The sequence below is a fragment of the Pseudomonas sp. LBUM1644 genome (assembly GCF_059716195.1).
The window spans coordinates 3,570,536-3,627,471 of record NZ_CP166812.1 but is presented as its reverse complement, the minus strand read 5'-3'; the positions used below and the strand labels follow the sequence as shown (position 1 = coordinate 3,627,471).

General features: G+C 51.4%; 51 protein-coding genes and 4 pseudogenes (1 of these 55 cut by a window edge). 24 read left to right on the top strand and 31 right to left on the bottom strand.

What is annotated here, in order from left to right; genetic code table 11:
- Positions 1-317: 317 nt before the first annotated feature.
- A complete protein-coding gene (locus ACA052_RS16365) occupies positions 318-1,046 on the bottom strand; it encodes a hypothetical protein (protein WP_497645802.1) in 729 nt (242 codons plus the stop codon).
- Positions 1,047-2,105: 1,059 nt separating this feature from the next.
- Here ACA052_RS16365 and ACA052_RS16360 point away from each other — a divergent pair.
- Positions 2,106-2,414: a hypothetical protein gene (locus tag ACA052_RS16360; RefSeq protein WP_497645801.1), complete on the top strand. Its 309-nt coding sequence runs from the start codon at positions 2,106-2,108 to the stop codon at positions 2,412-2,414.
- A gap of 503 nt (positions 2,415-2,917) precedes the next feature.
- Entirely contained in the window at positions 2,918-4,246 is a 1,329-nt protein-coding gene (mauJ, locus tag ACA052_RS16355) for a methylamine utilization protein MauJ (protein WP_497645800.1), read from the top strand.
- Positions 4,247-4,458: 212 nt separating this feature from the next.
- Here mauJ and ACA052_RS16350 read toward each other — a convergent pair whose 3' ends face one another.
- Positions 4,459-5,385, bottom strand: coding sequence for an FRG domain-containing protein (locus tag ACA052_RS16350; RefSeq protein ID WP_497645799.1), 927 nt, complete (start codon positions 5,383-5,385; stop codon positions 4,459-4,461).
- Between the two features lie 827 nt (positions 5,386-6,212).
- Here ACA052_RS16350 and ACA052_RS16345 point away from each other — a divergent pair.
- From ACA052_RS16345 to ACA052_RS16335, 3 genes are all read left to right on the top strand, one after another.
- On the top strand, positions 6,213-6,917 hold the full coding sequence (locus ACA052_RS16345; protein WP_497645798.1) for a glycoside hydrolase family 19 protein: 705 nt from the start codon (positions 6,213-6,215) through the stop codon (positions 6,915-6,917).
- Positions 6,918-6,999: 82 nt separating this feature from the next.
- The gene (locus tag ACA052_RS16340) at positions 7,000-7,482 is read left to right on the top strand and encodes a L,D-transpeptidase family protein (protein WP_497645797.1); all 483 of its coding nucleotides are present in this window, start codon (positions 7,000-7,002) and stop codon (positions 7,480-7,482) included.
- A 78-nt stretch (positions 7,483-7,560) separates the two neighbouring features.
- On the top strand, positions 7,561-8,280 hold the full coding sequence (locus tag ACA052_RS16335) for a glycoside hydrolase family 25 protein (protein ID WP_497645796.1): 720 nt from the start codon (positions 7,561-7,563) through the stop codon (positions 8,278-8,280).
- Positions 8,281-8,449: 169 nt separating this feature from the next.
- Here ACA052_RS16335 and ACA052_RS16330 read toward each other — a convergent pair.
- Positions 8,450-8,554 (bottom strand): annotated as a pseudogene (locus ACA052_RS16330) (tyrosine-type recombinase/integrase); the annotation flags it as partial.
- A gap of 279 nt (positions 8,555-8,833) precedes the next feature.
- Between ACA052_RS16330 and ACA052_RS16325 the strand changes: the two are divergent.
- Together ACA052_RS16325 and ACA052_RS16320 are read left to right on the top strand one after the other, a co-directional pair.
- Positions 8,834-9,424 carry a DUF1353 domain-containing protein gene (locus ACA052_RS16325; protein WP_497645795.1) on the top strand — a complete coding sequence of 197 codons (591 nt, stop codon included), beginning with the start codon at positions 8,834-8,836 and terminating at the stop codon, positions 9,422-9,424.
- Between the two features lie 131 nt (positions 9,425-9,555).
- Entirely contained in the window at positions 9,556-9,804 is a 249-nt protein-coding gene (locus ACA052_RS16320) for a hypothetical protein (protein ID WP_497645794.1), read from the top strand.
- Between the two features lie 534 nt (positions 9,805-10,338).
- Here the strand turns inward: ACA052_RS16320 and ACA052_RS16315 are convergent.
- Together ACA052_RS16315 and ACA052_RS16310 are read right to left on the bottom strand one after the other, a co-directional pair.
- A complete protein-coding gene (locus tag ACA052_RS16315) occupies positions 10,339-10,698 on the bottom strand; it encodes a histone-like nucleoid-structuring protein, MvaT/MvaU family (protein ID WP_497645793.1) in 360 nt (119 codons plus the stop codon).
- Between the two features lie 48 nt (positions 10,699-10,746).
- The gene (locus tag ACA052_RS16310) at positions 10,747-11,658 is read right to left on the bottom strand and encodes a hypothetical protein (RefSeq protein WP_497645792.1); all 912 of its coding nucleotides are present in this window, start codon (positions 11,656-11,658) and stop codon (positions 10,747-10,749) included.
- A 564-nt stretch (positions 11,659-12,222) separates the two neighbouring features.
- Between ACA052_RS16310 and ACA052_RS16305 the strand changes: the two genes are divergently transcribed.
- From ACA052_RS16305 to ACA052_RS16295, 3 genes are all read left to right on the top strand, one after another.
- Positions 12,223-12,582 carry a hypothetical protein gene (locus tag ACA052_RS16305; protein ID WP_497645791.1) on the top strand — a complete coding sequence of 120 codons (360 nt, stop codon included), beginning with the start codon at positions 12,223-12,225 and terminating at the stop codon, positions 12,580-12,582.
- 19 nt (positions 12,583-12,601) lie between these two features.
- Positions 12,602-14,023 carry a relaxase/mobilization nuclease domain-containing protein gene (locus ACA052_RS16300; RefSeq protein WP_497645790.1) on the top strand — a complete coding sequence of 474 codons (1,422 nt, stop codon included), beginning with the start codon at positions 12,602-12,604 and terminating at the stop codon, positions 14,021-14,023.
- 172 nt (positions 14,024-14,195) lie between these two features.
- On the top strand, positions 14,196-14,903 hold the full coding sequence (locus tag ACA052_RS16295) for a hypothetical protein (protein WP_497645789.1): 708 nt from the start codon (positions 14,196-14,198) through the stop codon (positions 14,901-14,903).
- Positions 14,904-15,329: 426 nt separating this feature from the next.
- Here the strand turns inward: ACA052_RS16295 and ACA052_RS16290 are convergent, their stop codons facing one another.
- On the bottom strand, positions 15,330-15,683 hold the full coding sequence (locus ACA052_RS16290; protein WP_497645788.1) for a hypothetical protein: 354 nt from the start codon (positions 15,681-15,683) through the stop codon (positions 15,330-15,332).
- 64 nt (positions 15,684-15,747) lie between these two features.
- A complete protein-coding gene (locus ACA052_RS16285) occupies positions 15,748-16,329 on the bottom strand; it encodes a hypothetical protein (RefSeq protein WP_497645787.1) in 582 nt (193 codons plus the stop codon).
- Positions 16,330-17,053: 724 nt separating this feature from the next.
- Here ACA052_RS16285 and ACA052_RS16280 point away from each other — a divergent pair.
- Together ACA052_RS16280 and ACA052_RS16275 are read left to right on the top strand one after the other, a co-directional pair.
- Positions 17,054-17,335 carry a helix-turn-helix transcriptional regulator gene (locus ACA052_RS16280; RefSeq protein WP_497645786.1) on the top strand — a complete coding sequence of 94 codons (282 nt, stop codon included), beginning with the start codon at positions 17,054-17,056 and terminating at the stop codon, positions 17,333-17,335.
- A gap of 117 nt (positions 17,336-17,452) precedes the next feature.
- Positions 17,453-17,591 (top strand): annotated as a pseudogene (locus ACA052_RS16275) (metal-sensitive transcriptional regulator); the annotation flags it as partial.
- A gap of 559 nt (positions 17,592-18,150) precedes the next feature.
- Here the strand turns inward: ACA052_RS16275 and ACA052_RS16270 are convergent.
- Entirely contained in the window at positions 18,151-18,363 is a 213-nt protein-coding gene (locus tag ACA052_RS16270; protein ID WP_497645785.1) for a hypothetical protein, read from the bottom strand.
- Positions 18,364-18,913: 550 nt separating this feature from the next.
- Here ACA052_RS16270 and ACA052_RS16265 point away from each other — a divergent pair.
- From ACA052_RS16265 to ACA052_RS16255, 3 genes are all read left to right on the top strand, one after another.
- On the top strand, positions 18,914-19,456 hold the full coding sequence (locus ACA052_RS16265) for a hypothetical protein (protein WP_497645784.1): 543 nt from the start codon (positions 18,914-18,916) through the stop codon (positions 19,454-19,456).
- A 155-nt stretch (positions 19,457-19,611) separates the two neighbouring features.
- Complete coding sequence (locus tag ACA052_RS16260) at positions 19,612-19,992, top strand: bifunctional diaminohydroxyphosphoribosylaminopyrimidine deaminase/5-amino-6-(5-phosphoribosylamino)uracil reductase RibD (RefSeq protein WP_497650339.1); 381 nt, start codon at positions 19,612-19,614, stop codon at positions 19,990-19,992.
- A gap of 367 nt (positions 19,993-20,359) precedes the next feature.
- A complete protein-coding gene (locus ACA052_RS16255) occupies positions 20,360-20,998 on the top strand; it encodes a hypothetical protein (RefSeq protein WP_497645783.1) in 639 nt (212 codons plus the stop codon).
- An 817-nt stretch (positions 20,999-21,815) separates the two neighbouring features.
- On the opposite strand, the gene ACA052_RS16250 is transcribed toward ACA052_RS16255, so the two are convergent.
- Positions 21,816-23,117 (bottom strand): hypothetical protein, encoded by a 1,302-nt coding sequence (locus tag ACA052_RS16250; RefSeq protein ID WP_497645782.1) that lies wholly within the window; start codon positions 23,115-23,117, stop codon positions 21,816-21,818.
- A 604-nt stretch (positions 23,118-23,721) separates the two neighbouring features.
- Here ACA052_RS16250 and ACA052_RS16245 point away from each other — a divergent pair.
- On the top strand, positions 23,722-24,297 hold the full coding sequence (locus tag ACA052_RS16245; protein ID WP_497645781.1) for a hypothetical protein: 576 nt from the start codon (positions 23,722-23,724) through the stop codon (positions 24,295-24,297).
- A 538-nt stretch (positions 24,298-24,835) separates the two neighbouring features.
- Here ACA052_RS16245 and ACA052_RS16240 read toward each other — a convergent pair.
- From ACA052_RS16240 to ACA052_RS16215, 6 genes are all read right to left on the bottom strand, one after another.
- The gene (locus tag ACA052_RS16240; RefSeq protein WP_497645780.1) at positions 24,836-25,174 is read right to left on the bottom strand and encodes a DUF6966 domain-containing protein; all 339 of its coding nucleotides are present in this window, start codon (positions 25,172-25,174) and stop codon (positions 24,836-24,838) included.
- 88 nt (positions 25,175-25,262) lie between these two features.
- Entirely contained in the window at positions 25,263-25,793 is a 531-nt protein-coding gene (gene ppa, locus ACA052_RS16235) for an inorganic diphosphatase (RefSeq protein WP_497645779.1), read from the bottom strand.
- A 26-nt stretch (positions 25,794-25,819) separates the two neighbouring features.
- On the bottom strand, positions 25,820-26,116 hold the full coding sequence (locus ACA052_RS16230) for a DUF6388 family protein (protein WP_497345921.1): 297 nt from the start codon (positions 26,114-26,116) through the stop codon (positions 25,820-25,822).
- A gap of 66 nt (positions 26,117-26,182) precedes the next feature.
- Positions 26,183-27,343: a D-alanyl-D-alanine carboxypeptidase family protein gene (locus ACA052_RS16225; protein WP_497650338.1), complete on the bottom strand. Its 1,161-nt coding sequence runs from the start codon at positions 27,341-27,343 to the stop codon at positions 26,183-26,185.
- A gap of 165 nt (positions 27,344-27,508) precedes the next feature.
- The gene (locus ACA052_RS16220) at positions 27,509-28,894 is read right to left on the bottom strand and encodes a sensor histidine kinase (RefSeq protein ID WP_497645778.1); all 1,386 of its coding nucleotides are present in this window, start codon (positions 28,892-28,894) and stop codon (positions 27,509-27,511) included.
- Positions 28,872-29,552: a response regulator transcription factor gene (locus ACA052_RS16215; protein ID WP_214380597.1), complete on the bottom strand. Its 681-nt coding sequence runs from the start codon at positions 29,550-29,552 to the stop codon at positions 28,872-28,874. Before ACA052_RS16215 ends, ACA052_RS16220 begins: the two co-directional genes overlap by 23 nt.
- Before the next feature lie 382 nt (positions 29,553-29,934).
- On the opposite strand from ACA052_RS16215, the gene ACA052_RS16210 reads away from it, so the two are divergent.
- The gene (locus ACA052_RS16210; protein ID WP_214380598.1) at positions 29,935-30,138 is read left to right on the top strand and encodes a hypothetical protein; all 204 of its coding nucleotides are present in this window, start codon (positions 29,935-29,937) and stop codon (positions 30,136-30,138) included.
- Between the two features lie 589 nt (positions 30,139-30,727).
- Here the strand turns inward: ACA052_RS16210 and ACA052_RS16205 are convergent.
- From ACA052_RS16205 to ACA052_RS16195, 3 genes are all read right to left on the bottom strand, one after another.
- Positions 30,728-31,114, bottom strand: coding sequence for a DUF1850 domain-containing protein (locus ACA052_RS16205; RefSeq protein WP_214380599.1), 387 nt, complete (start codon positions 31,112-31,114; stop codon positions 30,728-30,730).
- Positions 31,111-33,138: a TRAP transporter permease gene (locus tag ACA052_RS16200; protein WP_497641129.1), complete on the bottom strand. Its 2,028-nt coding sequence runs from the start codon at positions 33,136-33,138 to the stop codon at positions 31,111-31,113. Before ACA052_RS16200 ends, ACA052_RS16205 begins: the two co-directional genes overlap by 4 nt.
- A 74-nt stretch (positions 33,139-33,212) precedes the next feature.
- A complete protein-coding gene (locus tag ACA052_RS16195; protein WP_497345930.1) occupies positions 33,213-34,163 on the bottom strand; it encodes a TAXI family TRAP transporter solute-binding subunit in 951 nt (316 codons plus the stop codon).
- 225 nt (positions 34,164-34,388) lie between these two features.
- Between ACA052_RS16195 and ACA052_RS16190 the strand changes: the two genes are divergently transcribed.
- Entirely contained in the window at positions 34,389-35,711 is a 1,323-nt protein-coding gene (locus ACA052_RS16190; RefSeq protein WP_497641127.1) for a chloride channel protein, read from the top strand.
- A gap of 6 nt (positions 35,712-35,717) precedes the next feature.
- On the opposite strand, the gene ACA052_RS16185 is transcribed toward ACA052_RS16190, so the two are convergent.
- Positions 35,718-36,995: a DUF2254 domain-containing protein gene (locus tag ACA052_RS16185; RefSeq protein ID WP_497641126.1), complete on the bottom strand. Its 1,278-nt coding sequence runs from the start codon at positions 36,993-36,995 to the stop codon at positions 35,718-35,720.
- Positions 36,996-37,223: 228 nt separating this feature from the next.
- Here ACA052_RS16185 and nhaA point away from each other — a divergent pair, with 228 nt between their 5' ends.
- On the top strand, positions 37,224-38,561 hold the full coding sequence (gene nhaA / locus ACA052_RS16180) for a Na+/H+ antiporter NhaA (RefSeq protein ID WP_497641125.1): 1,338 nt from the start codon (positions 37,224-37,226) through the stop codon (positions 38,559-38,561).
- Between the two features lie 130 nt (positions 38,562-38,691).
- On the opposite strand, the gene ACA052_RS16175 is transcribed toward nhaA, so the two are convergent.
- Positions 38,692-42,042: an Ig-like domain-containing protein gene (locus ACA052_RS16175; protein ID WP_497641123.1), complete on the bottom strand. Its 3,351-nt coding sequence runs from the start codon at positions 42,040-42,042 to the stop codon at positions 38,692-38,694.
- 743 nt (positions 42,043-42,785) lie between these two features.
- On the opposite strand from ACA052_RS16175, the gene ACA052_RS16170 reads away from it, so the two are divergent.
- From ACA052_RS16170 to ACA052_RS16160, 3 genes and pseudogenes are all read left to right on the top strand, one after another.
- Positions 42,786-44,240 carry a TrkH family potassium uptake protein gene (locus ACA052_RS16170; protein ID WP_497641122.1) on the top strand — a complete coding sequence of 485 codons (1,455 nt, stop codon included), beginning with the start codon at positions 42,786-42,788 and terminating at the stop codon, positions 44,238-44,240.
- 430 nt (positions 44,241-44,670) lie between these two features.
- Positions 44,671-45,341, top strand: a pseudogene (locus tag ACA052_RS16165) (transposase); the annotation flags it as partial.
- Between the two features lie 234 nt (positions 45,342-45,575).
- Positions 45,576-45,821 carry a hypothetical protein gene (locus ACA052_RS16160; protein WP_497645777.1) on the top strand — a complete coding sequence of 82 codons (246 nt, stop codon included), beginning with the start codon at positions 45,576-45,578 and terminating at the stop codon, positions 45,819-45,821.
- 709 nt (positions 45,822-46,530) lie between these two features.
- On the opposite strand, the pseudogene ACA052_RS16155 reads toward ACA052_RS16160, so the two are convergent.
- From ACA052_RS16155 to ACA052_RS16125, 7 genes and pseudogenes are all read right to left on the bottom strand, one after another.
- Positions 46,531-46,732, bottom strand: a pseudogene (locus ACA052_RS16155) (hypothetical protein).
- A 362-nt stretch (positions 46,733-47,094) separates the two neighbouring features.
- Positions 47,095-47,841, bottom strand: coding sequence for a YkgJ family cysteine cluster protein (locus tag ACA052_RS16150; RefSeq protein ID WP_497345948.1), 747 nt, complete (start codon positions 47,839-47,841; stop codon positions 47,095-47,097).
- Between the two features lie 232 nt (positions 47,842-48,073).
- The gene (locus tag ACA052_RS16145; RefSeq protein WP_347802133.1) at positions 48,074-48,547 is read right to left on the bottom strand and encodes a DoxX family protein; all 474 of its coding nucleotides are present in this window, start codon (positions 48,545-48,547) and stop codon (positions 48,074-48,076) included.
- Between the two features lie 20 nt (positions 48,548-48,567).
- Positions 48,568-49,335 carry an HvfC/BufC family peptide modification chaperone gene (locus ACA052_RS16140; RefSeq protein WP_497345951.1) on the bottom strand — a complete coding sequence of 256 codons (768 nt, stop codon included), beginning with the start codon at positions 49,333-49,335 and terminating at the stop codon, positions 48,568-48,570.
- Positions 49,332-50,186, bottom strand: a complete 855-nt coding sequence (bufB, locus tag ACA052_RS16135) for an MNIO family bufferin maturase (RefSeq protein WP_497641121.1) — start codon at positions 50,184-50,186, stop codon at positions 49,332-49,334. Before bufB ends, ACA052_RS16140 begins: the two co-directional genes overlap by 4 nt.
- 28 nt (positions 50,187-50,214) lie before the next feature.
- Positions 50,215-50,487, bottom strand: a complete 273-nt coding sequence (locus tag ACA052_RS16130; RefSeq protein WP_010461569.1) for a BufA1 family periplasmic bufferin-type metallophore — start codon at positions 50,485-50,487, stop codon at positions 50,215-50,217.
- 36 nt (positions 50,488-50,523) lie between these two features.
- Complete coding sequence (locus ACA052_RS16125; RefSeq protein ID WP_161599957.1) at positions 50,524-50,661, bottom strand: hypothetical protein; 138 nt, start codon at positions 50,659-50,661, stop codon at positions 50,524-50,526.
- A gap of 75 nt (positions 50,662-50,736) precedes the next feature.
- Between ACA052_RS16125 and ACA052_RS16120 the strand changes: the two genes are divergently transcribed.
- A complete protein-coding gene (locus ACA052_RS16120; protein ID WP_497641119.1) occupies positions 50,737-51,309 on the top strand; it encodes a sigma-70 family RNA polymerase sigma factor in 573 nt (190 codons plus the stop codon).
- Positions 51,306-51,947 carry a DUF1109 domain-containing protein gene (locus ACA052_RS16115; protein WP_497645776.1) on the top strand — a complete coding sequence of 214 codons (642 nt, stop codon included), beginning with the start codon at positions 51,306-51,308 and terminating at the stop codon, positions 51,945-51,947. Before ACA052_RS16120 ends, ACA052_RS16115 begins: the two co-directional genes overlap by 4 nt.
- A 779-nt stretch (positions 51,948-52,726) precedes the next feature.
- Here the strand turns inward: ACA052_RS16115 and ACA052_RS16110 are convergent.
- The 4 genes from ACA052_RS16110 to ACA052_RS16095 form a co-directional block, all read right to left on the bottom strand.
- Positions 52,727-53,638 carry a YeeE/YedE thiosulfate transporter family protein gene (locus ACA052_RS16110; RefSeq protein ID WP_497645775.1) on the bottom strand — a complete coding sequence of 304 codons (912 nt, stop codon included), beginning with the start codon at positions 53,636-53,638 and terminating at the stop codon, positions 52,727-52,729.
- Positions 53,639-54,149: 511 nt separating this feature from the next.
- Entirely contained in the window at positions 54,150-54,422 is a 273-nt protein-coding gene (locus ACA052_RS16105) for a DUF3892 domain-containing protein (protein WP_497645774.1), read from the bottom strand.
- A 434-nt stretch (positions 54,423-54,856) separates the two neighbouring features.
- Positions 54,857-56,041 carry a hypothetical protein gene (locus tag ACA052_RS16100; RefSeq protein WP_497645773.1) on the bottom strand — a complete coding sequence of 395 codons (1,185 nt, stop codon included), beginning with the start codon at positions 56,039-56,041 and terminating at the stop codon, positions 54,857-54,859.
- Between the two features lie 228 nt (positions 56,042-56,269).
- Positions 56,270-56,936, bottom strand: partial view of a DEAD/DEAH box helicase gene (locus ACA052_RS16095; RefSeq protein ID WP_497645772.1) — the 3' end only. 2,345 nt of this gene lie beyond the right edge of the window; the window shows 667 of its 3,012 coding nt (coding positions 2,346-3,012); its start codon lies off the right edge, out of view; the stop codon is at positions 56,270-56,272.

Here is a 56,936-nt window from a genome sequence, read left to right as displayed (position 1 = left end):
GTGAGTTGCCCGTAACGAATGGCAGCTCCTTGCCAAGTCCTGCCCTCCACGACCGGCTGAAACCGACCCATAGCAGACACCGACAAAGGAATGCATCTGCCAAAAGCGGGCCGTCATTCGCTCGCGAATATGCAAACGCAGCCCACCACATTTGACGCGATTCATCCTTCCGGCAAACCAAATCCAGCAACTCGCCGATCAAGAAATTAGCTCCGGCATTTCAGCCATTTTGGACGCATTCAGCAAAAATGATAGAAACTGGCCCTGACATGCATGCAACTAAATTTTTGGATGCTTCAAGGGGCCTATAAATTTCTCTAATTTTTCTTTTTTTCATTAACCCTTTTTAGCACCGCATCCATCCCTGGCCATGGGATATCGTCTCTTTTGTTTCCAGGCTTTTTATACCAATCATCAAAACCTTTTTGCTCTTTCTGTGTCATGAGCTGATAAATTTCTTTCATTTCGGGAGTTAGCGAAGCTACTTCAATGGTCATTTTGGTTCTGGTCATGACAATGAGGTCACGGAACATTTCTGCTGTAATCGCGAGGGTGCCAGGCTCCAACTTCCAATCAAGCATCTCGAACTGATAACCCTCTGCGGGTATTGTGGACTTATTGTGCAGGATGCAGTGCCGAATTTTCCGCAAGTCCCCCATCAGTGGTACAATCAGTGCGCTAGCATCAACTCCAGCTGCTTTGGCTATTCTCTGTCGATAAGTTTCATCCCATAGCGAATAAATACTACACAATAAAGATTTACAAATTTCATTTATAAAAAATCCATTTTTCTTAGATTTTTCGACAAACGTCGAAATATCCATTCGAGCATGATACTTCGGGTCGGTTTCAGTATCAGATGCTATCCAAATTTTCTGACCGGGCTTCGCCTTTTCCTTGGCAATCAGGTCTCCGTTTGTTTCTATTCCCCTAGCGGCAAACATCAAGCAGAATAAATATTCTTCGCAAGTTTCCTGAAATTCTTCCACTGCATATTTAGCTGCGTTTTTTTCGGATTGCTTTCCATCTCTTTTCTCGACTATCAATAATCATTTACTTTTATCTAACGAGCTTGATGCTCTTGCGCCATTTTTACGTAAGTTCACGAAGCGTATGCAGATGCGCATCGCAGGATGCTACGTATCGCCTTTATACAATATTGAGAGCAAAGGATGAACTTGTAAGGCAACGTACGAAGATCCTGGCGATGACCCGCTAAGGTCGAATAGCAACCACGGCGCACTGTGACTGAGCCACGCTTTTCCTCCCCTCCATGGAGGACACCACATAAACACTTTTGCCAAATACAGCCATAGTCTCGGAACAGAAAAAATTAGTAGGCTAGAAAGCCCCGCCTCGAACCAGAGATATCTGTGCCGCCTGACTCAGACTCCAGCTCGTGGAGAAGACACGCGATCTGACTCTTTCCAACTTGGCTTTCGACCGCAAGCTGCGTTCCTGTGACTTAACCGAGCTTGCTTCATCAGGCTAAGCGCACTTAGTGGTCGTCGGTAGACGCTTTTGCGAACGACAGCTAATGGCCGTTCTCTACCGGTCGTCATTCCCACGTGCGCTGGTGAAGTCTGCTGCAAATGACTGGTCAGTTATGATGCAGATGGGGGGCAAGTCCGTGCAACTCCAAAAGTCCAGCCGCTCGCTGGGCTTTTTACTGCCCGCTCATCTGCTCAGTCGCACACTTTTCACCTGCCAAATTCAAACTATTACGGCCCAGAAAAGCTGGACCTCATTGGTGAGATGGGTAAGTCTACCGATTCGAGTTTTCAAAACCAAACACAAGGTTCTGTTCCATCCAAGCCTGAGCCAGGTTCAGATGAACCTACGCTAGATCCAGACGATCCGAACAAATACGATCCGTTGAAAAATCCAAGCGATGATCGTCCAGAAGACTGGAAGGATCCTGGTGAGAGGACTACCCCAGAGGCGGATGAACAGATACCGCTTTCAGACGATAGGAGATAGGAGAGAAGCCCGGCCAGTGAGCCAGGTTTTTCTTCTCCGTTCGTCCACTGCGCTGCACTATGTAACGCTTTGCCGTTTCTCATGTTCAAGCACGGACATCCCGCGCATCAGTACGGAGGCTCAGCATGGACATTGACGAGAACGCACCTGGCAACAAATCACAGCAGCCTGAAACGCGCACGACGGACAACGAAACCGGCCATGACCGCAAGAGGGACGAGCCGGAAGTTCCGCTGCCTCCAGACGACGAGGCTCCTATCGACGAAGACATGACTGACTTGGATGCAAATAACTCGGTGTCGAGTGAGCATCCAGAAGCTGGGCAGAGCGGTCTAGCCGATAACCCTTACGCCGACCAACAGATGGACGATCAGGACGAAAACGATAAGGAAGCTCGCGATATGCCTGCGAGTGACCCTGAATCAGGTGCCTGAATTAGTTCGGATGATTCCCGATGCCCGCTCAACGCGGGCTTTTTTACGCCTCAAGTTTACCTGTAGCCAGGGCAGCCCTTGGGAAGGCCTGGACGTCGATAGCCGGATAGTGCGACGTACGGAATCAACACCGGCGGCCCCCGCACCCTTACCTCACATGGTTTCGGGGTGGTGCGAGACGGGATCAGCGAGACCGATGCAATAGGGCATCGGCGCCGTGAATGTCTTCGGCAGACAGCGGGATTTAGAGCAGTGAATAACCGCTGGGTTCGTAGACCCGTCTAATACCTGCTTTTGGCCGAGTGCGGCCTATCGCGAAGGGCAGTTACCGAACCATAGCTGCCCTTTGCGAAAGGCAGCAATCAACCAAATGCAGTCATTCAGCGTCTACCAAGGAGGAGGGATTCAGGTCGGCCTGGAGATATAAACCCCGATGCCCGCACCCTAATGACATGAGTCTATCCTCTAGAGTGTTTTCGAATATTTGATTGAGGGGGAAGTGCATGCAAACGCCATACGTTTTACATACTTTCGGTGACGAGGTGATGCGGAAGCTTGCTAGCCGAATGGGATGGTTGACGGCGGGTGTGGCTTCCTCCATTGCATGGCCTCCATTAGACGTCTGCGTGCAATACGCCGGTGACGAGTACTTTCTTCGCGGAACCTCACAGGGTGAAAGACCCTCCCCGCCAGGGATCACGGTTGCATGCGATGAGAACAACCCTGATGAAGCGATAACGAAAGTCTATCGTTTTACATCAATCCTGAGTTGGTTCCTAGGAGGGTATGTTGAAGTATCTGGATACATTTGGGGTAGTCATGCAAATTTGTATGGCAATCCAAGAACAGTTTTCTCTTCGTTAGGTATAGCGGGAACGAGATCGTTCAATTGCAATCACATGCCGATCATCGATCAGGAAAATATACGCAAGGCGCTAGCATTTTGGCGTGAAGGTAAGAGACTCGACGAAGTACATGACAGTTATGCTTTCCTCAGCTTCTACAAGGTAATTGAGTCCCAGTTTTCGGAGGGAAAGAAGAAAGTCGCTTGGCTCAAAGAGAATATAGAAAAACTTACAGATCGAGCGGCGAAACGAGTAGCAGAATTGCGCAGTGAGGGAGTCGATGTCAGCCGCCATCTCTACGATAGCGGACGATGTGCAGTTGCTCACGCGTCCCTGGAAGGTGAAATTGTTGATCCCGATATTCCCTCAGATAGACGGCGTCTTTCGTCAGATCTAGTGATTATGGAGGAACTAGCTCGTATATATATTCGTGATGAACTGAAGGTGCCCGACTCGCGCTCATTGTACAGATCTAGGAATCGTATTGCGCCGTGGAATCCTATGCTGTCCGAGACCACGCTAGAGACCTTGAGGAGCGGCCTGACGCCAGATAGTGTAGATGGATTTCAAGGTCAGCTTGTCTCCGTGGGGTTGTGGCCGGATGGACCTATTCCTGGACTTGAAGACATGACGATGCACGTCGATGCTGTGCAAGACGGCGTGGTCAAAATAGTTCTTATAAATGAACGAAAAACGGTCCTGCTAATTTTCTTTCTAGACTATGGAAGTGGTCGTGTACATACGAATCTTGAGGATGGAGGGCTACTGTATGCTGAGTATTCACCGAATGAAGAGGACGTTAGAGCTTATGCGACATTCTTCTACAAGGTTCTAGGCAATGGGGTGGCAGAACTGACATGTGGAAATATCGAGCCGATTGACTGCGAAGTCGTTATCCCAGTGAACATTATTCCTCCTGATCCTGACAAAGCAATTGACGAAGTGATTGAAAAATTCCGGCGAGAAAACGGCGGGGAAAATGTGTGAATTTAGTGGCGCAGCGATAGTCGGTCACTACTTGGCTGCCGAAAGTCTAACAGCACTCCGCATCGGGTCGATTGCGGTACTCGCGACTGACTGCAATGGGTCTATTACTGGCGTTCATGAACGACGATTTTCAGCCAAAAGGAGCCAGTCGAAGGCGTCCAGGAAGTCAGAGGCGATGCAGTTTGTTGCTTTGCCCCGCAGGCGACTGTTATTTAATGGAAGTCTGGATCGTAGCCGTCTTCATTGTATTCCTGAATGAGTAACTGAGACGGCCTCACACCAACCTCAACGTTAGCCCAGTCTCTTACGCTTTTTGCCACACCATGGAAGCCGGGAAAGAGCGTTGAGCCATCAACGCCAAGTCGCGAACAAAGGTCTAGTAAAGCGGGGGCCTCCTCAATCGGCAAGGTCATTTTGACAAGTGGTGCATGGCTCCCTGTCATGCTGTAAATCTCTTCAACATCCTCTAGCGCTTCTACCTGATACACGTCGTCTGGGTTATATCCTTTAACCTCATGCGTGGTGAATAAACCAGACTGAGCCGCCTGATTTTTGCTCGTTCCCCCTGGAGTCCTAATCACCTTCACTGTTTTCCAGTGCATCGCATAAGTGGTGTCCAGAGCCCAGATAGCCAGCCTCGGCATCTCCCTGCTATCAATCTCAAGGTTTGCCGATGAGGCAGCGAAGTAGCAGGCGACAAAGCTTCTCTCAGTCCAGTCTAGGAGGCGAGTGGGCACATCGTAGTGTTGAGCTACGGCCATGATTTCGTATAGTTGAGAAGACGGCCAAGGGATATGCGGACTTTGGAACGAACCCCAACCATCGGCAAGTGTTCCGCTCAACTGTTCGGTGTAACCCGGAACATTTAGCCCTGAGCGATCACAGCCAATCAGAAATTTCCTCAATATCTCCAGCTCAAAGGCCACTTGCCCAGCCGTTGAGGCATCAAACATCCTCCTTGGCGAGCCATAGGCGAATGAGCCTGTTCCACGCCTGCACACTGATGGTGTCAGCTTGTACTCATCACTTGGCTGACCTCTAAAGATGAATCTTCCAGCATCCCAAATAGGGTTTAGAGGGGACAAGTGGTCCAGCAACTGGCGTGCAGTGTGGAAAGGTATATCTGTTGGATTTGCCATCGTTCCTTGACTCCGCTCCGTTTGGCGATTTCCAGTTTAATGGCCTTTTGATAGGCAGGCTATTGCAGTTCACTCAGGTCTATGGCCGCCCTTGAACGGCCGTTAAGAGCGGTACAGCACGTATGCCTATCTGTTCAGAGTCGATTGCGGGCCTTTGAAGCGCTACGGATTTCGAAGAAACCTCCAAGCCTCAACGTAGACCTGTTGTTAGGCCATTGTTGAACTGTCTTCTTTTGGGCCGATTTCTGCCTTTCACGAAGGGCTGAAACCGGCCAGAAGCGGACGATTACGGACGGGGCGACCATCCCAAAGCCGACCAAAGATACACTGCCAACTAGTTTGTAATCTCCGTGCAGGTTTTGCCGATTTTTCTCCTTTGCCCATGTTGCATTTCATACGCTGGACTCAATTGGCTTAAGGGATCACGCATGGACAAGGAACGTTATGCGTGGAAAACATTGCCCCATCTGTTTCGTCTACTATAGTTGGGCGCAAGGGCAATATTAGTTTTCAGCATCGAGCCAGGAAGCACAATTATCGCATCGTCACGGTGCTCCTGAAGCAAATGACCACCTGACAGTCCAGGCTGTGATTTGTGCTCAGCAAAGGAGGTGCTTTCACACAATGCGCACATCACAAATAACCTTCCGGACCAGAACCGACGCGCCATCCGCGCCGCTGGCCGAACGCAACGCTGGCGTCACTTGTCGCTTACAGCTGTGTAGCCTAAGACTTGGCTCAAGTCGTTCGCTTCGGTCACTCGGGACGTCTGTAAACTGTACTGCTAGCCATCCCTTAGCCAAACGTTAGGCCAAAAAGGAAAATTTATGCGTATCTTGAAATTATCATTACTAATTTCATCATTTGCAGTCTGGCCAGTTACAGCTCAGGAAAATGCCCAGCAGATAGACAGAGAGACATTCTATTCGGCATGTGAAAGGAAATTCTTGCCGTATGCTTTTAAAGGCGAGTCCAGAAAAACCTTTGAAGGTATCTTTGATTACTGGGAGTCAAAACAATACAAAGACAAACGCTGGCTCGCTTACATTCTGGCAACTGCATATCGAGAGAGTGGCGGCACAATGCAACCTGTTCGTGAGGGTTTGTGTTCTACTGACCAGTGCTCAATTGACGCGGTAACGACATTACTAAAGAAGCGCAACCGACCAGAATCAGAGAACTATGCAATCCCTCTGGATGGTAGGTCTTATTATGGTCGTGGTCTTGTTCAAATTACGCACAAGCGCAACTACGCTCGTGTCGGGCAGGCTCTTGGTTGGAGCAATGACTTGGTTTCAAATCCAGACCTTGCTTTAAATAGAGATAAAGCAATCGTCATTCTCGTTGAGGGGGCGGTTCAAGGCATGTTTTCAAAAGATCCAAAAACGGGGCAGTGGCGCAAGCTATCTACCTACTTCAATGGCCAAACCACAGACTGGGTCGGTGCTCGCAGCATTATTAATCCAGGCTCAAAGCGCGCCCATATTCCCGCCGAGCATGCGAAGAGCGTCTATCCATGTCTCATGAATTAGTTTGGCATAAAGAATTATTAAAGCGAACTTGCTGGCGCGGGCCGCACAACTCAAGCGTTGTATGTGAAAATATAGGAAAATCATGAATCTAGGATATGTTTTGTTTTTGATCATGTTATCTAATTGTGCACTTGCAATCGAAAAAGCTGACTGGGTTTTGGTGGACAAAAGTGATCGCAAGCTTATCTTGCTAAAAAATCACGAGGAAATCGGTTCCTTCGCTGTTTCCTTTGGTGCAAATCCTGAAGATCACAAGCAGCAGGAGGGCGATGAGAGAACTCCAGAAGGTCGATATATTCTCGATTACAAAAAGGCAGATAGTGCCTTTTACAAAGCTATCCACATTTCCTATCCAAACAAAGTGGATATGGAAAAGGCAAACAAATTAGGAGTATCGCCCGGCGGAGCAGTAATGATTCACGGTCAAAAAAATGGTTTTGGGTGGGCAGCACCAGTACTTCAGTTTTTTAATTGGACTGACGGCTGTATTGCCTTGAAGAACTCGGATATGGATTTAGTGTGGCTGTCTGTCGATTCAGGCACGCCCATTGAAATAAGGCCATAGCACATAACAAGTCATTCAGGCGGAGCTGCTGATGCGGGCCGGTTAACTACAGCGTTAGGTACGATAGGAGGATTTCATATGCGCATCGCCACACTACTTTTTGCTGCATGCTGGGCCACATGGACTTCGGCGGCTGAATTCAACGTACCATGGAAGGATCAATCCGTCGCACTCATTATCGACCCGTATTACGCGAATAGCATAGGCTGGGACAAGCTTGCGACTGAACGGCGCGTAGTTGCGATCATCCACAAAGCCACGATTGGAACCTCTAAACTTGATCCAAGCTACACCAAACGCAAAGAGGAGGCGTTGAAGCGTGGCTACCTGTGGGGGTCCTACCATTGGGGGGTTTCCGGAAATCCTGAAAAGCAGGCCGACTTCTACATCGATACGGTAAAACCCGATTCCGACGAACTCATCGCGCTCGATCTTGAGGACGCGCTGTCGGATAAGCTCATGAATGTTGACGAAGCAATACTGTTCATTAAACGTGTCAAAGCAAGGACTGGTCGGTATCCGGTGCTCTATACAAACCATTCGAGCGCGAAGCTAATCTCCACAAAGTACAAAAACAATATCTTCATCAAGACGCCTCTGTGGTACGCAAGGTTCAAACCCAACGTCACGGATTTTCCTGCCGGAGTTTGGCCAAGCTACACACTGTGGCAGTTCTCCAGTGAGTTGCTTGTACAGCATTCCGTGCCAGGCACAAAGCCGGACATGGACATCAACGTCTTCAATGGCACCACAGAGCAATTAAAAGCAGCTTGGCCGTTCACGAGAGTTGAACCTTAGCCTCATAATATCTTGACGGCATTCGGCATTCGGCATTCGGCATTCGGCATTCGGCTGTGGCTGAATTCGAACGTTAGTTGTCTATATGCAAGGGAACATGGTTCATGAAGTTTCGAATTGTATCATAGCTTAAGCTATTTGGATGTGCGTGGGTTAAGTTTGCGGACGAGACTATTCTAGCGTACTGCCTGGTGGAGAGATCTGAACCATGCAACCGGGGCGGAAACAAGAAGTCCTCATTGCGGAGGTGGGCCTGATGCATCCAAGCCTCCAGAACTTTTAGGTTACCACCGATACTGGCGAAATAAACATTTAATAAAGGATGTTAATTCTTCAAAAACATAGGCGCCGCACTCTGGAGTTATTACAAAAAAACCGAAGCGGCAGAGTTTGAGTTAATGATGATTTTCTCTGTCGTGAGATTCGACCCAAAAAAATGCCTTTTTATCTTGAAATATTCTATCCAATTGCATTTAAAAAATGAACACATGATCTAGATTAAATACCAGCATCTGGCCTTGAATTTAACCAGTAAGACTTTGAGGGTATAGCTATGGGCAATATGTTTTCGGGCGAACCAACGCTGGTATGGGTCACTGATTCACAACTTCCAGATCGTCATATGATGCTAATTTCTGATTTTTGGTATGAAGACCCTCAAGAAAAACGCTGGGTTGCGCCTGCAAATATGAAGACCAATGGCGCCTCAATACCTCGTGCACTCTGGACACTGATAGGATCTCCATTTACCGGAGATTATCGAAGAGCCGCACTTGTTCATGATCAGGCGTGCGTTGACGCTAGAAGCGGTAAAGGTAGCCGCCGTGCAGCTGATCGAATGTTTTATCACGCGTGTAGAGATGGAGGTTGCCCTGTTCGGGACGCTATAATTTTATATGTTGGTGTACGTATTGGGTCTATTAAAAATTTAGTTTCCGCATGGGACTCAGCCAGCATCGATTTCCGCCCGAGGTTAGCAAGTAGTGCAGGTGATGAAAACATGGCAAGAGACTTATGCGTTTGCGCTGATCAAGTTTTGCATGATGGTGAAACTGATGACATTGACGAGATAGAGCGACGCACCGATATGGCGTTTTCTTTGAAAATTGGAATTGCGCCGGATACACTCGCTTTACAGAAGTGATTGCTTTTACTGATTTTGTACAACTTGAAGTTTGATGTTTGATGTCGTTTGTTTTTTGTCGTATGCAATAGTGGTTTGTGCCGAGCCGCATTGCAAGCTGATTTCTATCGGCCACAATTGGAGACTGAAAAATGAGCGTCCCAGCAGCAGAGATTGAAAGCACAAATAAAGAAATAGAAGAGTACCTTTCTTCACATGCAGAGGTTGATGCTGCATCTTTAGCAGGTATAACTTTTTGTGATTTTAAAAAGCCGATTATGGAAATATTAAAGGCTGTAATACATGTGGGTCTTAGTAAAATCCCATTGATTCCCACGCAGAAAATAGAAGATAAATTGGTAGCTGTCGCGCAAGGATACCTTGATAAAAAATGCCCCTAAGAATGTTGTGGTTTGCCATTGGGCGCAATGTTTCACCAGTTTAGTTTTAATGCAGATGTGCTCTTAATTTCAATGCTATCTCTGCCGTGACTTACAATAAGTTCACGGCAGATTACTTCTTCGTGTTTAAAATAGGCAGGTGTATACGCATATACTCGACTGTCCGCTTTTGGCCGACTGCCGCCCGACCCAAAGCAGTTGTATACCATAGACAGTTATCTCCCTCGACGCAGCTCGATCACATCCAGCGCTTCTAAGGTCTGACCGACCTCTTCAACCTTTTCGGCGTCGGGTTTCCTTCAGGAATCCCCAGAATCTTGCCATAAGCGGCGATCAAAGGCGCTTTGCTAGGGTTATTAAAAGTGGCAGCGTCTCTTGGTTTTTTGTGGATCGCTTCGCAGACGTTTCTCAGTCCGGGCTCCTTTTCGCCGGATGCAAAATTCAGATGCACGATGTTGTCTTCGAATAGGTCTTGAGCACAAAAAAAGCGCCGATCCGCAAGGGGAGGGCGCTTCGGTCTGACTGGCGTATTGATCACTGAAGCCAGGATTCTACCTCTTGAGCGCCATGCTCGGTTTTCCACTGTTTGAGCAGTTTGTGATTGCCACCCTTGGTCTCAATCACCTCCCCTGTGTTCGGATTCTTGTATCTCTTCACTGCGCGAGCTTTGCGTCCCACCTTGGTCTCTACCGGTTTGGCGCTCTGGCGAGCGTGTGGGTCAAGCAGGACGATGATCGCAGGCAGAGTGACGTTGTATTCACCCATGAGCTTCCGAAGCTTGCCCTCAAATTCGATTTCTCGTTTGAGCCCGTCATCGTTTTTCATAGCATCTAGCTGTTTCAATTGCTCTGCCAGTTGCGCCTCTAATGCTTTGAATTCGGCAATCTTCGACATTTTCGTGTCTCATAGGTTGAGGATCAGGCGCCGTCCACAGATGTACTGTTATACGGCTTTAAGCGACTCGATTTGCTCAATTATAGCCGCATTGAATTCCCTGGCCAGAGCAACTTCTTCCTTAAATTTCTCAAGGCTGGTTTTATTCCTTTCAATAGGAACGGTGGGAACGATCAGCTGCGCCTCTAATTCTTGAACGATCTCAGTAATGCGTGGACTCAACTCACGTTGTGTTCGTTCATATCGAGTTCTCACTGGCGCTTGGACGACAGGTTTCGAAGCGCGATCTTCTTCCGTAAGCTGTTGTTCGAGAGCTTCGATTTCGACATCAAATCTATCTAGGAGCGACTTGATCGTCTCTGCGTTTTCCGGCTCTTTCTTCAAGCGCATGTTCGCATCACGTCGATCAATGCGTGCGTTGTCGAGTAAGATTTTCGTACGTTCAACAGAAGACATTTTTGACAACTCGGCTTCGATTTCTTTTTTTACTGATTCAATATCTCGCCGGTAGTACGTAACGCGCTCGCGAGATGACATCGCAGGACGACCTAGGCCGTCGTAGGCAGACGATGCGGTGTCATCGACAGCGGCCATCGCGTCTTCGAGATGTTTCAGTTTTCTACGCAAATGCCGGAATTTTCTTCCGATTTCACTAATTGCTGGTCGCCCTGGACCTTTCTCACGTAGCTGCTCGCCTTTTTCAATAATCTCAGCTTCAGGCGTTTCTTCTCGCGCGAATTCTTTTTCTATCGCGCGAAGCTCAACCAACTTTGCCTCGTAAGCTTCCTGCGCCCGTTGACGAAGGACTTTGAGTGGCACGGGAGGGCGTCCCATTCTCTTGTTCCCTTGACGCTCGGACTCAACATCATCTTCATTTTTTTCGAGCAGCTCCTGCCACTTCCAGTACAGGACTCCGGCCTTGTCGAGCACTTTTTTTACTTCGTCTTTTCTGGGCCGCATGGGGGTTCCTCTTTCTCATGCCTCGAATCAATTGGCTGATGACCGAACGCTCTACGCAATATACTGAAAAGCAGAAGCTACTTCGGCTGCTCAGTACGCAAATATTTTACCTGGAGTGCATGCCTGTCCATTTCAATACCTCACTTGTTTCTAAGGCAGTCCATAAGTTTTAAGCCTGCACGTCACTTTTATTTTTCGTCACTGATGAGTCTGTGGCAGGCAGAGCACCCATCCGCTGGGCCATTTCAGCCCCAGCTGGTCAGAACACATACATCACACGACAGATTTCACGTTCTGAAACGTCACATACCCGTAGCATAGCCAAAATTCAATAGTTTGCAAGAAAATAACGAATCAAATCGAATATGGCGTTATTAAAGTTAATATTAAGATGATATAATAAGTTGGAGGATTTGATTTGCAAGCTATGTTTCTCCCCCGTACCTAACCTCGTTCCTCGGTCTGGCACGGTATCGAAACGGCTTGTGCTCAAACCCGTTGGGTTCTGCGCGAATAAATAAAAAAGACAAAACACCAATTAAAATAATAATAAAGGTGACAAGAATGGAAAAAGTTAAGAATAAGGGTGGTCGCCCAAAAAAGCTAAATCCACGTACGATTGTTAGTGAAGTGTATCTAAGTCAGCAAGAAGCCGAAGAGTTGAAGTTGATCAGTAAAAAATTCGGCTTCGCATATCTTTCTCAATTTTTACGGGCTGCCGCATTTGTATTGGCTGAACAAAAAAACATTGGACTGGATGCTAAGTCAGCTTCTGTCTCTGCCTACCTAGGCTCTATCGCTAGTGATATCAACGCTGTTTACTATTTGTGCAGTTTTCCAGGCATGCCGGACGCCGCTTACACACTGTCTTATTCCGCGAAAATTAAAATGACGCAATTGAATACGCTAATTAACGAGCAATAATAAAAATCGGAGTGCTGTAATGATTAGTAAAAGTAAAGCGTTTTCTGCGACGTTTCGGAATAGATTGGTATATGAGTTCGCAGCAAGACCCCAAGATTGTGAGAAAAGAAAGCTAGTGGAGTTTGTTGGTGGAAATTTAATTTCTGAAAATCCATTTTATGAAGTTTTAGATGGCGGTGAAAAGAAGGTTTTTGTTGATGTTGAGCCAATCATTAAAGAGTTTGAAAATTATGCATTACTCTACAAAGGGGGAAGTAACAGGCTTTGCGGGCATTACATTCTATCGCTAGCTAAAGGTGAGTCGCTTACAAGAAATGATTGGGTAGATGTGGTAAGAAATTACATGCGTGATTTAGGTTACGATGACACGACAAAATATGTCGCGGTCATACACCGAGATACTGAGCTGGAGCATGTGCACATTGTCTCATCAAGAGTGAAACTTGTGCAGTCAAATTCTTCAAGTAAGCGCGCCACACTAGGAGCCCATTTCGAACTTGTGAGTGATAGCAACGATAGGCTAAAGGGAATGGATGCTGCCAGATCGATAGAGCGGCAATATAATTTGAAGTCTCCAGTCAGCGATGGCTGGACAAAGGAGATACCGAGTAAAGAAAATCCTGAAAAAGACCAAGCACATATCATTCGCGGTATTTCTAAAGAAATCTTCAAAGCAAGCAATCGTCCATTGAACATGTCTCAATTGGTTGATAGATTCGCGGAGCGAGGAGTCCAGATAAGAGTTCGCGATAAATTTGGTGTTGTAGAAGGCATCAGCTATAGGCTTGATCGACAGGACGGGCGTTGGATTACCGGTAGTACAGTGATGTCTACAAAGCTCACTTGGCAGAGTCTTCAAAAAAATTGCGGCGTTAGTTACCTTCCGTCTAGAGACAACGTAAAGCTTGGTATAGGCAGCGCAACGGCTAACCCTGATGTTTGCTCATTACAAAATGATGGTGCATTATTTCGTGCATATGTAAAGATTAATCCTCCTAGTCAAAACTTAAAATCATACGTTCGAAAAAACTCAAGGCGCGTTGGTATGCATCATTCGTACGACCGAACCGAGTTTTTCATTGGCTTCAATTTCGGTATGACCTACAGCATGCGCAAAAAATCACGAGCCGAAGTTGAGATTGAACTGGAAAAGGAGAAAATTGCAAAACTTGTAGCTTCTATTATGAAGTTATTGCAGCTTTTTATGGAAAGTCTATTTGGAGGATTGGCGGTCAATTTTGACTATGAGGCCAACATAAGTGAATACTCTCAAGCAGCACTGAGGCTTAATGTTCCAGTCGATTTAGACGAGGCAGGGAAATTTGTTCTAGATCATAACTGGGAGGAGGCTATTGCTGGACAGTTGAAAAAACAATTGTCGAGTTTATGGAGTATGTGCCGAGAAAGCGAAAAAGAAGCTGCGTTAACAAACAGTCTTTAAACATCGATTGAGCTAAATTGGAAGTTGCTAAATCGCGAGTATAAAGTATCAGTTTCCTAATATTTAAAAAATCCGGCACTCAAAAAAACGTGTGCGTTTCTCATGGTGGCGTACTGGGGGTATAACTTTTTGTGTTAGAATAATAGTATAAGAATAAAAAAGGATAGGATTCATGTATATTCGTATGAGTCATAACTGCGACAAAATTGTAGTACTCAAATCTGTATCTAGTCCTGTTGTTGCTTTTGATAGTAACGGTGGTGAGCTTAAAGGGCTGCGGAAAAATACTACAATTCAGGTTGCTTCATTTGATTTAATTGAGCCAATTAGTCATCCGGAAATTCCGGATGACAAGGCATCGGAATTTGAAGAGTGGAGAGCACTCCAGATACTTCGTATCAACAAAGCATTTATCGAGAACGCGGCCGCCGGTAAATTTGGCGGAACACCTTTGCTTAAGACGAGTTCAAAGCATGGCGATCCGATGGCAAAAGTCGGCGAGTTCAGCGGCGTAATTGTACCGTTAGTGGAAATACCGCTGGATTTAATCCAGAGCGTAGTAAGTGAGCAGGTTGCTGGTGAGCATTCTAACGGTAGCGCGGCCCGGACTATTGATGATGTTTCGTCAGAATCAGTTTGCTCTGACATGCTCGATATTATCAAAAGGGTCATGCGTTTCATTAATCTAAATGGTCGTAGAGGAATTGATATCTATTCGCGTGAGCAGACCCTTGATATGCGTGCTACTTGGGCGGCCCTTGGTTGCGTCTTGGATGGCAGGGGTATCGGCTACAAAGTGCAGGGGACGATAGGTGGTCGGAACGCAGCTGATGAAGGGCTAGAACTTTTTAACGAGATAAAAAAGCGTGGCTTTGAATGACATCAGAATTTATCAGTGATGAGGTGGACAGTCAGCTCGACTAGTCACTCCCCTGAGTGCTCTCCGCACCTTGTCTATCGCCGACCGGTTAAACTTCCTACAGGTGCTACAGATCGACCGCATTTCACGCAAATCTGTTCTGATTGAAGTACCCACTCCACATCCACGAACACGGCATCAATTCCGTGGGTTGGAACAGCCGCCAGTGCCCGCGTCATGATCGATCATCATGACCTAACGTCGCCCATTTGCACTTGCGCAGCGAAAGCTTACCCGGCCTGCGCCGTACTTAAAACGTCAGCTAAAACGCAATGCGTACGCACACGGGGAGGAGGGGGTAACCATTATTTACGTCAGCATGTGAAGTTTACAGCGCTTCATAAACCTCTAATTGAGTGTATTTCAGGCATCACTGGTCTGAAAAGATCAATGCTTTTCACACCGGGCCCTTTGCCATCCATCTGTGGCCAACAACCGACCTTTTCCGCCACAGATTTCACATGTGTGAGCGGAATGCTGTTCCGCGAACCTGATCCAGGCGTGAGATTCGGGTACGCGGCCCGATACCAAAATTCGAATGGTACCGAGCTTTTCCTTCACGCTATGAATGTAGGATGGTTGCTGCCCCTCGCGTTGATTAAGCTCTGCCATCAAAGAGCAGAGTGTGTCGATGATCGGGTACCAGCCTTCACCGCAATCGAATTTGATAGGTGCTTCGCCAGCCTTCGGAAAAGCATTTGGGTAGCGTTTTTGAAGCTCTAATGCGAGATCAGCATGCATCGGACTAACCTGTCAGAAGCGTTACGGGAGGCGTCGGTTGACGTTGCAGGTGACTAGGTGGGGCTTATTCATCATGCTTGGTTATGTTCACGCCGTTGCGTTGCAACATCGCTATCGATTCCCGTGCATGCTCTTTCATCTGCTTTAAGTAATCCGGATTTGGATCAGGACGGAGGGGGTTAGAGCTTCTTATGCTGCTTTCAGACTTCGTCCGCTCGCGTCTCAAGCGCCTTTCGATTATTTTCGCCAAACCACCGTGTTCGGCTGGTCGACGGCCATGGCGTAACGAATGCAAATCGAAGATCGGCGCGCCAGCTGGCACAGGATCCAGCTGATCAAAAGCGCGATGTAAATTGCTAAAATATATCCAGCCCAATGGCGCAAACGAGAGGATGCCATATCGGCTCCCGTTCTCAGTATCTACCCACAGGCTCTCACCGTGGGCATTGATATCAACTATCCGAGAGGTCTGTATCCTGTGGCCGTCAGCAAATCTGCCGCAAGACTCGGCGCGAACGTGGTGCCAGATCTCACCCTCTAATATCGACGGGCATGTCACATGCGCATTCGTGATGAAGCCCGTGAATTCCAATTCGTTTGCGTCAGCCTTCAGCTTCGCTATAACTTCGCAAATTCTGTCGTTCATTATTTATTCCTGTTTGCATTTTCTGACGCGGGGCTGCCCTAAGGCCTTTGGGTATCTCAGAGACAACGTGGTGAATCTCACTCGTCGTCAGAGGGATTGATCTCGCGTCTGGCTCGCCTGTCCACGGAGGTCAGCAATTCGCCCGAGTACAGTCGCCTGAACCCAATCCGGTCCCCTTCCCGCCAGTTCAGGGATTCGCAAACTTCATTTTGAAACTCCAGCACCAAATGCCCTTCGAAAGTCTGGGCGACGTGTCCGACCCACGTTGGTGACGTGCGGTCATCAAGAGACCTACGCATGATGGCGACGTCTTCGGGACTAGCAGTCGGGCGGCTTCTGGCATGAATCAGGAAGTAAGCAGCGCGCGCTGCCTGTTTGGATGATGCGGACGAGGTAACGTCTTCTGGATCGACGTTAAGCGAGCCCTCGCCTGTCACTCGTACGAGACCAGGTCGAAGTGCCTTGGTGCGAAAGTACGCGTCCAGGCGATTCCGGATTCTCATCCATGTCCCGATTGAAATCACTGCCAAATCCTCCAAATTCCTCACGAGTTAGTTCTCGTTATTGATGAGGCGAATCGGTGCTGGCCGTGAGCGTAATGCTGCTCGGTCAGCATCCAAAGCTATTACTATAAGTACGATATATCTTAGTATCAACTATCGTTGATTCCAATCTACCTGCATGATTCGTCTAATGCCAACTGTTTTCTTCAGTGGGCAGTGGCATGAGCTTCGAGAAAGCACTGGGAGCAGTGCTCAGAGATTTGCGGATCCGTGGAGGATGGACGCAAGCGCAATTTGACGGTGTGGTGTCTTCTCAATATCTCAGCGATCTCGAATTCGGCAAGCGGGCTCCATCGCTGGTGATTCTGCGCGGGATCTGCGCTCACATGGGCGTTGAGCTGGCTACGGTTCTCATCCTGGCGGCGGCTATTAATGACAGCACGGTAGAGCCTAGCGATGTTCTGAGGCGGGTAGAGCAAGAGCTAGCGGCATTTAAATATTGAATAACGAAGTCGCCATACCACGCTGATTAAGCTTTGATAGGCTTTGCAGCCGCTATGGCATCTACTCCTTCTGAGGAGAACATCCCGACGTATTTCATTGAGTGTGAGTAGCAGGGTATGAGTGGACATGAACACAACCATCCCCGCACTCATCGGATCCATCAGCCGATTATCGAGCGCCCCTAAGCAGCTGCGTAGCATCATCACGTTGATTGAAGATGATCGTGAGTGCGTCGATGGTGCTCAGCAACTTAACGACGGGTAGGTTGGTTGGCCGTGGGGTCGGAGCCCATCTCTGAACAGCGCAACAGAATGACGAAGTGTATGGGCAATATAGTTAGAGCGCGACCAACTCAGCGATTTTTGCCGCTACCACTGCCATTGAGTCTTCTACAGTGCTTAGGCCACTTCGGGAGGCGAGTAAGGGGCTGACATTGCGGAGAGCTTCGTATGTCGTGTTATGCACGATGGGAACGAGCTGGTTACCCGCCAAGAGTGCCGGAAGCTCTTTGTCGGCTACGCTCTCTTGGGGGAGGCGAGCCAGCAGCGCAGGGGTTACCAATAGCCCACCGTCCGCTCTTGACGAATGCTCCCTGTCAGAGGAGTTGGTTTGCCCATCATTAGGATTACCTGGCGGGGCCGTGAACCAGGGAGGAGGGGCTAGCGAAGGTGGGGCAAACCGTACGCCAATCCATGCCATTCAATGCCAATCATGCGTTTGTGCATGCAGTAGTGATATGCGCTGAGCCTCAATAAACACCTTGGGTTTGGTCTTAACGACCAAAATACTCCAGCATAATTGGCGTGTTTTTTGATTAATGGTCTTTGGTTCTGAGCTTTGCCAGGCCTTGTTTGATGTGGCCGGCGTTTTCACCAATTGTGTCAAGCGCCCCGCGGACGTTGTCCCCAACCTCGGCTAGACCCTGTTTCTCGACTTGGAGCGTTAACTCCATGACGGCTGCCTCCAGAGCCAGCTGATTGTGGTAGATCCTTTCCAGCACATCCAACAGCGAATACTCACTAGGCATGGCGTCGACTCCTTTCGAGAAAATCACAAGCATAGTACCGGTAGTGCCCCTGATAGGCAGTTATTAGCAGGTTGCTTAGAAATTGCTACAAAGCGAGGAACCTACGGTGTGTGATCCAGGCTGGCTAGTGCTTTGGGGGAGTGCTACAGCCAATCCATCATGGGCGCGACGGAAAACGGCGGGAGAGCGGGGCGGGTGAGGCGGTGGTTACGGACATGGGGGTTCTGGAATCCGTGAGGCTGGGAGGTGGGGGAGTTTATCAGGATTGGGCTTGCGGGGCTGAGGTCTTGCTTTGTGGGGCCAGGCGGGTGGGTGAGGTAGTGCGAATAGTTGGCGGAGGGTGGGAGAAGACAAATCTGTCTGCATTAACCGCGGACTCTGCGATGCACGAGCAGCATTCCGCAGTTGCCGCTACTCTGAAATATAACTCTGATGGGTGGCTGGACTCTAGGTTCTCTTGAGTGTGATTGAAATAATAGAAATTTACAGTCCGGTTGCCGGAGCGTGCAGTAACTTTGTGTGTCAGGTTCTTAAAGTGGAGGGCATCGCGATGAATAACAACTGGTGGAGCAATATGGGTTTTGATACACCACTGTTTTTTGGTTTAGTGGTGGTCTCCGGATTTGGCGGTGCTTTAGTAACAATGATTTTTTACTCGGTTTTTTGGAAGCTGATGAAGATAGTGCATCACCACAAAAAAATAAAAACTGAACAGAGTAAGGCTGAAGATGAAAGCGAAGACAAAGGCAAGGCCGTGACCGAACTTGGAGATGAGTCTTTACCAGAATTTCTTTTTACAGGTGTGTTGGTTGGAATAGTGGAAAGGGTTTTTTTTACATTCGCTATCTTGGCGCTTGGTAATAATGGGATTCTGCAATCTGCTATTGGGTGGGTTGCAATTAAAGGGCAGGTTCATTTCAAAATGTTTACCGATAAAGGAAGCAACGATGTACCTCGTGCATATTTAGGAATGCTTGGGTCGTTAGTCTCTCTGGCTTTTGCTATTTTGGGGGCGTATCTGTGGAGGCGCGGTTATTTTCTTACTATCTCACCGAGTAATGTTCTAGGGTGTTTTCCTCGAATAAACAAGTAGAGTCGCAAAGATTGTATTCTTGTAGTCCCTCGTCGATGTATTCCATCGCCTTCCATATGGAAAAACAGGGAAAATAGGACGAAAAATAGGGGCCGATTTTTTTGTGGTGTGTAAGAAAAGTAGTGAAAAAAAACTCGTCCCCTTTTCGTAATTCAATGTGCCAAGATTCGGCAACTAAGGATGAGCACCAATCGAATATGTCTAGCCCCCTATCCAATACCGATTTCATGCGGCTTGCTCTTGCCCAGGGGCGCTTAGCCTTACCTGTGTGCTTTCCAAGCCCGCCAGTAGGTTGCGTGCTGGTAAAGGACAACATGGTAAGCAGCCAAGGCTATACACAGGCGTCCGGGCTCTATCACGCGGAAGCGATGGCGTTAAGCCGATTAACGAATGACTGCTCCGGGATTACTGCTTTTGTCACGCTTGAGCCATGCTCCTTTCATGGTCGACCTCCGTCATGTGCTCTGGCACTGATAAACAGCGGAATCGAGAAAGTTTTTGTTGGGTTGCTTGATCCCGATCCGAGAATTCGGTAGCGGGCATAAAAATGCTGCGAGATGCAGGAATTGCAGTGGTTGTCGGCTTATTGGCGGAGGAGGCGGCTGAGGACTTAGCTGATTTTTTGGTAAGCAAGCCGGGTGGATCGTCGGATCGCAACGATCAGTAAATCGTTTGGCCACTCGGCGCAAGGTGGGATGCCCGGACGCTTATGCTCAATCCGCGAATGGTAATTCGATACTTAGTCTTATCGCTCCGATGGTAACGGTTTTCATGTGATTCTAGATACGCCAAATTATCTACAGCTACTAACCAATAACGATCTGACTAGCGGCTGGGTCAGCGCTAGTCTTATTAGATTTGTATTGTTGTAGAAAGAACGTACCAAAAAACTGAGGAAGACTCATGGACAAGAAAGATTCACCGCGTGGTTCAGAACTCGCGAAAGTAATACGGTCCGGTTCAATGGGAGAAGCAGCAAAGGAATATGTCGAGCTGGGGATAGATGCCTTGCTCGCTTCTGATGCTGCGAAATCAATCCCGGTCGTTAGCACCATAGCCGGTATCTTCAGCGCGACATTATCTATCAGGGATCATGTTTTTGGCGGCAAGCTTCTTCGTTTTCTCAGCCAGCTTTCCGAGATTTCAGAAGACAAGCGAAATGAGATGCTGCGCAAGCTTGGAGAAAACGACAAATTCGCTGGAAGAGTAGGTGAGACGATAATCGAAATTCTGGAAAGGATGGAGAGCGCGAAAAAGCCTGAGCTTGCAGCAAAATGTTTTGCGGCTTATGCCAGAGAAGACATTTCGTTTGAAGAGCTTAGCCGCATCTTATTCGCTCTTGAGCGAATTCCGTCCTTTGACATCGACAAAATAGGCCAATTTTCCAGGGCAAAAATCGAAGACGCAGTCGAAATGGATGAGTCTCTTCTGCTTGCATTTGTGAACGCCGGTCTAGGAATGAACAATGGCGGCCTTGATGGTGGTGCCATTCTCCCGACCAAACTCTGCCAGCTGTTTGTGAAGGCAGGCCTGGTGGGATAGTCACGTGGTGGCCGATAGTTGCCGTCCACGAACGTCCGCTTCTGGCTGCGGATTCAACCGGTGGACGCAACAGATTGGCTAAATCGTTCAGCGGGCGTTTCGTAGTTTAGTGTTTTTCGAGGGCGGATATCTGCTTCACATCGATAGCGGCTTGCCAACAAGTGCTGCCGACATCGCTATGAAATGAATATGCCCTCCGAGATGAGTGCGACGCATGATGTCGCACTGATCTGGAGAGTGTAGGGTGTGGATCTGGTGAATTGCTCACTGGTGAACACAAGATCAAAGCATCTGCTTTGCGAAAAATCTTCGGAAAGGATCGCATGGTCATCGGGAATTTCGATGGACAAAGCATCATACGTTCCGCTCAAGGCCCAAAATCCGAAGCCTTCCACTTCTCAGCTCGGATGTGCTCACCGTGCAATGGGGTGAGAACCCAGGCAGCCGATAGAGAGTTCGACAGGTTTCATGCGCAGGTATCTGCACGAGTGTCGGCAGGCGAGGATCCCTTGTCAGTCTTTGACTTGCCTCATTATGCGGCTGGTGTGGAGGCTTATCTCGATGTGCTCCGCTATTTTTCAAAGCTTTTGTGCTGTCATGTTGCCGAGTCCAGCGGTCCTCGATTGCCGAACGTTTGCAGGTTTGCAATGGGCTCAGTCGACCGAAATATCATTTGGCTGAGCGTTGACCTAGATCCTACCTATCAGGAGCTTCTCCCATGGGGAGTGTGCTGTCCCCACAGAGACCCCATCCATTAAAATGCCCAGAACCATTACGCAGTCCGCACGGACTGGCCCGACTAAGTCACTGACATCTGCTAATTGAAAGGGCGCTGCCACAGGCTAAAGCCGTAGCCTACGCGGCAGTAAATGGGCCCGTGTGCCCGCAACGCGAACTCAACTGCTGGGTGGGGATGCGGATGTCGCCCAAAAGGAAAAGCGGAGAAGACGCTGTACTCAGGGTTGATAACGCGTGCGACGTCATCGTGCCAGCTGGTGATTGCCCCATGATGCATCACTTGAAGGACTTTAACGTTTTCGATGCGCTGCTCTCCGAGGTAAGCAACCAGTTCATTGAGCCTCTTTTTGGTCTTTAGTGAACCGTCACCTGTGAGTAGGAGCGATTTAGGCGTGGCTATATCCATCGCATAGGGATAAGGCCAGAAGTAGTATGGCGCATGCAAACGGTATTGCCAGAAATTAAGCTTTTCAAAGTCTGTGGCAGTCAGGTGATTCGAAGTAAAGATTGCGTAGTCTTTATCCGAGGAGCAGTCTATCGCGCCGGTATAGACGAATAGAGAGATAAGGTTTCTTGCTCGGTCTGACGCGCCGAAGGTCTTGTTGTAAATACGCTCCATTGAGCGTTTAACAGCTTCAAGGCTACCAGGGTAGCTTGGATCCAGAATGGTATTCGAAAGCTTTCGAATAAGCTTCTGAAAGGGCTTTGACGACTTTTTCTCGAAGGATGAATCATTGTATGGAATAAATTCCCATACACCTTTAACTGAAAATTTAGCGGAGGGGCTTAGCCACTCGATGGGATAGCTGCCAGGTAGGTAATTCTCGTCGAAGGTAACAGGCGGACGCAAAGGTGGGGGCTCAATAATCAAATCGTCGTCTAGCAGTGGAAGTTCGATTACCGGGCGGTCCTCTTGCTCCGTAGAGTTGGATGGCGGGACTATGGATATCCGCTCGACGTTGATGCCAGGCGTCGAAGAAATATACCTGATGGGATCAAGCGCAAAGAGCTGCCAATGTTTGAGTGAGCTAGATTGCCCCTCTAGCATGATGCTCAGTCGTTTGCGTAACGACATGTATGGAAGCACTAGGCGACGAACGTTAAATGTCTGTAGAAGCTCGATCAGCCCACAGATATGATCTCTGTCGAAATGCGAGATAAATACAAGATCCAGCTTCGGATCGCAGTCACTTCTAGACTCAGTCACTAAATCTGACAGGCTCGCTATTTCATTACTCAGATCCTTGAAATGAGCGCTCAGATAGGTTCCACAGTCAAATACCCACCAGAATGGTTCGGACCCTCCAACGAGAACTGCCCCACTAGTGAAAAGGCCTTGGCCAACAGGGTGAAAATTGTAACTCGCTTGCCACGGTGTCATCTATTGCGCCTACTAGCCGTCCTTGAATGATGGCATTTTGGCACAATCCTTGACGTTCTACAGCCATTTCCAATCTCCCCCGATTGGCCTGTGCTCACAGCAGCAAGGGGCTGTCAATCGGACTCATGTAATCATCCACCGTTCGACTACGAGGGCTCGACTTGCCCTCGGGAGCCGCTCCGCGGAAGCTACCATGGTGCCTTCCTGCCGAATGTAGTGTCAGGTGCGCGGTTCTGATTGTACCAAGCATCGAGTTCATCAAGCGGATGATGAAATTCACTTCTTTATCGATCCTAACGTCATGTCCTGGCTTCTTGATGACGTAAAACAAGTAGTTACCCTTGATTCTGGTCGGGGGCATTCCGGCGAATGCCGACGGATCCACAGCTGCGCTTGAATATTCGCAAGACGGTTGGGGCAGGCTGTCAGCCGCTCCTGGCCGATAGGAGACGCTAGGCGTCTAGCTATGGTGAAATCCGATATGGATGCCAGCCCGCACGGCTGTATCTTCGCAACGCCATCAGAGTGGATAGCAGCGCATCCGAGCTTTCCAAGCTCTTTCGGCGAACCGTGGAGACGCAAAACAATTTTCTAAGGAGTTTTTATGCCCATCCCTTCCGCAGTTTGGAACACCATCGAATCCGACATGCGTGCCGTAACAGTCCTGACTCAGACCGGCTGTGACACGCACGCGCTGGCCCTGGTGTTCAGTTCAATTGATAAAATGGCTTGGCTTACCAGCGCAAATATCGACCACACCCGTAGTGACTACATACGTTGGGTCGACGACTACCTGCTACCAGCAGGCTCAATCGCTCTTGACGCCATTGACCTTTACGCAGCGAGATGCGGATTTCTCCATACTGGTTCCTCAGAGTCAAAACTGTTTCGCGACGGAAAAGCGAAGCAAATCTTTTATTCCGTCGGGCCTCGTAGGCCACAGGGAGAGATACTGACCGAGGTCCACGCGAAGCTACCAAAATTAGGTCTCACACCAGACGACGTGGTCATAGTTCAGTGCATCGAGCTGTTGGAGCAGTGGGTGGCAGCTATGGAGCGATTCACCGACGCCATAAAGGCAGACGCCTCCCTTGAGGCCCACACAAAAGGGCGGGCTGAACTTCAATTGGCCGTTTTCCCAGCAGCTTTAGGCCAACTACGGCCTGTCCGCAGCCTCTAGGATCCCTCACAACCGAACCGCCTCAGCGCAAGCCCGCATCGGGTCGAAAGCAGCTGTTCGTAAATGGCGGCTAACCCAAACCGGTCAGTCGAAACAGGCAGAAATCGACCCATTGCAGACGTTCCCGAACGCCCAGGCACGCATTCCCAGTAAGCGGAGCGAATGACTTGAGTCGCCTGTCAGGAGCTGAGCTGGTCGAATAGCTTTTGCAGAAAAACATCGCCCGCCACTGAGTCTGATAGCAAATAATGCCCAGACCAATTGTCCCAGCCGGCTGCGAGGCTGAACTCAGCACATTGGAAATTCTGGTGAATTTTTTCATCAACGCCTATGACAGGTGAACCCAATCGTTTGAACCCTCGAAGTTTGATCAGGTTTTCAGCTAGCGATAGCCAACAAGCGTCTGACAACTCGTTGGAACTGAGTGTCAGATGTCTATTAGCTGCCGTGTCGAGAGTTGGGTTCATCTATTGCCGTCTAAGGTTTGACGCGAAGGAATGCACAAACGTGGCTGCGGGGGCGTTGTTTAGGTGCCTGATCAAGTTTGAGACCGTTTTATTGCGTTGGCGAGCTGTTCGGCGTTGTTGCGCAATTCAATGAATTTTTCGTTTAGCTCGACATGACCTGGATTCCAAGAAAGGACGCCATCGACATAGCTTTGACCAAGAATGAGATCATTTAATGAGCCCATTCCGCCATAGGCTGACAGTAGATACTCAATCCCAGAGTAATCAGAATCCAGCAATAGTGCCCTTGCCTTACGCATCCAAAAGCTCCAGTGGGTGTCTCCATCGCTTTCAAGCACGATTGCAAGCTGATCAAGAATGCAGATCAGCTCTCCAGTTTTCGGTCCCAAAAGCAGACGCTTGCGGCGCATAAGCCTTAGATAAAATGAACTACGTAAGCCCGCTTATGTTCCACGTCATAAGTATGGGTATGTCACTTTGACTCAGGAGTTCCAAAATCTAGCTTTTGACATAGGTGGCTACCGACTTGCGAATCTCCTCCCTCGCCTCATCTGCGCTCCCCCAGCGGCCCATCTTCACCCACTTGCCCGGCTCCAACACTCTGGAGTTTTCGAAATAATGCTGGATCTGGGCGAGCAGTAGTACGGGAAGGTCTTCCCATTCCTTCACGTTGCTGTACAACGCGCTAAGCTTCTCGTGCGGTACCGCTATTATATTGGCTCCCGGGCCGGTTTCGTCCGTTGTGTACATAACACCAACTGGTCGACTGCGAACAACAACGCCAAGCGATACTGGGTAAGGGCAAATCACCAGTACGTCCAGAGGATCGCCATCATCACATAGCGTATTTGGAATAAATCCGTAGTACGCCGGATAGAGCGTTGCTGTACTGAGGAAGCGTTCGACGAAAATCTGCCCACTTAGTTTATCCAACTCGTAATTAACTGGAGAATGGTTTGCAGGGATATCAATGACCGTAAAAAAATCATCGGGAATTTCGTTACCTGCTGAAAAATCTTCATAACTCATATTCGTACTCCAATGACTTAAGAAGACTACCCATTAATCCCATTCAGTTTGCAATACTCCTCCCACTCCATTTCTACCATTTCTGCCACCTCTCGATGAAACTCCAGGGTCAAATTTTTCAGTTCTTCGGGCGACTCTGAAATCAATGTAAGCGTTAGCTCCCATACCTCGATCCCCAGCCGCATGGCCTCTTGTTCAAAGGCCGACTCGATGCAGAATTTTTTATCGTCCGGACTCAGTCCTTGGACGGCGTCGTTGAGTGATGAGTCGCCATTGAAGAACTTCGACAGCGCTAATTCTCTTCGCAAGTCATCCGAGTTCATCAGCTACTCCGGCCCTGTGAGTTGTCCGGGCATTTTCTTTCCAGTGTGAGGTCGCCTTTGCCACGGTCATGCAATCTGCGGCTCATCGAACCAACCGCGGATCGTTTGGTAAAAAAACAGATGCATTGTGTCCCACCAACGTTTCCACCAAACACCCGGTTCACCGTCTTCAAGTGCTACCAGTGGTAGGCTGCCCAGTTTTTGCTCAGCATCGTACAGATCCAGTCTTCCAACGACGGTGCCAGCAGAGATAGGCGCTTCAAGTGGTCCGTCAATCTCCAGACGTGTCTCTACTTCACGATTTTCATTCTTGGGTAATGTGAGGGTCATATCGTCCAACAATCCCAAGGCGATCAATCGTTCTTTACCCTTCCAGAGTGCAGACCACGTGAGTATTTCCCCTGCTTTTTTGTAGGTTTGGGTGTCGTAGAAGCGAAAACCATAGCCCATGAGCTTTTCCGTCTCTGCCGTGCGTTTAAGCGCGCTGCTGGCGCCAAATATCACACTGATCAAGCGTCGCCCAGCTCGGTGCGACGAAGCCGCCATGCAATAACCAGCGGCCTCAGTATGGCCAGTCTTCAATCCGTCAAAGCTTGAGTCGCGCCATAAAAGTAGATTGCGGTTGGCTTGCCGAATGCCGTTCCAAGAAAAGTGTTTTTTGGAGTAAAGCGCGTAAGAGTTAGCCCCTTGGCTGATGATTGCCCGCGCCAACAAAGCCATATCGCGGGCAGATGAATAATGCTCTGGGTCAGGCAGCCCGGTGGAATTCACAAAGTGCGTGTTACTCATGCCTAATACAGATGCAGTCGAATTCATCATCCCGACGAAGGCGCCCTCACTTCCAGCCACATGTTCGGCGAGTGCAACGCTTGCGTCATTACCAGAGTCAATGATCACACCGCTCAGCAAGTTGCGAACAGAAACCGAACTGCCTGGGTCGAGAAACATACGTGAGCCACCCGTGCGCCAGGCATTTTCGCTAATTGAGACGCTGTCATCATCTTTCATGTGCCCGGCCTTGATCTCACGTGTGGCGACAAACGCCGTCATCATTTTTGTCAGGCTTGCAGGGGGAAGTCGCTTATCGCTGTTGTGACTGGTAATGACGCTTCCCGTAGCCGAGTCGATCAGAATCCAGGCTCTAGCCCCGAGCTTTGGCGCGGCTGGGATCATCGCTCTTGGCGCGTTATTTTCAGCAAGGGCATGGTTAGCGAAGACTACAGGCATCGTTAGACAGAACAGGGTTAACACAAGCGGGGACAACAGGTATCTCACAAGGAAGAGGCCCTAGATCAACATAAAGTGGTGTAAAGCTAGCCCTCAGGGTGGCGAGCCTCAAAATTAAGCTGGATTAATTTAAATTTAATGTGCCGGTATCGATAAATCCGCAAATCAACCGGAAACCGTCGGGCAGATAATCAAGACACGGGTGCCGCTATGCATAGCGGCAGGCTGAATATCCAACGTGTAGCCGTGCAATTTCACGATGGCCGCGACCAGGGATAATCCGAGGCCATGGCCGGGTTGCATTCTGCTAGCGTCCCCTCGATAGAGCCTGCGGATGACGTGTGTACGGTCTGTCTCGGGTATGCCAGTGCCATCGTCAGCAACTTCAATGATGACCGTTGAATCCTTGATACTTCCCCGCAGTTTGATGTGCCCTCCCTCTGGGGTGAATTTGATGGCGTTATCGAGCAGGTTGACCAAGGCTTCAAACATCAACGAAGAGTCGCCATACAGTTGAGGCAGGTTATTGGCAATTTCCAGAGAGAGCGTCTGAGAGCGGTCGAGTGCCAAAGGCTCATAAAATTCATGCGCTTGCTTTAACAGCGCCATAATTTTGAAAGGTGCAAATGCCGAGCGGCGACGAATGTCGTCGAGTTCAGCAACCCGAAGCAATCCTTGAAAACGCACCATGATCGATTCGCTTTCCTCAAGGGCTTGGTTCAAAGTTTGCTCGTGATCGTTGTCCATAGGCAGTTGCTGGAGCTGATAAAGCCTTGCACGCAGCCGAGTTAGTGGCGTACGCAAATCGTGAGCGACACCATCACAAACACTTTTGACCTCATGCATCAGTTGCTCGATATGATCGAGCATCGTATTCACGGCATTTGCCAGCATATCCAATTCATCGCGACGGGCGGATAAGGGTAAACGCTCCGACAAGTTGCCTGAAACGATGCTCTCGGTACAAAGCTGTAGGCGTTTGACACGGCGTAAGGGCAGACGCCGCAACAAGTGCCAACCAATCAATCCGGGGATGAGTGTTAACGAAAGTCCCCACATCAATGCCTGCTCGATAATCCCGCCAACGGCTAAAATCGAGCCGCCGTCACGCGCGAGAATAAGAATATGCCCGTCGGGGCGACGTGCTAGCAGGGCATAACTGCTTCTGGTTTCTTTGTCAGGTAACGCAATGCTCAGTCCGCGCTCAAGATAATGAACCTTGCCATCATCAGGCAAACTGGAGCGCAGTTTGAGCAGGTCTCCTGCAACGTGTTGTCCGTCGGAAGTGAACAATCCGTAAGCATCGATCCCGGGCGTTGAGTAGGCTTCACTGGCAGCCAGTTCTTTCACCAGTTTTTTGTCATCGATTTTTTGATAGTAGTGGGCACGCTGCAATAATGTCCGCTCTGCAACGGTGCCCAGGTAGTGGGAGATTTCCCAGTACAACACCCCGGTGAAGAGTGCCCCCCAAACCACAAAAAATATGGCGTAGAACCCGATCAATCGACTACCGGATGAGCGCCACTCCTCAGTTTTTGGTAGCAAGGACATAGCCGGCACCGCGTATTGTATGAATGACGGGTGTGCCTTCGTCGCCTTCAAGCTTTTTGCGAAGCCGACCAATGTGAACATCAATGATGTTCGTCCCAGGATCGAAGTGATAACCCCAGACCTCTTCAAACAGCATGGTCCGAGTGACCAACTGGCCGGCACTGCGCATCAGGTAATTGAGCAGCTTGAACTCGGTCGGTAGCAGCAGAATGTGTTCATCATTTCGAGTCAGTTTGTGTTCGACCAGATCCAGTCGCAGGTTTCCGCAACAAAGTTGCGGATGGCCTGCGTCTACACTGGTGCGCCTAAGCAATGCGTCAAGACGCGCAACCATCTCGATAGCAGAAAAGGGTTTGGTCAGATAATCATCGCCGCCCGCACGCAGACCCTGAACGCGCTCATCGACGTCTGAAAGTGCACTGATCATCAGGACAGGTGTTTGAATCCCAAGACTACGCAACGTACTGACAATGGTTAGGCCATCAAAATCGGGAAGCATTCGATCCAGGGTAATGGCGTCATAACCTCCCGCAATCGCCAGTGCTAATCCGTCGCGTCCAGTTGCGGCCCATTTCGCACTGAAACCATGGCGTTGGAGTTCAGTGATGATGACTTCCGCCGTCACCTTGTCGTCCTCTATGACCAATGCGCAATTCATACCTTCCTCCGCTTCAGCCTGCTCTTAACGCTTGCGACTCAATGCCGCCTTGGCAGGTCCACCTTAGTGACCAGCGCAGCGGCCGAAGATTAAATTTTCTTAACCCACCTTAACCTTGATGCATGCCAAAGCACCGATATATTCGAAAACTGATGCGCTCCGCACCGAGAGGAGGGAAAACATGACCCCTTATTTGGCGTTCTTTTTGTTAGCCTTTGGTTTGATGTGTACCTACGCAAGTTGGGTCACTGCATGAAGCATTCAGGTGTACCTGATGTAGATCTGGGGCTATCAACCAGCCTCTTGCAACCAACGAATTCATGCTGATGTCAATTGTATAAGGATGCAGATCAATGCTCGGTTTCAGCCTTTGGAGCCCCCTATGACTCGGCAAAAAGAGTTTTTAGCAAAAGCGTTGGAAATACATCATGAGTACCAACAGGCGACAGCTGTCATCCACGCCATGATGAGTAAAAACATGGCCGTAGGTTCCGAGTGGGATGCTGCTGTCGCCAGGCAGCTCGCAGCTCTTGACACTTGGATGGAGCTTCCTAGAGGTTACGGAGACTTCCAGGCTGTCGACTGACCTTCATTTCAATAGATTTCCAGATCATGGCGTCTACCACAGGTGTGCAGTTCCAGGGGTGAGTGGGCGCGCTGAGTCTGCGCTTCGTGCGATATACGTCCCATTCACCTGATTCACTAAAGGAGTCGCAACGGGGCCCCGCACCTAGTCGACCTATTTCTCCCGCTTGAGGTATCTTGCTACGCCACAGACGCTCGAATCGTTTGCGCGAATTGGAGAGGGTGGCTTTGTCTATCGGTGAGCAAAAACTGGGGAGGGGAATGGACGAAATATTTGTCGTGCAAAAACGTCCATTGCCTACGGACGATGGGCCTGTTTATCGAGACGCGGTGAACAATTCCAACACGTATTTTTATTACCGGATCGTCAACACGGTTACGGGTATCTTCTTCAGTGAAAAGTACCTAGTGTGCGAAGAAGCAGAGACCGTATGCCAAAGTTTAAATCTGATGGGGCGCGATGACCTTTCTCGTTATCCATCCTAACCTTTGGTCGCTGGCAAAATGCGCTCATAAATGTCGATAGGCGTTTTTTCAGTCTGCCAAGTCGTTTACCTGTCTTTCCAAATTCGAATTCGGATATCCAGGCATTAGCCCGTCTCGCAACTCCACATCTGTATGAAAGGCTGGCTGTTGGTCGGTATTCCAACCCACCGGCTCATGAAGTTGCACGCCCCATTAATGCACAATTGGTAGTCTCCAGCCTCCGGAGTACGCCCCAAGCGCAGAGGTTGCAGCGGTGGCAGCTGACGTTGGTAGTGCCAACTGCCATTTTCCAGTCGGGCGTCCTCAGGAACTTCCATTCCCGCACCATTGCCCCGGATTCTGGCTTCCTTCAACACAAGGCCTTGCTTGGTGACGCGGTAGTCCTCCTCCCAACGGATCTTCTCGATAGTGTGGTCCCACGCCAGCGTGAACTGCGAAATGGGCAACTGCGCCCAGACGACGCCAGCGAGACCCAGACACAATCCAATCATGCGTTAGCCGTCCCGACCTGCTTCGACCGCCACACGTGTTGAAGGATCACCAGCAGCCCAAGTGCAAAGCCAATTTCATCGGTCAGCGGCAACGCCACGATTAACAATGCTCCCGCGCCAACACTCAACAAGCGTTCCCATAGCGCCATTTTTTGTTGCAGGTATCCCGTTGATGCCATTCCCCAGAGACCGACCGCCAACGTTGTCTTGATCAACATGTAGGCAGTCATCCATAAATTGCCACCTTGCAACATTAGCGCCGGGTTGTAGACGGCCATGAACGGAATGATGAACCCAGCGAGCGCAATACGGACCGCCCATAAACTGATCTTGAATCCGGTCTCCTTCGCAATCGGTGCTGCGGCAAAACAGGCGAGGGCCACCGGTGGCGTTAGGTCGGCTAGGATGCCGAAATAGAACACGAACATGTGTGACACGATCAGGGGCACACCCAGTTCCAACAGTGCAGGTGCTGCGATTGAACTGGTGATGATGTAGTTGGGAATGGTCGGAATACCCATGCCCAATACCAGGCAGGTGATCATCGTCAGCACCAGTGAAAGCAGCAGGTTGTCCCGGCCAATGGCCAAAATGTAACCCGCAAAGGTTGAGGCGACGCCTGTCAGTGACACTACGCCGATGATGATGCCAACCAGCGCACAAGCAATCCCCACCGGTACCGCATGTCGCGCACCTTCGACCAGCGCATGCAAGCAAATCGTCAGCGTTTCCCGGCCACCTTTTATGAATCCGCACACCAATACCAGCACCGCGATGACTAAAAAAATCACTCCGATTCCCAGCTGGAAGAATCCTGTGCACAGAACTCCGAGGGCGATCCAGAACGCACAGCGCAGGCCAAAATTACGTACTCTGAGAATGATCGCCGAGCCGAGAATGACGATGGCCGTCAGTGCCAGCCCCACCATGCCGGAGAACAGGGGCGTGCGACCGGAAAACAGCAGATAAACCAGAACCAAGAGAGGAGTCAGCAGGTACCAGCTCTTCTTTACCGCGCCCAGTGCACTGGGGCATTGGTCCTTGGGCAGGCCTTTGAGGTTCGAGCGCTTGGCTTCCAGATGTACCATCCAGAACACGGAGCCGAAGTAAAGAATCGCGGGAATCAACGCTGCCTTGGCAATCTCCACGAACGGCACGTTGATAGTTTCAGCCATGATAAAGGCGACGGCCCCCATCACGGGCGGCATCAACTGGCTGCCCATGCTGGAGGTCGCTTCGACCCCGCCGGCAAACGCCGCCCGGTACCCAAAACGCTTCATCAACGGGATAGTGAATTGCCCTGTCGTCACGACGTTGGCAATCCCGGAACCGGTTATGGTCCCCATCAGTGCCGACGAGGCGACTGCGACTTTGGCCGGACCGCCCAGCTTGTGACCGAACAACCCCATGGCGAAATCTGTGAACAACTTGATCATGCCAGCCTGTTCCAGAAAGGCACCGAACAGGATGAACAGGAAAATGTAGGTGGCCGACACGTAGGTTGGTGTTCCGTACAACCCTTCTGTACCAAATGAGAGTTGGTTGATGATCTGGTCAAATCCATATCCCCGGTGTGCCAAGTCGCCGGGCAGATATTCGCCTAACAAGCCATAAGCCAAGAACAGGCCGCAGATGATTGGAAGCGCAATTCCCATTACCCGTCGGGCGGCTTCGAACACCAGTGCGATCAGCACAAGACCAATCACGGTGTCTGCTGTCGTCAGATCGCCGGAGCGCTGAATCAGGTCAGCCTCGAACACCCACTGATACAAAGCCGTGGCAATCCCAGCCAGACTGAGTACCCAAGCCAGCGGTTGCCAGGGACGATCCTTGCCGTAAGCGGGGTAGCTCAGAAAAACTACCCAAAGCAAAAAACCGACGTGTACGGCGCGTAAAACCTGACTTGAGATGGGTGCAAACGCTGCGGTGACAATCTGAAAGATCGAGAACAGCAACGCCACGTAAAACAGGGTTTTTGGCCAGTCTCGCGGATTTGCAGAGATGCCCTGATGATCTTCACTCATTAGCTGCCTGCCTCATGACCACATTGAAAAGAGCGAAAGAAGGCGTAGCGGTCCTGCCGCCACGCCTTGTGTCATTACAACGCGCCCTTTTCCTTGTAGTAGCGTTCCGCGCCCGAGTGCAGTGCTATCGGCAGGTTTTTAGCTGCATTTTCCAGCTTGATGTCCTTGGCCGCTGAATGAGAGTTGCCCAAGCGAGTCAGGTTTTCGAACAACAGCTTAGTCATTTCATAAGCCACTTCATCGGATACATCGGCACGCGTTACCAGAATATTGGTAATCGCAACCGTAGGTACCGCTTCAGGTTGCCCATCATAAGTATTGGCCGGAATCATCGCGCCCTGATAGGCGGGGTTGCCGATTTTTGCGACCACCTCAGTCGGGATTGCAACGTAGTTCAACGGCATGACAGAGGACAAATCGCGAATAGCCGCCATGCCCAACCCGGAAGATTGCAGGGTGGCATCCAACTGCCGGTTCTTGATCAATTCGACCGATTCGGCAAAGGGTAGGTATTGCACTTTACCCATGTCTTCATAGGTCAGGCCTGCGGCTTTGAAGATCGCTCGCGCGTTCAGTTCAGTGCCTGACTTTGGCGCTCCTACGGAGATGGTCTTGCCTTTAAGGTCCGCCAGAGTTTTGATTCCTGACTCTTTGCTGGCCACTATTTGAATGTAGTTAGGGTAAGCACCCGCGATGGCGCGCAATTTGGTTAACGGCGCACTGAAACCGGCGTCTTCCACGCCGTTCTTCGCATCGGCTACGGAGTCCCCCAGTGCGAGTGCCAACTCTCCACGACCGGCTTGCAACAGGTTCAAATTTTCCACCGAAGCTTTTGTGGCCTGAACCGAAGTCTTCACGCCTGGGATGCCGTCGTTATAGATCTGCGACAGGCCAACACCAATTGGGTAGTAAACCCCACTGGTTCCCCCCGTTAGAATGTTGATGAATACTGGAGCAGCCTGAACTGCGGTGGTGACAGCCAACGTAGCGGCGGCTAACAGGGCAAAGCGGCTTATTACTCGCATGGGAAATCTCCGTCTTGTTTTTGTCTGTATGCAGAGTGATTCCACTGTAGTTGATTCAGGCGCGGACAGTGGTGGATTGAGCCAATCTCGGCGGTGGAAGTGCTGGTAAAGGCTTGCAGTGACGGGATGGTTGTCCGCATTGGAGCTAGAGCCGTTGGACGACAGCGCATATCCGGTTAGTCTTGCCAGCACCACAGTCCTGAAACTCAATGGGAATTTGCTCGGGTGATCAAACCGATAGTGCTACTACGCCGCCGCTTCGCCTCCATACGCTGGCGCACACGCGTGACGCTCTGGGCGGCTGCGACCCTGGCGGGCCTACTTGTCGTGATGTTTGCTCGGTTGGCTGATCTGGCACTGACGCAATTTGCGCAACAGACTGCCGAACGGCCCTGGTTGCCGTTTATTTACACACCCTTGGTCGGCATGTTGGTAGTGTGGTTGACCACCCGTTTTTTTGTCGGCTCCCAAGGCAGCGGCATTCCCCAGGTGATTGCCGCCACGCGCCTGGCGCATCAGGGCAAACCCGTCGACAAACTGGTGTCGCTGCGCATTGCCTTTGCCAAGATAGGACTTGGCACACTGGCGCTGACCGGTGGTTTTTCCGCAGGACGCGAGGGGCCGTCGGTGCAAGTCGCTGCTTCGATCATGCATTTCTTTCACCGCTATCTGCCCAATGCGCGAATCATCCGCAGCGAGGACCTTATTCTGGCCGGAGGGGCGGCAGGCATCGCGGCAGCCTTCAATACACCACTGGCCGGTGTGGCCTTTGCCGTCGAAGAGCTGGGGCGCAAGCTTGAGACCCGCACCAGCGGAGTCTTGCTCAGCACGATCATCCTGTCGGGGATGGTCGCCATCGCCTTGCAGGGCAACTACAACTATTTCGGTCACTTCGACATACACGAAATCGGCCTGGATATCATTGCCCCGGTGCTGGTGATCGGAGTTGGCTGCGGGCTGCTGGGCGGCCTGTTTAGTCGGATGTTGCTGTGGCCCCAGCGCCATCATCGATTCGTCCTCTGGGAATGGCGGCGCACGCATCCTGTATGGTTCGCCGGCGCGTGTGGAATGATCGTGGCAATACTGGGCTGGTTGAGTGGCGGTATGTCATTTGGCAGCGGCTACGGGATCACGTCGCAGATCATCGTGTCCGATGTCGGCCTGCCATGGCACGCACCGATCACGCGTTTTCTTGCGACGGTAGTGACTTACTTCTCCGGTATCCCGGGCGGCATTTTTGCCCCGTCCCTGGCAGTCGGCGCCGCTGTAGGAGCCAACGTCGCGGACTTCTTTGGTTTGGCGACGCAGCCTATCATTGCGCTGTGCATGGTCGGTTTTCTGGCCGCAGTAACACAGTCCCCGATCACTTCCGCAATTATCGTGATGGAGATGATCGACAGCCATGGGATGGTGATCAGCCTCATGGCAGTCGCATTGATTGCTAAAGCGGTCAGCGCACGGATGGGGCCCGAGTTGTATCAGCAGCTGGCTCGTGGCTTTCTGCAATCGCCGGATAATGACGTCACAACCCGAAAGACAAATCCTTAGGGTGTTCTAGTGGACCAGTGTTCGGGCCAGTGCACTGAGCTTCGCCTGGTCTTCCGACAATGTGAGCGCATGTTCCGCTCGTTGGAGCAGTAGACTCATATGTCTGGTACAGGCACTTTTGAAAATATCCGGATTTATCTGCGCCAGACTGATCAGGGCCTTCATCAATCGGACGTCCACTTCAATCAAGCTCGCACCATCTCTGGCGATGGGAGCGAAAAAATCGTCGAACAGGTCACCGACATCCAGTCCGTGCAGGAAGACTCGCTCGCACCCTGAACCTATTTCCGCCATCTGTTCTGTTGGTTTACCCCAGCAGGTAAGGCTCCTGACCCCGCGTCCCAGTACGTCAATTGCAGTTCCAGGATCATTGACCGCAGGCGACAAGGCTCGTGAGGCGATCTCCGACAGCACCGAAAGCCCGAACCGTGGATCGTGTTCAAAGGTTCGGCGTACGCCAATGGTCAAGGCACCCAGGATTTTTTCAGCGCAGGCCCCCGGATCTCCGATGTGTTCATTGCTTAAAATCACGACCTGGGCCAGACGCATGCCTTCATGCACAAAGCTGCCGGGAAGAATATCGAGATAAATCTGCGTCTCATGCTCTTCAGCAATCGCACCCAACGCATGCACATCGACGTGTTGGACATACCCGGTCTGAAGACTCGTAACGGCTTTCGCTGAGCACGGAACACTCCCATCGGCAGGGTAGGCGACGCCCCCCAGATAAGGCCATTCGACCCGATTTTGTATCGCATGGATGGTGGCCGCTTCGACGCGATCAATGGTTTCACCCACCCGCCCCAATCTCGATAGGTGATCGATCCAACGCAGAAGTGTGTACACGATCAGAATCACCACGCCGATGGTCACTGCAAAAAGCAGAACCCTTCCTTGCGCGCCATAGGCTCCAGTACTTAATGCAATGATTCCCACCAAGCTAAACAGAAATGAACCGATAAAGGTGGCGAGGGCATTTTGGGTAGTGCGGTCTTCCATCACCAGTGTGGTGGCGCGGGGTGTTACGCCACTGCTAGCGGCGCCGTAGGCCGTCACCATTGTGCTGAGCGAAAAGGTGGTCACGGCGAGCATGCTGGAGGCGATGATGCCCAAAATCTTGTCAACAGCGTCAGCGCCGATACGCGCTGGCAGTGAGGCGGGAATGTAGTCATTGAAGACAACGGCGAGCAATGCGGTCGCCACACCCAGTACAGAAAATAAACTGGCTCTGAACCAGAGCCGTTTCGTCATCTGATGTAGCAGCCAGCGCCAACGAGCGATCATCTTCAATACCTTTTATAGCGACGTCACTGGTCCACGATTCAAGTTCGGTCTGCCAATGCAACAACTCGATCACCTTTGATGGAGTGACATTGCCGGCGGAAGGTTCATTGGCGGAGTCATTTGCTTCCCGCTGTTAAGCTACCTATCATCGAGCCGGGTGCGTTGCTGCATACGGCACATCGCAGGTTAATGCTCAAACGTTGGTCGGGCCGCCAGCGGAGAGTTAATGTGCCTGATAAAAACTTGGCGTCCCCCTCTATTCCACTTCCCCAAGAGTTGACCGCACGCGCGCTGACAGCGATTGAGCGGTTTACCCATATCGAAGCCGTCAGCGGTGTCGTTCTATTACTCGCGGCATTGGTAGCGCTGATCTGGGCGAACAGCCCGATTGCCGACTCCTACGAGCATTTCTGGAACACCCAACTCACTTTAGGGCTAGGTGACTTCAAAGTCGCTTGCTCACTACACTTTTTAGTCAATGACGGCTTGATGGCAGTTTTCTTCCTTGTTGTTGGGGCGGAGATACGCCAGGAGATTCATGACGGTGCGCTTGCGAACTTCAAGTTGGCGACCCTGCCTCTAGGAGCCGCATTGGGCGGCGTCTTGGTGCCGGCGATCATTTACACGCTGTTCAATCATGGAACCGAGGGCAGTGCTGGGTGGGCCGTGCCGACGGCCACCGATATTGCATTCGCAGTAGGTGTTCTCGCGCTTTTGGGGAAGTCGATTCCAGGCGGTATTCGTGTTCTGTTATTGGCACTGGCCATCATCGACGACATTGTCGCCATCCTCATCATCGCCGTGTTCTATACCTCAACCTTGGACTATTTCGGCTTGGTGGTGGCGTTGAGCGGACTGGCTCTGGTGCTGGCTTTTCAGCGAATGGGCATTAGCAAGGCCTACGCGTACGTATTGCCTGGCGCCATTGTGTGGTTTGGTCTCCTGAAAACCGGTGTGCACCCAACGCTCGCTGGGGTCGTTCTCGGACTGATGACACCGACCAAATCTAAACCCACAACGGAACGCCCGCTAGATACCATCGGTCGTACGTTCCATGAACTAATGGATCGACTTGCCCAGTCCGGGAGTAGTCCGCAGGCAGTGGCGAAACCGCTGGAACAACTCCGGCACGCCCAGCGGGAAATACTGCCCCCAGTGCAGCGAGTCCAGGCAGGACTGCATTCATGGGTAGCTTTTGGGGTTATGCCTCTTTTCGCACTGGCAAACGCTGGGGTGAGTCTAGAGGGCAACAGCCTGGAAGATGCTGTCTCACTGAATGTATTCATTGGGGTTGTATTGGCACTGGTACTGGGCAAGCCTCTCGGAATCGTTTTGGCCAGCGTAACCCTCGTTAAACTCAAAATTTGTGAGCTACCTGAGGGCGTGACCTGGGCGGGTGTCGGCCTGGTGGGACTGCTGGCGGGTATCGGATTCACCATGTCCATTTTCATAGCGTCGTTAGCGTTCCCTGATCCGGCGTTACTCTCAACGGCGAAACTTAGCGTGCTCGCGGCGTCTGGCTTAGCCGCACTCATCGGATTGATTTGGGGGAAGCTGAAGTACTAAGCACATTTACTATGTGCCAGTTTGCAACGATGCAATCGCCACCCGGCAACGGCTGACTTGCCATTGCTCGGTGGCGATTACAAGCATGCCCAAATTCATACAAGTGGCGCAAAGCCCTCCTAAATACGGTTCAACGACTGCTGATGGGGGCAGTGGTGCTTTTTCCAAACGCCGAGCTAATGGTGACTGTTGGGCTCGGCGACGGACCGCTACCGGTGGTCGTCACCGACACCCGCCAGCGCGCACCCGTGCCGGTCGGGGTTAGAGTGGCCGTGCCGAGGCTCAGCGGCCCGGCGGTGGTCGAGGCCGTCGCCGTGATGCTGTTGCCCGTGCCTCGCGACGTCGTGCCTGCCAGGTCCCAGGTGTAGCGGCTGTTGCTGCGGGCGGTGACGGTGGCGCTGGTGACAACCAAGTCTTCGTTGACTGCTGCCGGTGCCGAGACCACCACGGACACCATTGCCGGTTCCGAGACGGCGTCCTTGGCGTCGCTGGCCTGATAGGCGAAGGTCGCGGTGAATGGCGCAGTGATGCTAGGCGGTGGCGTGTAGATTACATGCGCACCGTCTGTGATGACCGTGCCCATGCCCGAATCCGGCTGATTCAGGCCTACCACTTTGAGCGGTAGGTTGCCGTCCGGATCGGTGTCGTTGGCCAGCACATTGATGGTCACCGCTTGGCCGTTGGCGCTGGCGGCGCTGTCCGGGTTGGCGACGGGTTTTTTGTTCGAACCCTGATCGTCATCATCGTCATTGTTCTTCGCGTCCCCAGTGCGGAAGGTCGGCAGCGCGGCGGAGTTGACGTAGGTGACACCGTCCCATCCAGGCAGAGGCGTCGGCATCAACTGGAACTGCCCGGGATGCTCGATATCCCAACGCAGCAGCATCGAAGTGTCCTCGTGCTGAGTGTTGTGGCAGTGTTCCATGTAGGTCCCGGCGAATTCACGGAAGTGGATCGCCATTTCCACATCGACCGAACTGTCGATGCCCTGGCCGATGCGGTACACGTCCTTGCGTGCCCATTTTTCCCATTCCGGTGGTGCCTTGCCGTCGCGGCTGAGGATGATGCCTTCTTCGAAATGCACGTGTACCGGATGGTTCCAGCCGTTGCCGCCGTTCTTGATTTTCCACACTTCCAGCGTACCGTCGCCGACGTAGCCGCCATCGGTCGGGCCGTTGGCCAGTTGCGGGGCCGCGTTGAGTCGGCGTGGGTCCATGCTGTAGCCAAAACCGCCGTCGGTCTTGATGGTCCACGGAGCTTCGTCTGTGCCGTCGGAGCGGCCGAAGACGAACTCGCGGTGCCGCGCCAGTTTCAGCTTGGCCTGCACGGCTGGGTCATCGCGGTCGAGGGTCAGCGGGATCATGACTTTGCCGGCGGCTTTGCCCGGTTTGGCGGGCTCATATTCGGCAGGATTCATGCTGACATCTGTACCGGTGTAGGGCTGCACGATCATTTGCATGAACTTGCCCACTACCGGATCGCCCTTGTCCCACTCCGGACCTTTGCTGCCTTGCTTGATCACCGCTTTGTACTTCTCGGACAGCACGTCCGCGAGGCTCAGGGCGTTCTTCTCTGGACCCTTGCCGGTCTTGTGTTCCATCAGATTGACGAAGTACAGCTTGTCGCCGGTCTTAATCCCGTTTTTCGCAAAGTTGACGATGATGTCGAAGCGCTCGGCAATGCCTTGGGTGGGCAGGATCGCGTTGTGGTTCTGCTTATCCCCATCGCCGTCCAGATCCATGCTTCCGTCGAACGGCACAGCGTGTTCCATGATGTTGCCGTCGTTGCCGATCAAGTGAAAAGGCACGCGGGTATAAGACAGATTCGAGCCGGCCGGCCCTGGAAATTCGCCACCGTTGCCGGCGACTTCACGTACCAGGGCAATCCTCAAATAGCGCGACACCGAGCCGTTGAGAATGCGAAAACGGTAACTGCGTGCCCGTACCTTCAAGCGTGGCTGGTACTGCCAGTTGACCAGGATCTGATCGCCGAGAAAGCCGTCGGTATTGAATGGGTTGAACCACAACTGGCCGTTGGCATCCCAGGCCTTGTCGGCGACCACCAGGTTGACGTCGTAGTCGCGGTTGCCCCAGGGCATTGCCGAACCGCTGGGCAGGCGCAGGTTGACGCCGTCCTCGATAGCTTCGTTGCCGCGATCCAGAGCGCTGTAGTAGTTCATCATCACCGCGTTGCCCTTGTAGACGTTCTGTGCGGTGAAATCGAGCATGTGGTCGTGGAACCAATGGGTGCTCATGGTTTCGCGCCAGTCGCCACGAATCTTAATCGTGCCGTTTTCGCAGGTCTTCAGACCGGGGCTGGCGTCGTTGACGAACAGCTTCTCACCCGGTGCGCATGGGAACGCCGCCCGCGGGTCCTGCGCTTTGGTGTTGATGGTGTCGTAACCGGCCAGCTGTAGCGGCCAGCGATAGTCGTAGTACTGCCCCGGAAAGAAAAACGCGTTGGTGTAGCCGTCGCTTTCGGCCGGGGAGTGGCCATTGTGTTCGTGGGTGCTGATGGTGTGCAGGCCGAAGCCCATGTTGGCGGCCGGGTCTATCGGCAGGGCGTTGTAGTGACGCATCAGCACCGGTTGGCCGTAACGCACCATAAGTAATTTGGGCGGAAAGGTGCCGTCGAAGGTCCACAGTGCATTGTGATTCTGAACCGGCATGCTGGGGTGGAAACGGGTATCGATGCCTTTGGTCGTGCCCGTCGTGGTCGGAATGTCCGAGGTCTGGTAGTAGAGCCCGCCTGGCCCGAACTCACCGACGGCATAGTTGTGCAATTGCCGGCGGTCACGCATGCCGCTATTGAGCTTAGCGCCTGCTTGCACGGTTTTGAAGGCGACCTGTGGATAGAACTCGTTCCAGCGTTGATGCGACCAGCCTTTTCCCGGTGGCCGGCCCTCGGCCGGCGAACCCACCGGATGGCGGTTGAGGAAGGTTTCGATCTGCGCCTTCCAAGGGTTGCGGTCCAGCACGTTGGAGAACTGCGATGGAAACGGGTACAGCCCGGGCTGGCGCATGAAGGCTTCCAATGCCGAACTCGAAGGGCCGCTGCGGGCGACACTGTTCGGGTCTTGCTGCGGCAATGGGCCGACGGTGGGTACCGGGAATGTCAGTGGTGGTGCAGGCAGGGTGGGGTCGAGTTTTTCCGTACCGAACTCCTCGAACAGCAGCAATTGCTGGGTGTAAGGCTGGGCGCCGAACAACGGGCTGGGCTTGCCGTTGGTAGGGAAATTGAACGAGGTCTGAACGCTCGGCGGCAGTACGTTTTCGGCGCGCGGTGTGTTTCGGTCGCCGTACACGCCGTCGGGATAGGCGATTGCTCCCTGGTTGGCTTCGGGCAGGCCTTTGATGGCGTCCAACTCGGCAGCCGCTGCCAGCGGGTCGGCGGGAGGTGTGTAGTATGCTGAGGGGTCTGTCGTTGGCGGCTCGCTGACATCGTCAAGCGGTACCGCGTTGGCCGTGGCCAGGGTCACGAGCATCGCAGAGGTAAGGCCTGCCCTGCGTAAATAGCTCACTGAATGGATATGTTGTGTAGCAGATTTCATTTTATTCCCCTCGCGTCATGCCTATCGGCGAAACCCGCCATCCTGTTCAGTGACGGCAGATGCTGCGGTAGTGGGGAAATTGCAACTGTTAGGCCATCATCTGGCCTCGAAAAAAAAGTACTAATGAATTAGTAAGTTGTTTCAGAGTGTTTCTGCGCGCTTACAGAACATGATGGGGCATATTCCTATAAATTGGTGGGTCTTCCCCAACCAATGGGGGTAGTTCCCCATTTTTGGAAAAAATGATCAGTCTACAAAGCTCGGGGGAATCTGCTTGAAATTCTTCCCAACCCGCGATCCCCTCTAAACCTACAATTTCAATTGGAGCTGGGATTTGTCGGCGCAATGAATTAGCGGTTTTTTAGTCTGCTCATCGCAGTGGTGTAGCGACAGTTAGCTGTCGGAGCATTTTTCATAGATGGATTGCTTTGCTAAACGTGCTTTGGCAATATCGGCGACCTGTGCTCCTCAGTCGGTTCTCCATCCCTCTCATTTGGGAACTGTGTAGTAGGGGAGTACAGGCAAGCCCGGCCCTGTGCCGGGTTTTTTATTTGTAGGAAACATTACTCAATAACGTTGCAGATACTCTCCACTCGTTGGCTATGAGTTGGATGGTCGGTAGCGCTCTGAAGGCCTGATTGAAAGGCTTCGCAGCTTAAATCTGGCAGGCTATTTCTATGTCCATCGCGGCAATGCGGCTCATCGGCTTCATCCTAGGCATTTTTCTGATCACGCTGGCCGTAAGCATGGCTATTCCCATGATTACGCTGGTGGCCTATGAGCGTAGCGACGATCTGTCGGCCTTTCTCTGGTCGAGTTTGGTTACCTTCATCTGCGGCCTTCTTTTGATCGTGCGTGGGCGCCCTGATACTGGCCAGCTCCGTCCGAGGGATATGTACCTTTTGACGACTGGCAGTTGGGTGGTGGTCTGTACCTTCGCTGCGTTGCCAATGGTGTTTATCAGTCACATCAGTTACACCGACGCTTTCTTCGAAACGATGTCCGGCATCACAACCACGGGCTCAACTGTCCTGAGTGGTTTGGATACCGCTTCACCGGGATTGTTGATCTGGCGCTCGATGCTGCACTGGCTGGGGGGTATAGGCTTCATCGGCATGGCGGTGGCGATCCTTCCACTGTTGCGAGTGGGTGGCATGCGTCTTTTCCAGACAGAGTCCTCAGACTGGTCGGAGAAAGTGACACCGCGTTCTCATGTGGCAGCCAAGTACATCCTCTTTCTATATCTGGGACTTACTGGCACCGGGGCTCTGGCACTCTGGATCGCTGGGATGACGCCGTTTGAAGCGGTCAACCACGCAATGTCTTTGATCTCTACTGGCGGATTTTCCACTTCGGACGCCTCGCTTGGGCATTGGACGCAGCCAGCGATTCACTGGGTAGCGGTGGTCATCATGATTCTGGGTAGCCTGCCCTTTACCTTGTACGTCGCAACATTGCGCGGCCATCGGCGTGTGTTACTGAAGGATCATCAGGTGCGCGGGTTTGTTGGGTTCCTGATCGTTACCTGGTTGGTAGTGGGAACCTGGTTGTGTTTCCACAGTGATTACACCTGGTGGGATGCCTTTCGCATCGTGGCTGTCAATGTGACCTCGGTCGTTACGACTACCGGCATCGCGGTAGGTGACTACACATTGTGGGGCAGTTTTTCCGTGTTGTTGTTTTTCTACCTGACCTTCGTCGGGGGATGCTCCGGCTCAACCGCCGGTGGCCTTAAAATTTTCCGCTTTCAGGTTGCCGCTGCGCTGCTCCTGAGTGGCTTGAAACAACTGATTCATCCCCGTGCGGTGATCCAGAAAAAGTACAACGGCCATTCCATCGATGAGGACGTCTTGCGTTCGCTGTTGACCTTCTCGTTTTTCTTCACAATTACTATTGCTGTGATCGCTTTGGGGTTAGCGTTGATTGGACTGGATTGGACGACTGCCTTGAGTGGGGCCGCCACCGCAGTATGCAATGTTGGGCCGGGGCTTGGCACGGTCATTGGGCCTGCGGGCAATTTTGCTTCGTTGCCTGACGCTGCTAAGTGGCTGCTGACCGTCGGCATGCTGCTTGGGCGGTTGGAAATTCTGACGGTGCTGGTGATTTTGACACCTGTGTTCTGGAGATATTGATCGCTTCGCCTTTGAGTCGCCAGGAAGCCCGTTTACCACGTCCTAGCGTCCGGATTCGCAATACCAGTTGTGACAATTTCATCGGGTGCGTTAGCGAGAAGCTCAACATAGTCCAGCTATCCAAATCTTTTAATCTTCCAATTGGTTTGCCTTGATACATTGTGTATTGCTGCGCAATACTGGGCCAAGACCAAAGGATTTGGTTCCCCTTCGACAAAAAGCCCGCCATACGCGGGCTTTTTGTCGTCTGGATATTCGTTAGCCTGTCGGCAAATACTGAATCGCCCCCGCTTCGCCGGTTCTGACGGGCAGCTATTGGTCGATTCTGTTGAAAAAGTAGCTCCCCTCTCTGGCCTGCGGCAAAATCTCAACATTGGCCAGCAGGGAAGCACGCAGCATGACGGGACAGTTATCGAGTGGGTAGGACCGACTGTTTTACTCGTTCAACCTTGAAGATCACATCCCAGCAAATCACCTTCTGCGCAGCATTGATCAGTGTCTTGATATGAGCGATTTGCGCCATTACCTCGGCGATTTCTACATCCCAATTGGGCGTCCTTCAATTGATCCCGAGCTGATGATCCGCATGTTGATCGTGGGCTGCGCGAAGAAACCCATCTGAACCCGGCGTATCTCAGGTTCTGCCGGTTGAGCCTTGAAGATGAAGTCCCCAACCACTCGACCTTTTCCAAAAATCGACACGGCCGTTTTCGGAACAGCGATCTGTTTCGCTGGTTGTTTAATGAAGTGCGGCGTCGCTGCATGGGCGCTGGCCTGGTCAAGAGCGAGGGCTTCGCCTTGGACACCAGCACCATCAAAGCGGATGCGAGTCGGCAGCGCGGTGTACCGGGTGATGAACCGGTAAACTGGAGCGATTCGGCCCTGAGCACTCGCGCCGTGCATGAGTATCTTGAGGCGCTCGATGAAAAGGCTCTGGCCGAAATGCTACCGATGCGCCTGTCGCTGACGGATCTTCAAGCCCGCTGGACCGGTGCTCCAGGTGGCCCAGCTTTCTACGCTTACTCCACGAATTATCTGATCTATACCGAGCACGGTGTCATCGTGGATGTGGAACCCACACAGGCTCATCGGACGGCCGAGGGCAAGGGGGGATCAGTCACGGTGCGTGGTTGCTATCCGAGCCAAAGCCGTCGCTCAGCCCTTGCGCAATGCTACCTCGCTTTGAGTGGAGGGAAAGTGTTTACCTGACGTTCTAGCCTGCCTAAGATGAAGCCGTTGTCTTGCGGATCAACGCGATGATGAAACTGATGTCACACTGATCCTATATAGGAACAACAACTCGTAATTCAGAGCCATGACTGGTGTACCTCTATAATGAACAACCTAGACGACTATCGCTTCCAGTCCCACGAGCTTTTGCTTGAGCTTGATGCAGCCACCACCAATCTTATGATGCTTGTATCGGCACGACAGTTGGAGGGGACCTTGTGGAATGAAGCTACCTATCGCCAGAAGCTGGCGTATGAGGCGTGGGCTACTTTTCTTAACTCCCCCAAAATTGATCCGATGCCTATGCTAGATGGGCGGGCCACAGGTAGCTATGGACCGTCGGCGGACTGAGAAGTCTTCTATTAGTCAAAGATGTCTAAGACGAACACTCAAAGCTACCTATACCCATTGACCGAGCTTTTTGCAGATGGCATTCACACGACGCCGTTAGTGATATGCCAGCGGCCATTTCAATCAATCAAATCCTCGTTTGCCGTCATAGGTCACCACTCAGATCTTTACACCCTTACTGGATCGATTGGCAGATTGTGGTCGAAATTCTAGAGTTTGTGCGCAGTGCTATGGAGGTCCCACGGTGGTCGCAGTCAGGACATTGAGCTGAATAGTTGCTCTGAGTTTTTCAATTCGCACGCAGCCTCCGCTTCATCTCGCGTCGGAAATGACAGGTGAAGACGACACTTTTCCTTGTTGTCGTAGATGCTGTAGCCACAAGGCGCCATGCTGGAGTAGAAGCGAGCACCATCACGTACCGATCCAGTCTCGGTAGGTATCGCCGGAACGACAACAAATCTCGATACCATGTCATCACCTATATTTTTATCCTCGCTTAAGTTTTAGCGGCATATAGCTAGTACATCAAACCTTTCTCAATTGGAGTCGACGGGTGGGTGCCTTGCCCTGCAAGATGGTGTATCGCCCTGACAGTAATCCCGACCTGAAACTCTAAGGGTTGCATCGCTCGCTTGGCGACCGGCGTACAGGCCCATAGCTGCCGGTCAGCAATAGCTGAAATTGGCCGATTGCTGTATTTCAATAGAAGTCATTCAGATGTCATGAGTACCGCTAACGTCATGTTAATGAACTCTTCGTTCTTGCTGATCGTTGCCAGCGCACTGCGCACATTGCCTCCAACCTCATCTGAGCCGCGCTCCTCGACCCACAGCGTCAGTCCAAAGGGCTAACTGGTTCTGATCAATCTTGCCTGATGGGGAAGGGGGTAGGTCTGCGACAACGCTGGCCACTGATGACGGCTGAGCAGATCTTCCATTGCTACACGTACCGTGAAAATGATGAGTATCGCGCTGAGCTTAAAGAGTTGCTGGAGAATTTGCTGAAGCTAGTCGTGCGAGTTTCGCGATGGCTAATCCATGGCGGAGGTCTGCTTTCGGCCAATTCGGAGAATTGGCGTTTTTGTCGCTTTCCTGTCAGGGGGCGTCTGCTCAACTACTTGTGAAAATGATCAACTATTCTGTGAAGCTACAGCTGCCCGTCCGGAGGACTGCAATCAACCCGTGTGGCCTCTTGGTCATATTGCGTGAAAAATAAACGCGCGAGTACGCACAGTAGTTCGGTATTGATGAGCGAACTCTGCGTTAAAGGCGGTTCATAAAACATGAAAGATGTACTCGGCGGACTCGTTGGCAGCCAGAGACACGTCCGATGCGGTCAATCGCTCGCGCAGCGATAAATCATCGACCCGCACCTGCCACTCGCAGCTTGGATCTTCCTCAAGAGTACTTTTGACGCGGTGTATCGCTTCGAGCAGTTTTTCTCGTGGTGGAAAGTAAACGGCCAGCGCGTTGTCTTTCCAACTCGCCACATTCAGGCCCAGTTGCGCGCAGATGGCGATTTTGCTTGATGCATCGGCTCTGTCTGCTTGTCGAGATTGATTGACGAGTGCTTCCAGAGCCGGATCTGTACGCCCATCTGTGCAGAGAATGTCGTCGCTCTCCCACGCCTGTGGCGGGCACGCTTTGTTATCTTGACGTAACGCGATGAATGGGTTGATTTCCATCGGATAAATGCGGCAAACCAGGGGGCGTTCTTCGTAGATGCCGCAAAGATTGTCAGCTCTGAGATTAGGGCATTGCTCAAGTGCTTTGCCGGCAAACACAGCGATGACCTGTATCTGGGTCTTACCACAATTTACACTTACAGATCGGCCTTTGGCGTGGGCAAACTCCGCTGATGAATGAGGCCAACTTGATTCATCAAAGGCCTCAAGAATCACCGCGATGTCGTGACCGCGGTTTAACCATTGTTGTGCCTCAGCCAATGTCAGCGGTATCAGTCGGCCCTTGCAGCAAATACCGCAGCCTACACAGGAGAATCGTACGATGTTGCTTTGCATATTTTTCACCGGTATGTAGAAATTGGTTGAAGATAGATCGGCTGTATTCGCTTATTTAGTTGCGTATTGCCTACGCAATGCGCGTGCGTGCCCTGCGCTTGCCCACATGAGGCAGCCTCAGGATTGTTAACCAGTACAAAGGCGTGCTCTTGGAATGACGGCGAACTTCACGCAGATGTGGGCGATAACTACTCGCAAACTCCTGCTAGAGAGTTCCCCATACGTGAATGGATCACCGGATGCCCAGTCTGCGATCCAGCGAAAGTGCTCCTGCACCGCGTGCGATGATGATTAGCAGCAATCCCGCCCAAGACAGGTGCGTCGGCCAGGCATCGGGGTAAACGAAAACCTCAATGACAAAGGTCATACCCAGCAACGCCAAGGCGGATAGACGGGTGAACAGCCCGAGGACCAACAGCAGTGGAAATAGGTGCTCGCTGTAGGTCGAAAGGTGTGCTGCCAGTTCTGGAGAGATCACAGGCAAGGCGTATTCCGTACGGAACAGTTCGTAGGTACTCGGCGTAATCGTCAGAACGTCGCTGACTTTAGTGCGCCCGGACATGAAGAAAATGGCGGCGATGGCGATGCGCGCCACCAACACCAGAAACGAATCGCTGATCAGATTGCCCAAACGGGTTGCAAAGCGATTCCAGAGGCCACGCAGGGAATTGTCGGCGGCAGGTGAGCGGGTGTTGATGGTATCCATGCTGTGCTCCGTTGATGGCTTCAGTAACTAGTTGTCAGGAGTTCCGCCGTTACAAACGCGTCAGCACTCACCAGGCGAATAATGAGGTTTTCCAGGTTCAGGTCAGACTCGACATCAATGGCCCAGTCAGCGGCGACATCGAGGGGCAGGTGGGCCGCGCAGGCGTCGAGAAAGGCACAGTCTGCGGCGCTGGCAGCTTGCCAATACACGCGGCCGGCCTTGCGTGTCAGTAGTGCACCTTCACCTTGCCATTCGAGTTTTTCAGGCATTTCCCGTTGTTCACGATTGACGCACCAGATCGTGTAGGCGGGACAGTCCGGCAACCAGACCCAACGGGCGGTGTCCCGTGGTTTAAGCCGCAAGTTGCCCAATTCCGTAGCGGGAATCTGCGCCAAATCGTTCAGCCCAAGACCAGGCTCATCAGCGGCGCAATGAACCTGTGTCCAGAGCAGGTCCAGACGGGCGACGTCGCCCAGATACGGCATGTCTTGCGCGTGCTCGAATTTGTCGAGAAAGTCGGGGAAGCCCGCTCCGTAATTCAGTAAACGTGCATCTGTTGGCGGTGAAAGCCGGGCATGTATGGCGGCGGCGCTTTTAAGCCAGTCAGTTCCCACCAGGCGCTCTACGGTAGGGAAGTTGGCTAGCAACGCATCCGTCGTGCCTTTGAGTACGGTATTGCGATAGACCGCAAAGCCTGGTTGTTGGGTCAGCGAATCCATCGTGGATGATCCAGTGCCGTATAACGCATCGACGAAGGCATCCTGAAAGCTTGCGAGAGAGGGCTTCATATCGCCACCTTCATTCGCTGATTTTGCCCAAGGTTCAATAACGTCTGCGCTCGGTTGCGCTCGGCCAGTAAAACGTCGAAAGCGGGGATATGGTCGTCGCGTTCGATCAGTGTCGGACGCTGGCCGATCCGCTCGATCAGCCGCTGGTAGAGCGACCAGACATCTTCGGCGACAGGGGCATCATGGCTGTCGATCAGTAACGAGGATTCACCCGGATCCTTGGTGAACCCCGCCAGATGAATCTCCATGATGGCGTCGGCCGCAAAGGCATCCAGATAATCGGCGGCGTTAAAACCCAGGTTGTGCGCACTGATGTGCACGTTGTTGACGTCCAGCAACAAGCCGCAGCCAGTCACCGTGCTCAATTCGGTGAGAAATTCCAGTTCGCTGTAGTCATGCCCGTCCAGGTGCAAATAATGGGTCGGGTTTTCGATGGCAATGCGACGTCCGAGGGCGTCTTGTGTGCGCTGGATATTGCTTGCTATACGTTGTAACGCTTCATTTGTTCGGGGAAAAGGCAACAGGTCGGGGTGGTATTGGTCGCGCCAGGCTGACCATGCCAGGTGCTCGGAAATCAGTGCCGGTTGAACGCGATCAGCGAGCTGTTTCAGGCGCTTCAAGTGCTCCGGGTCCGGCGGGCAATCGGCCGCCAGCGAAAGTGACACCCCGTGCAACGACAATGGGTGCCGCTCGCCAATGGCCTCCAGCCATGCCAGACGGGGGCCGCCACCAACCATGTAGTTTTCCGGATGAACTTCGAACCAGAGACCTTCGACCGTGCAGTCGTGGGCCTCTTGGTAATGGTTCGGTTTGAGGCCAAGTCCGGCCCCGATCTGGAATGCCTTGTTCATGATAAGTACGTGCCCCGTGGCGTTGACGTTACATTGGTGTGAGGGTGCCGGTGCCTTTTGGTGTCTTGATGGTGGTGCAAGTGCCAGCGGGAACGTTTTTCCAGGCATTCGGCTGGTAATCCATTTTTGCCGTACCTGCGCATGTGGTACCTGCACCGGCCTTGCAATCGTTGTGACCGGCCATGGCGACGCCGTAGCATTTTTCCATGGCGCCTGCGGCGGCTGGGGTCTCGGCGGCAATGGCGCCGGCAGCAAAGGAGGAAAAGGCAACGGCGATGGCAGCAAGCTTCAGATTGTTCATGGTTATTCTCCGGGATCATGAGGGTGGGTCGTCGCATCAGTGCAGGAGTGCGCTGTGCTTCAGATCCGAAAGGTAGTTCGCTGAGTTTTCAAATCCGGTTACAGCCATCGCAAAATATTTTTTAGAACCGCAAAATGAATCTGCTTGTTGCCTTATGCCTTTGGCGGCAAGCATGATCCATCGCCCGTTATTGGCGCTGGCGTTATGCAAGTACAGAATATTTTCATCCTCGTGTAACCAGAGTGGACGATGGAACGAACTACACATAACGACGCATTGCGCAGCCGGGAAATTCATCTTCAGACTTTGTTCCTCGCGGGCCTGGGTGGAGACGAGCGGGCTTATGGCACTTTCCTCAAGGAGCTGAGTGGTCATATACGCGGCTTTGTTCGAACCCGACTTCAGCGGCAACCGGGTGAAGTCGAGGATTTGCTGCAAGAGGTTTTGCTGGCCGTCCATAACGGTCGACAAACGTACCGTGCGGACCAACCGCTGACGGCCTGGGTGTTTGCCATCACCCGCTACAAACTCACGGACTTTTTTCGTGGCAGGTCGCGCAATGAAGTGCTCAATGACTCGCTCGACGATGTGGCGGAGCTGTTTGCCGAGCCTCATCTGGAGCCGGAGCAGGCCCATCGCGACCTCGGCAAGTTACTTGAGCAACTGCCTGACCGGCAGCGTTTGCCGATTCAGCAGGTGAAGCTTGAAGGCTTGTCGGTCGCCGAGTCCGCGCAAATGACCGGGCTTTCGGAGTCAGCGGTAAAGATTGGCATCCATCGCGGGCTTAAGGCGTTGGCCGACAGGATTAGAGGTACACGATGAAAACTGACGATCTTATTTCCATGCTGGCGACTGGTGTTACACCGGTCGACCGGCATGCGCTCGCAAAGCGCTTCGGCGTCGCGGTGCTGGTCGGTCTGATAACGGCCTTCTTGCTGGTGTTGGTCATGTTTGGCGCACGTCCGGATCTGGCCGAAGTGGCGGCAACTCCGATTTTCTGGGCAAAGATTGCCTTGCCCCTGTGCCTGATGGTCGGCGCGTTGAGCCAGGTTGTGCGCCTGGCGAGGCCCGGAGTTACGCCAGGCGCCGGACAACTGCTGGTCATTGCTGCGGTTGCAGCGGTGTGGGCCGGCGCCCTCTATGTCCTGATGACAGCAGCCCCGGACGTGCGTGCTTCGATGATCTTCGGTAAAACCTGGCGCGTGTGTACGCTGAACATCACCTTGCTTTCGATTCCGGGGTTCATTGCTGTCTTTTGGGCGCTGCGCGGTTTGGCACCCACTCGCCTGAGACTGGCCGGCGCCTGCGGCGGACTGCTTTCAGGGGCGATGGCTACCATTGCTTATTGCCTGCATTGCCCTGAAATGGAAGTCCCTTTCTGGGGCGTCTGGTACTTGCTTGGCATGTTGATACCAACCGTTATCGGTGCGCTGCTCGGACCGCGCTGGCTTCAATGGTAGTGGGGTTGGAAATCGCTAGTTATCCAGCGACTCCACCACTGACTATCGTCGCAAGTTTGAGATCAGTACAGCTACCCTGGCCAAATCCAATCAAAATGACTGGTCAGGTCGAATGCAAATAGGTGGTCAGTTGCTGTGCGCTTGGGTGGTTAAGTAGGGTGCAATTTCGCAGAATACGGACGGAGGTTCTGCCCTGAAAAGCTTGGGTAGATGCCGAGATTGCAAGGGAAGCGCTTGGAGGCCGCCGCCAAGGTTCGCCTCGTGTCACTTAACTGGGAAGGTAAACACACGCCGACTCTTAACAAGGTCCTAACGTCAGACCAGTACGATACCTGGGAGGAAGCTAGACGCGACCTCAAACTCCAAGCAGCTCCGGGAGGTCTAGTTGGTGCAGAGGCATCCCGTTAACTGCCAGTCTGGAAATCACATCTACAAGCAGTGGATTTAACCGGGACTATCTAGCCAACGACTGCGATAGGGTAATCCGTGCAGTGGATTGGATCTGAAACGCGTTTTTAGCCAAGTCGCCCCCAATGCGCATTAGCTTCATGTGTGGACTCCTTCTCACTGTGACTGTGGTTCGCCCCTTCTGCCTGATATCCAAAATGTTGAGGTGAGTAGGAGTCCATCTCATTGAACCGCAATTTACTTCTTAGACACAGCCGGTACGCGGCTTTTGACTGGAAACAGGCGTAGGTGGAACGTCCGTTTTTAGCCGATTTTTGTCTGTCATCACTGTCTATTTTATTGTGTCGAAAGCGGAACCATCTTGAGGGTGTTCAATTCGTAAAGCGTTTTTTGCACCACAATGACACCAGAATACCTGTGGCAATCGACACCATTGGAATGCTTGAAGCAACGCTCAGTGTTGGAAACACCAACAGTATTTGCGAGTCGTTACCGCCGAGCATCATCGAAGCCCCAATCCCCATCAAAATACCCGCCAACAAATGAACGCCAGCCTTTGATGGGGTAAAGGCCTCGAAACGGAACATTTTCCTGTACACGGTAAAACTCAGCATGCCTGCCAGCAACATGACAAACACAGCAATACGCCGGGCGCTGATTGCCATATCGGCTTGCCAGAACAACTGCGAAAAATTGTAAAAGAACACACTCGGTGTCCATAACGGCTCGAACGTATAGAGCGCACTCGTAAACGCACCCAGCAGCATGCTGGAGAAAACCAGATGTTTATTACCGTGTATGCAGACTAAAAAAATCAGCACCAGCGCCACTACACCGATCAACAACCAGTAATGGCGGCTGGAAATTTCCGGCATCAGAATGGTCTTCTGTTCGGGCATCATGCGCATGTAATACCAGAGCACGATCCCCAGGACCCAGCCGATCATTGTGAACAGTTTATTGAAATTGCCACAGGCAAACCTGGTCAGCGTACCTACGCTGCAACCGTTGTTCAGCACCGATGCCACCCCGAACAACAAGCCTCCCGAAACCAGTAAAGGATAGGAAATACCCGGCGAGTACAGCGGCAGGCTGACCTCGGAGAAACGATAGAGCGGGGCCAGCAACAACCCGAACAATCCACACGATGTCAGTGCCACAAACAAAGTCGGGCGCCCCGCCAGCAATTGTTCGCTCGCTTTGACAAGGCACATGCCCATGCGCTGCGAAATCCAGCCAATCAGGAACGCTAATACCAACGCCATCAATAAAGAGAAAACCATGTTCGTGCGCCACCGCTGATTTGGATGGACCGGGCGTCACCAGGCATTAGCTTAGTCCTCGATCAGGCTACCTGTGTATCGGACACAGTCGTAAGCCGACGGTCGCTTTGTATCGCCCTATGGTTTCGTAGAGGTTGAATGACTGCTCCTGGCCGGTTTCAGCCGGTCGCGACAGGTAAAAATCGTCCAGAAGCAGACGATTGACTACGTCCGCTTCCGACCCAGGCTGTGTAAAAACTCCCGCGAGGGCTCGCCCGGTTAAAAATCGACCTAAAAATTTCGTTCCTATGTAAATTCCGGGTGTTGGCCTGTCGAGCTTTTCTAGAATTGGCGTAGAAGCGCGCACTTCAACGTTTGGTCAGCGTTTTTACACACTCTGGGCCAAAAGCGGACGTAGCGGAGAAACGCATTTAGCCCTCTCAGCTCAGTAAATTTCGAGATAATCGGATCGACGCAGCACGATCATGTGTTTAAAGATTTTGGTATGTCACGCAACTATTGGACTAAACCATTAACAGGTTCCTAGACTCAGTAGGTTGTCAGTCCAGACGCTATCAGCGTAAGTTCGTAAATAGGGTAATCCTTGAGAGGGGCGGACAATCCCCACGTTAGCCCGTCTCCCCGATGCGTCCATCACATAAAACGTATCGCTTTTTGCGTCAATTCTCTGCACGGCGTCTGCCGTTGTGAGATACCAAGGTACAGATGCGTTACCAACCTGAGTTATACGGTCATGAGACCGAGTTCCAGATAACGTGATAAAGGTAATTTGACAATCTCCCAAGGCAGCTCTCCTTTTACACGTGTTTTATTTTGGCGTGATTATTGCGATCTGACTGTAGTCGAATTTGTCTAGAAATCTAATTTTCTTCGTATCATTTCATCGCGATCTGAGCGCCACGTGGTCATGCAGGATTTCCTCACCAACCCGTCTGAATCGTCTCTAGTTCCTTAGTCGGGGTGGGCGACAGTTTTTGGCCGTTCTCTGCCAATCATGGTCAAAAAACGTGTTGGTTAAATACGATACAAATGGTGGTCAGGAAGAACGGAAATCACTGGTCAAGTTAAATGCAAACAGGCCGTCAAATGGAGTGCAATTTTGCATTTATAAAGAAGAAAATGTAAAAAACAGCTCGGCTTGTTCGCAGACTTATGCTTTTTCACAAAACATAAGTCTACTAACAAGTTTTTGGTGGCGCCCGTGATTAGTTCAGATATTTACGCGTTCGCGGCAGTACGGAGTTCACTTAATTGGTCGTCAACGAAAAAACCCGACTTGTCAGATGAATAAGATAATCGATGTTCCGCGCCAGCTAGTCTCACTCCACCCACCCAGCCCCCTAGCTTAATTGCAACTCTCGGAGTATACGCAACCAGAACAATAACGCTGAAAGTGCTCATTCGTTTTAGCGGCTGGAGAAAAAAAGTATGGGGAGCTTTTAATTCAATTAAGACTGCTTCTGCATCACAAATTAGCTTCGGAGCCAACTCTCCATTATGCATTTTATGAGCGACCTTAAACTCGGGCGATTGCAATCTACGCAAACGAAAATAAATCAACCAGCTTAGAGCTGTTAACCATAATAAGGCAACGCAAATAGCTGTGTATTTTTGTAAAAAAATTATTACCCTAAGCCCAGTGAATATTTTCAGCGGTCCAACAGCTTTAAGTGTTGATTTACCTAGAGATTTATGACGATTGATACGGCGTTTCATCATCCATTTAATATGCCCTGATTTCAAAGACGGAGAAATATTCTTGAGCCAGTTATAGTTAATGGCTTTATGAAATTTTTTGACCTGAGGATTTTGCCTTGATACTTCGGGTGCAAGAAGCCAGCTTTCTATATTCAGCGGAACATCCATACCATGCGTTCGAGCTTTTTTATTATAAAGTACAACGTTTCCAACGATGGAGCGGATAAACCCTTGGGAGAGACTGCGGATCCTCCGATGATTCAAGTGAACCGAAAAAACGTTACCTTTATCCCAGCTGAGTGAAAGACGCTTATCCAGTTTGATGGCCAATCCTTGGTTACCAATTACAAAAAAACATGCCGTCGAGAGAATAAGTAGTCCAGGCAACGCCCACCAAGCCAACATCCTGACGGGATAATAGCCATCTAGGATTGGTGGGACTATTGTCATGATTATCAAAACCGCCCACACAGCGAGTGAAAGCGTAATTGCTTTCACAAATATAAACTGATGAAGTCCAAATAGCTTTCGATAACCAGGAGATCTAAAGAAATGGGTGTTCTCAAGGATACGTTTCCTGCCATTTGGAACAAGCAGGCCTTGCCAGACACGCCACCAGAACCATAGGCAAATAATGCCCAATAATGCAGGTATAATCTGAGCAATTGATTTCAATGAAAAAATGGCATCGATCCAATATTGCATACCTCTTTGTACACCTGCTGAGCTAGTAAATGTCAAACCTATATCGGCATGTTCATTCCAAGCTTTAGCTTATATTGGTGGTCGATGGTATGTTGTTCATAAATTTGCGCCCGAAAAATTGTTAAATTCTTCGCACGCAGAATCATTTATAGCGCGGCTTACAGGTGACATTTAGGCGCCCGTTGGATGGCGCCCTAAATGCAAAAAACTGTTGTTCATACCTGACAGTTATGGAGCGGTAAAAATTTTTAAATCCACATCTAGCTCATCCGCAGTGCTTAACCAATCCTCGATAAGCTGATACGCCTGAATACTTGCAGGCTGACAAACGAGCGGATTCTCCATACTTTTGATGAAGTGCTTGGCGGAAAACGAGTTACCAGTCACGATCCAAATCTCTTTTTTACATCGCATTGATGTTCTGCGCGTGCAGATAAGCTCCCATACACGTTTGGAGAGAGAGTCGTCAGCTGGAGCAGGATAGTTAACTTTTCCGTCGACCAATCGATAGCGAGTATCCAATGGAAAGTCCGCAGTATTCGCGGGCCAAGCCTGGTGCCACGTTGAAAAATTCCCGGGTTTAAATTTTTTATCACTTGAAACAAGCATGTGGATGTTTTTTATAGCTTGACTGCCAACTTCTGCGATGGCACCTGCTGAGGATTTTGGCCTCCGAGCATCACCGCATTTGACATGAACAAAGCAAAGTTTCTCTGGCGAAGACAAAATAAAATCACCCGGTTCAACCCCCATGTCGCTGCAAAGAACGAGGTCGCAACCTGGAATGAACTTAGCAAAAGGCCCTAGATCCCCGAGGGGGGTAGCTGGGTCTCCGTACCCCTTCAACTTGTCAATAAGATGGAAGATCGAGTCAGGATCGAAGCTATCTCTAGTG

What these genes read in the sequence shown, in the direction of transcription:
- ACA052_RS16360 (WP_497645801.1), top strand. Translation starts at nt 2,106, where the DNA reads ATGGACATTGACGAGAACGCACCTGGCAACAAATCACAGCAGCCTGAA.
- mauJ (WP_497645800.1), top strand. Translation starts at nt 2,918, where the DNA reads ATGCAAACGCCATACGTTTTACATACTTTCGGTGACGAGGTGATGCGG.
- ACA052_RS16350 (WP_497645799.1), bottom strand. Translation starts at nt 5,385, where the DNA reads ATGGCAAATCCAACAGATATACCTTTCCACACTGCACGCCAGTTGCTG.
- ACA052_RS16345 (WP_497645798.1), top strand. Translation starts at nt 6,213, where the DNA reads ATGCGTATCTTGAAATTATCATTACTAATTTCATCATTTGCAGTCTGG.
- ACA052_RS16340 (WP_497645797.1), top strand. Translation starts at nt 7,000, where the DNA reads ATGAATCTAGGATATGTTTTGTTTTTGATCATGTTATCTAATTGTGCA.
- ACA052_RS16335 (WP_497645796.1), top strand. Translation starts at nt 7,561, where the DNA reads ATGCGCATCGCCACACTACTTTTTGCTGCATGCTGGGCCACATGGACT.
- ACA052_RS16325 (WP_497645795.1), top strand. Translation starts at nt 8,834, where the DNA reads ATGGGCAATATGTTTTCGGGCGAACCAACGCTGGTATGGGTCACTGAT.
- ACA052_RS16320 (WP_497645794.1), top strand. Translation starts at nt 9,556, where the DNA reads ATGAGCGTCCCAGCAGCAGAGATTGAAAGCACAAATAAAGAAATAGAA.
- ACA052_RS16315 (WP_497645793.1), bottom strand. Translation starts at nt 10,698, where the DNA reads ATGTCGAAGATTGCCGAATTCAAAGCATTAGAGGCGCAACTGGCAGAG.
- ACA052_RS16310 (WP_497645792.1), bottom strand. Translation starts at nt 11,658, where the DNA reads ATGCGGCCCAGAAAAGACGAAGTAAAAAAAGTGCTCGACAAGGCCGGA.
- ACA052_RS16305 (WP_497645791.1), top strand. Translation starts at nt 12,223, where the DNA reads ATGGAAAAAGTTAAGAATAAGGGTGGTCGCCCAAAAAAGCTAAATCCA.
- ACA052_RS16300 (WP_497645790.1), top strand. Translation starts at nt 12,602, where the DNA reads ATGATTAGTAAAAGTAAAGCGTTTTCTGCGACGTTTCGGAATAGATTG.
- ACA052_RS16295 (WP_497645789.1), top strand. Translation starts at nt 14,196, where the DNA reads ATGTATATTCGTATGAGTCATAACTGCGACAAAATTGTAGTACTCAAA.
- ACA052_RS16290 (WP_497645788.1), bottom strand. Translation starts at nt 15,683, where the DNA reads ATGCATGCTGATCTCGCATTAGAGCTTCAAAAACGCTACCCAAATGCT.
- ACA052_RS16285 (WP_497645787.1), bottom strand. Translation starts at nt 16,329, where the DNA reads ATGAACGACAGAATTTGCGAAGTTATAGCGAAGCTGAAGGCTGACGCA.
- ACA052_RS16280 (WP_497645786.1), top strand. Translation starts at nt 17,054, where the DNA reads ATGAGCTTCGAGAAAGCACTGGGAGCAGTGCTCAGAGATTTGCGGATC.
- ACA052_RS16270 (WP_497645785.1), bottom strand. Translation starts at nt 18,363, where the DNA reads ATGCCTAGTGAGTATTCGCTGTTGGATGTGCTGGAAAGGATCTACCAC.
- ACA052_RS16265 (WP_497645784.1), top strand. Translation starts at nt 18,914, where the DNA reads ATGAATAACAACTGGTGGAGCAATATGGGTTTTGATACACCACTGTTT.
- ACA052_RS16260 (WP_497650339.1), top strand. Translation starts at nt 19,612, where the DNA reads ATGTGCCAAGATTCGGCAACTAAGGATGAGCACCAATCGAATATGTCT.
- ACA052_RS16255 (WP_497645783.1), top strand. Translation starts at nt 20,360, where the DNA reads ATGGACAAGAAAGATTCACCGCGTGGTTCAGAACTCGCGAAAGTAATA.
- ACA052_RS16250 (WP_497645782.1), bottom strand. Translation starts at nt 23,117, where the DNA reads ATGACACCGTGGCAAGCGAGTTACAATTTTCACCCTGTTGGCCAAGGC.
- ACA052_RS16245 (WP_497645781.1), top strand. Translation starts at nt 23,722, where the DNA reads ATGCCCATCCCTTCCGCAGTTTGGAACACCATCGAATCCGACATGCGT.
- ACA052_RS16240 (WP_497645780.1), bottom strand. Translation starts at nt 25,174, where the DNA reads ATGCGCCGCAAGCGTCTGCTTTTGGGACCGAAAACTGGAGAGCTGATC.
- ppa (WP_497645779.1), bottom strand. Translation starts at nt 25,793, where the DNA reads ATGAGTTATGAAGATTTTTCAGCAGGTAACGAAATTCCCGATGATTTT.
- ACA052_RS16230 (WP_497345921.1), bottom strand. Translation starts at nt 26,116, where the DNA reads ATGAACTCGGATGACTTGCGAAGAGAATTAGCGCTGTCGAAGTTCTTC.
- ACA052_RS16225 (WP_497650338.1), bottom strand. Translation starts at nt 27,343, where the DNA reads ATGCCTGTAGTCTTCGCTAACCATGCCCTTGCTGAAAATAACGCGCCA.
- ACA052_RS16220 (WP_497645778.1), bottom strand. Translation starts at nt 28,894, where the DNA reads ATGTCCTTGCTACCAAAAACTGAGGAGTGGCGCTCATCCGGTAGTCGA.
- ACA052_RS16215 (WP_214380597.1), bottom strand. Translation starts at nt 29,552, where the DNA reads ATGAATTGCGCATTGGTCATAGAGGACGACAAGGTGACGGCGGAAGTC.
- ACA052_RS16210 (WP_214380598.1), top strand. Translation starts at nt 29,935, where the DNA reads ATGACTCGGCAAAAAGAGTTTTTAGCAAAAGCGTTGGAAATACATCAT.
- ACA052_RS16205 (WP_214380599.1), bottom strand. Translation starts at nt 31,114, where the DNA reads ATGATTGGATTGTGTCTGGGTCTCGCTGGCGTCGTCTGGGCGCAGTTG.
- ACA052_RS16200 (WP_497641129.1), bottom strand. Translation starts at nt 33,138, where the DNA reads ATGAGTGAAGATCATCAGGGCATCTCTGCAAATCCGCGAGACTGGCCA.
- ACA052_RS16195 (WP_497345930.1), bottom strand. Translation starts at nt 34,163, where the DNA reads ATGCGAGTAATAAGCCGCTTTGCCCTGTTAGCCGCCGCTACGTTGGCT.
- ACA052_RS16185 (WP_497641126.1), bottom strand. Translation starts at nt 36,995, where the DNA reads ATGATCGCTCGTTGGCGCTGGCTGCTACATCAGATGACGAAACGGCTC.
- ACA052_RS16175 (WP_497641123.1), bottom strand. Translation starts at nt 42,042, where the DNA reads ATGCTCGTGACCCTGGCCACGGCCAACGCGGTACCGCTTGACGATGTC.
- ACA052_RS16170 (WP_497641122.1), top strand. Translation starts at nt 42,786, where the DNA reads ATGTCCATCGCGGCAATGCGGCTCATCGGCTTCATCCTAGGCATTTTT.
- ACA052_RS16160 (WP_497645777.1), top strand. Translation starts at nt 45,576, where the DNA reads ATGAACAACCTAGACGACTATCGCTTCCAGTCCCACGAGCTTTTGCTT.
- ACA052_RS16150 (WP_497345948.1), bottom strand. Translation starts at nt 47,841, where the DNA reads ATGCAAAGCAACATCGTACGATTCTCCTGTGTAGGCTGCGGTATTTGC.
- ACA052_RS16145 (WP_347802133.1), bottom strand. Translation starts at nt 48,547, where the DNA reads ATGGATACCATCAACACCCGCTCACCTGCCGCCGACAATTCCCTGCGT.
- ACA052_RS16140 (WP_497345951.1), bottom strand. Translation starts at nt 49,335, where the DNA reads ATGAAGCCCTCTCTCGCAAGCTTTCAGGATGCCTTCGTCGATGCGTTA.
- bufB (WP_497641121.1), bottom strand. Translation starts at nt 50,186, where the DNA reads ATGAACAAGGCATTCCAGATCGGGGCCGGACTTGGCCTCAAACCGAAC.
- ACA052_RS16130 (WP_010461569.1), bottom strand. Translation starts at nt 50,487, where the DNA reads ATGAACAATCTGAAGCTTGCTGCCATCGCCGTTGCCTTTTCCTCCTTT.
- ACA052_RS16125 (WP_161599957.1), bottom strand. Translation starts at nt 50,661, where the DNA reads ATGCTTGCCGCCAAAGGCATAAGGCAACAAGCAGATTCATTTTGCGGT.
- ACA052_RS16120 (WP_497641119.1), top strand. Translation starts at nt 50,737, where the DNA reads ATGGAACGAACTACACATAACGACGCATTGCGCAGCCGGGAAATTCAT.
- ACA052_RS16115 (WP_497645776.1), top strand. Translation starts at nt 51,306, where the DNA reads ATGAAAACTGACGATCTTATTTCCATGCTGGCGACTGGTGTTACACCG.
- ACA052_RS16110 (WP_497645775.1), bottom strand. Translation starts at nt 53,638, where the DNA reads ATGGTTTTCTCTTTATTGATGGCGTTGGTATTAGCGTTCCTGATTGGC.
- ACA052_RS16100 (WP_497645773.1), bottom strand. Translation starts at nt 56,041, where the DNA reads ATGCAATATTGGATCGATGCCATTTTTTCATTGAAATCAATTGCTCAG.